Genomic DNA, 56,827 nt, shown 5'->3' with positions numbered 1-56,827 from the left:
TACACCAGATACAGCCTGTCAATCTCACCGTTGTCGTAAGCCTTCAGCATGACCTTCACTGAACCGATCAGGTCATTGACGCTCGGGTTGTCGCCCAGTCCGGAGACGTGGGCTTTCACCTTGGCGCCGTGCCGTTCAAAGAAGTTGGAGGCCTTGTTACCGATCAATGCCAGGTCAACCTTGGCACCTTTCGCGCTCCATTGCTTCATATCATTGAGGGCAGCCTTGAACAGGTTGATGTTCAGACCACCACACAGGCCACGGTCGGTGGAGACGACGATGTAACCCACTCGCTTCACCTCACGTTCGATGAGGTAGGGGTGCTTGTATTCCAAGTTCCCCTGAGCGATATGGCCGATCACCTTGCGCATGGTTTCAGCGTACGGACGGCTGGCAGACATGCGTTCCTGCGCACGGCGCATCTTGCTTGCTGCCACCATTTCCATAGCGCTGGTGATCTTCTGAGTGTTCTTCACACTCCCGATCTTGTTACGTATCTCTTTTGCGCCGGCCATCTCTTCTCTCCATCAGGTGGCAGCTTGCGCTGCCACACACGCTTACCAGGTCTGGGTTGCCTTGAAGTCATCCAGCAACGCAGTCAGCTTGCCAACGATCGCGTCGTTGTAGTCGGCCTTGGCATTGATTTCAGCCATCAGCTCGGCATGCTGGGTATTGGCGTAAGAGAGCAGAGCGGCTTCGAAGTCGACGATTTTGCTCAGTTCGACATCGGCGAGATAACCCTTCTCGGCGGCGAACAGTACCAGGGACTGTTGTGCCACGCTCATCGGGGTGTACTGCTTCTGCTTCATCAGCTCGGTCACTTTCTGACCGTGGTCCAGCTGCTTGCGGGTCGCGTCATCCAGATCGGAAGAGAACTGGGCGAATGCGGCCAGTTCGCGGTACTGGGCCAGCGCGGTACGGATACCACCGGACAGCTTCTTGACGATCTTGGTCTGAGCAGCACCGCCCACACGGGAAACGGAGATACCCGGATCAACCGCCGGACGAATACCGGAGTTGAACAGCTGGGAGGTCAGGAAGATCTGGCCGTCGGTGATGGAGATCACGTTGGTCGGAACGAACGCGGACACGTCACCGGCCTGGGTTTCGATGATCGGCAGGGCGGTCAGGGAACCGGTCTGGCCTTTCACGGCACCCTTGGTGAACTTCTCGACGTACTCGGCGTTCACGCGAGCGGCACGCTCGAGCAGACGGGAGTGCAGATAGAAGACGTCACCCGGGTAGGCTTCACGTCCAGGCGGACGGCGCAGCAGCAGGGAGATCTGACGGTAGGCAACGGCCTGCTTGGACAGGTCATCATAGATGATCAGGGCGTCTTCGCCGCGGTCACGGAAGTACTCACCCATGGAGCAACCGGCGTAGGGAGCCAGGTACTGCAGAGCAGCCGCTTCGGAGGCAGAAGCCACGACCACGATGGTGTTGGCCAGGGCGCCGTGCTCTTCCAGCTTGCGCACCACGTTGGCGATGGTGGAGGCCTTCTGGCCGATCGCAACGTAGACGCACTTAATGCCGGAATCTTTCTGGTTGATGATGGTGTCGATGGCGATGGCGGTCTTACCAACCTGGCGGTCACCGATGATCAGCTCACGCTGGCCACGACCGATAGGGATCATGGCATCGATGGCTTTCAGACCGGTCTGGACTGGCTGGTCAACAGACTTACGCTCGATAACGCCCGGGGCGATCACTTCGATCGGCGAGAAGCCGTCGTTGTCTACCGGACCCTTACCGTCGATCGGCTGACCCAGGGTGTTGACCACCCGGCCCAACAGACCACGACCGACCGGCACTTCCAGAATGCGGCCGGTACCCTTTACCTTCATCCCTTCGGCCAGATCGGCATAGGGACCCATTACTACGGCACCAACGGAGTCACGCTCCAGGTTCAATGCCAGAGCGAAGCGGTTGCCCGGCAGCTCGATCATCTCACCCTGCATGGCATCGGCCAGACCGTGGATACGAATGATACCGTCGCTTACAGAAACGATGGTACCTTCGTTACGCGCTTCGCTTTTGACATCAAACTGCGCAATGCGCTGCTTGATCAGCTCGGCGATTTCAGTGGAATTCAGTTGCATGCTCTAATACCCCAATCAAGATTGCAGCGCATCGGCCATGCGATCCAGCTTACCGCGGACCGTACCGTCGATAACGAGATCACCGGCCTTGATGAGCACCCCGGCCATCAAGGACGCATCTGTGCTGCAATTCAGCTTCACTTTGCGCGCGAGACGTTGTTCCAGAGAAGCCTGAATATTGGCTTTCTGCTGGTCGGTCAGTTCGATCGCCGAAATCACGTCAGCCTGAACTTCTTTGTCCAGTTCAGCCTTGAGCGCGACGAATTCGGCAACGACCGCCGGCAGCACACCCAAGCGACCATTCTCGGCCATCACCCGGATCAGGTTCTGACCGTGCTCGTTGAGCTGCTCACCGCAGACACCGACAAACAGCTTTGCCAGTTCTTCGGCAGCAACGGAGCCGTTTACCAGGCTGTGCATGGTCTCGTTTTCTGCCACCTGAGCGGCGAAATCAAGCATCTCCAGCCATTGGTCAACCGCCTTGTGCTCAACGGCAAACTCGAAAGCAGCCTTGGCGTAGGGGCGAGCGATTGTAGTCAGTTCAGACATAGCCCCGTTCCCGTTACAGTTCTGCTACCAGTTTGTCGACGATGTCGCTGTTGGCAGCCTGGTCGATTTGGCGTGCCAGGATCTTCTCTGCACCCGCGATGGCAAGAGCAGCAACCTGCTTGCGCAGTTCTTCTTTGGCACGATGACGTTCAGCTTCGATCTCTGCACGGCCCTGAGCCAGGATTTTCTCCCGCTCAGCTTGGGCTCCGACAGCGGCCTCATCAATGATCTGGGCCTTGCGTTTGTTGGCCTGATCGATGATTTCAGCAGCCTGAAGCTTGGCTTCTTTCAGCTGATCGGTGGCGTTGGCCTTGGCCAGCTCCAGATCTTTCTTGGCACGCTCTGCAGAAGAGAGGCCGTCAGCGATTTCTTTCTGACGGGCTTCGATGGCAGCCATCAGCGGCGGCCATACGTACTTCATGCAAAACACTACGAAGATGAAAAAAGCAACTGCTTGGCCGAGGAGGGTGGCGTTGATATTCACAGCCGATGTCCTCTTTAGTTAGTTAATGGGTTCTGCGTGAGTCGTAATGACTTAGGCAACCGCAAACATCACATACAGACCCAGACCAACGGCGATCATCGGGATCGCATCCACCAGACCCATCACGATGAAGAACTGGGTACGCAGAACAGGGATCAGGTCAGGTTGACGAGCTGCACCTTCCAGGAACTTGCCACCCAGGATACCGATACCGATGGAGGCGCCGATAGCCGCCAGACCCATCATCATTGCAGCAGCGATGTACAGCAGGTCCATGTTCAAGTTTTCCATGAGGATCTCCATTTATTTAGATGTAATTGATTGTATAAAAAGGATTATTTGAGTTGCATCAACCATGGTCTTCCTGCGCCATCGACAGATAGACGATGGTCAGAACCATGAAGATAAACGCCTGCAAAGTGATGATCAGGATGTGGAAGATTGCCCAAGGCACGGACAGGATCCACTGTGACCACCAGGGTAACAAACCCGCAATCAGGATGAAGATCAGTTCGCCAGCATACATGTTGCCGAACAGTCGCAGACCCAATGAAACAGGCTTGGAAATCAACGTGACGGTTTCAAGGATGAAGTTAACCGGGATGGCAGCAGGGTGATTGAAAGGCTGAAGCGTCAGCTCCTTCACGAACCCGCTGATACCCTTGACCTTGATGCTGTAGTACAGGATCAAGAAGAACACGCCCAAAGCCATGGACATGGTGATGTTAACGTCAGCAGAGGGAACCACACGCAGATAGGGAACACCCATCAACTGTGCAGCGTGAGGGATAAAGTCAACGGGGATCAGGTCCATGAAGTTCATCAGGAAGATCCACACGAACACCGTCAGGGCCAAAGGTGCGATGACCTTGTTGCGACCATGAAAGATGTCCTTGACGTTACCATTCACAAACTCGACCAGCATCTCCACAAAGCACTGCAGCTTACCGGGCACACCGCTGGTGGCCTTGACGGCAACCTTGCGGAACAACCAGATAAACAGGGCGCCTAGCACGACGGAAAATATCATGGAATCGATATTCACCGTCCAGAACCCGGACCCTACCTGCAGGTGGGTCAGGTGGTGGGAGATATATCCCTGAGGAGTCAGGACTTCTCCGGTTGCAGACATGAGTTTTCCTAATAGTGGTTGTTAAGCGTGAATGAAACTATCCACTGTACAACGAGGGCGAGGATATAAGTGGCGAAGAACGAGGCGGTGTCGACCTCAATCCCGGCGCCAAACAGCAGGGCGAAAAGTCCTGTTGTAGTAATGAGCTTAATCCCTGCCCCACCATAAAAGTCCCGCAAAACCAGGCCTACGCTCTCTTTCGTCACCTTGCGGCGCAGAACCCAGAGCGTGAACAGGGCTTGAGGAACCCAGTACATCCCCCCTCCGTAGAGAGAGGATTGTCCGGCGAACTCTCCCGCCTGATAAAACCAGACGGTGGCGATCGCCAGGATCAGGACCAGCTGACAAACGAGCATAGCCAAGGCCAGCGTCAAACCTTCCAAGGCTATTTTCTGCTTCACCAACCTACCCCTGAACATTACAGAACTGTAAAAAATCGGGATCCGAAGACCCCAGGTTCACAGCTCGAAAAGCCGGTCAAATTATACCCGTGAAGACGGCTATTGCAACATGGCAAAAATCCTTAATTTTTGCGGCTTTCCGCGCGAAATTAAGGTTATGTTCATATCGAAAGTAATGGATGTTTTATTACTACAAAAAGCGTAAAAATCACGATTCTGACAGGCCAAAATAGCCCAATACCCGGTCCAAATCTGCCAAGTTATCGTAACTTATTACTAACTTGCCGCTATCTTTCTTGCCCGGCTGAAGTTGCACCTGATTGCCAATTTTTTCAGAAATCTGGCGCTCGAGATAACCAAACTGCGGATCGCGGACGGGTTCAACCCTGGTTTTTGCCGGTTCCAGTGCTTTTTGCACCAGCTTCTCGGTATCTCGCACTGTCAGCCCCTTCTGGGCCACCAGTTTGGCCAGCTCTGACTGGGCCTGGCCGCTCAGGGCCAGCAGGGCACGGGCATGCCCCATGTCGAGGTCGCCGTGCTCCACGAAGCGCTTCACGTCCTCGTTGAGCTGGTTGAGACGCAGCAGGTTGGTGACAGTGGTGCGGGACTTGCCTACCGCCTCGGCAACCTGCTGGTGAGTCAGTTCGAACTCCGTCAGCAGGCGCTGGAGGGCGACGGCCTCCTCGATGGCGTTGAGATCTTCACGCTGGATGTTCTCGATAAGTGCGATGGCGACGGCCGCCTCGTCGGCGACATCCTTGACCAGGCAGGGCACCACTTCGAGACGGGCCAGCTGGGAGGCGCGCCAGCGGCGTTCACCGGCAATGATTTCGAAACGGTTTTCACCGATGGAGCGAACCACGATGGGCTGGATCACCCCTTGTGCACGGATGGAGTTGGCCAGCTCCTCCAGCGCATCCTGGGACATGTCCTTGCGCGGCTGGTATTTGCCGGACTGCAGCCACTCCACCGGCAGCTTGCGCAATTCCCCCTGATTGGTCGGGGCCATGGCCTGTTCGGTGCGCTGGTCGCTCATCACCTGTTTCTGGCGGGCGGCCGTGCTGGTGCTGAGCAGGGCGTCCAGCCCCTTGCCCAGCCCACGTTTCTTCGGCGTCATATGCTCTCTCGATCTGCGGTGAGCGGCTGGGACTCCTGTTCCTGGCGGCGCAGGATCTCGCCAGCCAGGGCCAGATAGGCCTTGGCCCCCACCGATGATTTGTCATAGTGCATGGCTGGCGCGCCAAAGCTCGGCGCCTCCGCCAGTCTTACGTTGCGGGGAATGATGGTGCGATAGACCTTGTCCCCGAAATGCTGTTTCAGCTGATCGGACACATCATTGGCCAGCCGGTTGCGATGATCGAACATGGTGCGCAGCACCCCTTCGATCTTCAGCTCCGGATTGACCACGGCTGCCAGCTTGCTGATGGTGTCCACCAGGGCGGTCAGCCCTTCCAGCGCATAGTATTCGCACTGCATGGGCACCAGCACGGAGTCGGCGGCGGCCATGGCGTTCACCGTCAGCATGTTGAGAGAAGGCGGGCAGTCGATGAAGACGTAGTCGTACTTGTCCCTGACCGAGGCCAGGGCGTTGCGCAGGCGGATCTCGCGGGCAAAAAACTCCATCAGGCGGATTTCTGCCGCGGTCACGTCGGCATTGGCGGCGATCAGGTGATAGCCTCCCGAGGTTTCGGGGATGATCACCTCGCCGATGGGGGCATCTTCGATCAGCAGTTCATAGGCGGTGCGCTCGACATCGTACTTGTCGACGCCACTGCCCATGGTGGCATTGCCCTGCGGATCCAGATCGATCACCAGCACCTTGCGCCGGGTAGCGGCCATGGAGGCGGCCAGATTCACACAGGTGGTGGTTTTACCCACTCCACCCTTCTGGTTGGCTATGGCAATGACTTTTCCCACACTGTCCCCTAAATGAATGCGGCGGCCCTATTCGGGCTGGATGGCTTTAAACTCCAGCAGATGGCGTTCGCCTTCCAGTTCCGGCACCACCAGCTTGTGGGTGGCAACCAGACGAATGCTGTCAGGCAACTGTGCCAGCTCCTGCTCGGGGTATTGTCCCTTGAGCGCCAGGAAGCTGCCCTCGGGTGACGGCAGATGATGACACCAGCTCAGCATGTCCTCCAGGGAGGCGAAAGCCCGGCTCAGTACACCATCAAATCCGGTCTCGGGTTGATACTCCTCCACCCGGGATTTGACGGGGGTCACATTGGTCAACCCCAGCTCCAGGATCACCTGGCGGATGAAGTTGATCCGCTTGCCCAGGCTGTCGAGCAGCACGAACTGTTTGTCCGGATTGATGATGGCCAGCGGCAGTCCGGGCAGACCCGGACCCGTTCCCACATCGATGAAGCGTTCACCGTGCAGGTGAGGGCTCACCACCAGGCTGTCGAGGATATGCTTGACCAGCATGGCGTCCGGATCTCGCACCGAGGTGAGATTGTAAGCCTTGTTCCACTTGTGCAGCAACTCGACCAACTGCACCAACTGGGTCTTCTGGGTTTCGGTGATAACAATTCCGGCCTGCATGAGCAGGCCGTTCAATCTTTGCAGCATGTTGTCCAACGGGGAATTCCTCAGGCGGTTTTACGCAGCAGGCCGTGTTTCTTCAGGTGCACCAGCAAGATGGAGATGGCGGCAGGGGTGATGCCGGAGATGCGAGACGCCTGACCAATGGTCTCTGGCTTGGCATCGTTGAGCTTGGCGATCACCTCGTTGGAGAGACCGTTGACGTCGCGGTAGTTCATATCCAACGGCAGCAGGGTGTTTTCGTTGCGCAGCTGTTTCTCCACCTCGTCGTGCTGACGCTCGATGTAACCGGCGTACTTGATCTGGATCTCCACCTGATCCGCGGCAGCCGCATCGGTCAATGCAGGCCCCACACCCTCGATGGCCATCAGGGCATCGTAGGTCACCTCGGGGCGACGCAGCAGCTCTTCCAGGCTCTGCTCCCGGGTCAGGGGAGTGTTGACCAGGGCGTTGACGGCCTCCAGAGACGGATGCTGTGGGTGGATCCAGGTCGAGCGCATGCGCTGACGTTCCTGCTCCACCTGTTCCACCTTGGCATTGAACAGGCTCCAGCGATGATCATCCACCAGACCCAGCTCGCGGCCGATGGCGGTCAGGCGCAGATCCGCGTTGTCTTCCCGCAGCAGCAGGCGATATTCGGCACGGCTGGTGAACATGCGATAGGGTTCGCGGGTCCCCAGTGTGGAGAGATCGTCCATCATCACGCCCATGTAGGCCTGATCCCGGCGTGGGTGCCAGGCTTCCTTGCCCTGAGCGCGCAAGCCCGCGTTCAGACCGGCCATCAAGCCCTGTGCAGCGGCCTCTTCATAGCCGGTGGTGCCGTTGATCTGGCCGGCGAAGAAGAGGTTCTCGATGCACTTGCTCTCCATGTTGGCCTTGAGATCCCGCGGATCGAAGAAATCGTACTCGATGGCGTAGCCAGGGCGAGTGATATGGGCATTCTCGAAGCCACGGATCGAGCGGACGATCTGCACCTGCACGTCGAACGGCAGGCTGGTGGAGATCCCGTTCGGGTAGAGCTCGTGGGTGGTCAGGCCTTCCGGTTCCACAAAGATCTGGTGCGCCGTCTTGTCGGCAAAGCGGGTGATCTTGTCCTCGATCGACGGGCAGTAGCGCGGGCCTATCCCCTCGATCACCCCGGCGTACATGGGGCTACGATCCAGGTTGTTGCGGATCACCTCGTGGGTCTGCTCATTGGTATGGGTCACGTAGCAAGGCATCTGGCGCGGATGCTGACTGGCGTTGCCGATGAAGGAGAAGACCGGGCGAGGATCGTCACCATGTTGCTGCTGCATCACGGAAAAATCGACGGTGCGTGCATCGATGCGTGGTGGCGTGCCCGTTTTGAGGCGATCGATGCGCAGCGGCATTTCACGCAGGCGCTGGGCGAGGGCAATAGAGGGAGGATCCCCGGCGCGACCCCCTTTGTAGTTCTCCATGCCAATGTGGATCAGACCATTGAGGAAGGTGCCAACGGTCAGTACGACCGTCTTGCCGCTGATGCGGATCCCGCTCTGGGTAACGACCCCGGCGACGCGATCCCCGTCCATGACCAGATCGTCGCAGGCCTGCTGGAAGATCTTCAGGTTCGGGTAGTTCTCCAGGGTCTGACGCACCACAGCCTTGTACAGCAGGCGATCCGCCTGGGCACGGGTAGCCCGCACCGCAGGGCCCTTGGAAGAGTTGAGCGTGCGGAACTGGATCCCGCCGAGATCGATGGCCTGCGCCATGATCCCGCCCAGGGCGTCGACTTCCTTGACCAGGTGTCCCTTGCCGATCCCGCCGATCGCCGGATTGCAGGACATATGCCCCAGCGTATCTATGTTGTGGGTGAGCAACAGGGTATTGAGACCCATGCGGGCTGCCGCTGTTGCTGCTTCGGTTCCTGCATGACCGCCACCGACGACGATCACATCAAATTGTTCATGGTATTGCATTGGGGATCACCTTGATCTGCACGCCTGAAGATCTTTGTTTGCCTGGTCTGAAGGGCGGATCATTCTATCTGTTTAGCATCCGGAGGGGAACGTCTACTTCAGGATCAGTATGGATCAGGGATCGGTTAAATAGATCTTAAGGATCTTTAGATCGATCTTTTATTGGATCTTTTATTAGGATCCGCGACTTCTGTTGATAAGGCATTTTTGATCATAAAGATCATTCGGTTAAGGTCGATCGCTGCTTGTGGAAAAGCTTGGATCCAGAGGGGGCGAACGGGGGGATAACATGGGTTTTTATACACAGATACATGGTCGGCAAGATCTAATACATGAATAACTATAGGTTTTGCAGAGCTTAGCACCTAAGTTATACACAATTATCCGAGCTCATGTGGGGAGCTCTCGGGAAAAACTTATCCGGATCCCCCTGTTAATAACCTGGTGGATAGGGATCTGGGGATAACCAGGGAGATCGGAGGTCGTGACCGGATCTCCCTGGCCCTGATCAGCCGATCAAGGTCACCCAGTCGTGGATCCAGGTTTCTGCGGCATCTTCGGGGATCTCGTGCTGGGTCACGTCTATTTCCAGGAGATCCCCCAGTCGGCTGGCACCGCACCCGGCCAGCAGCCGATCCAGCGTCTTGCCGCCCTGGCAGAAGGTGTCATAACTGCGATCCCCCAGGGCGATCACTCCGTACTTGAAGGCGGCGAGATCCGGCTGCTGCTCGGCAAGATCCCGGGTAAAGGGCTGCAGATTGTCGGGTACGTCCCCCGCACCATGGGTGGAAGTGACCACCAGCACGATGGCTTCTGGCTCGGTCAGGATCCTGGCCAGGCTGGCGGGGTTGTGGATCTCCGCCTGGTGGCCCGCCTGTTCAAGCAGGCCGACCACATGATCTGCGACATATTCGGAGGCCCCCAGCATGGAGCCGACGACGAGGTTGAGTTTGGCCATGGAATGGATCCTGATGTCATCGAAAAAGTGAAGAGCGGGGATCTTACCGCCAAAGCATGTGGATAAATATGGATAAAGCTTGGGGATAAGGATCCTGTCCACTTTTTTGTTGCCAAAACCGGTCTCGTGGCCGTCATGCTGCCTTCTTTCCGCCTGTTGCGACCTCATCGCACCTTTCGTTGTCAAACGACACTTTAAAACATCAATTAACAATGCAGATGCAAATGATTAGCAATTATTGAATCGATTCGATCACGGCACCTGTAGTAGCATGGCGCTGCTTTATTCGCCTGAGGCGCCGGGCTGACCGGTCCAATTGGGCACCCATAATAAGAAATCAAACATAACTTATTGATATTTGAGACACTTATATGATTGCGCAAAAAAATACCCCGAATGCCGTGATGCGAAAGAGAGGCGCACAGCTGCTGCCGCTCTCCTGTCTGCTGGCGTCCCTGCCCGTGTTGGCGGCGGAACAGGCGGATAAAGAGTTGCCCAAGGCGGGCGAAACCATGGTCGTGACCGGGACCGCCATGAAGGTCGAGGTCCCGATGGCAGAGACCCCCCGTGCCGTCTCCGTGGTCAATCGCGAAGAGCTGGACCAGCACGCCGTACTCAAGCTCGACGAGTCCCTGCGCTATCGCTCCGGCGTCCTGTCCCAGTCCTATGGTTCGGACACGGATGCTGACTGGTTCAAGGTGCGCGGCTTCGATGCGGCTTCTTACCTGGATGGCAACCGTCTTTTCAGCACCGGTTACTATGTCTGGACCCCGGAGCCCTTCGGCCTTGAGAGCGTGGAAGTGCTCAAAGGCCCGGCCTCCATTCTGTATGGCGAAGCCCCTCCCGGAGGCGTCATCAACGCCATCAGCAAGCGTCCGACCGCGACCCCGCAGGGTCTGGTGAACCTGCAACTGGGCAACCGGGATCTGCGCCAGGTCGGGGTGGATGTCTCTGACTCTCTTACCGACAACAGCCGTTATCGTCTGGTGGCCCTCTACAACGAGCGGGACGGCGTGCTGGATGGCACCTACAACGAGCGCGCCTATCTGGCGCCGAGCGTGACCCTGGATATTTCGGATCGCACCACGCTGACGCTGCTTTCCAGCTTCAAGCACGATGAAGGGGTGCCGACCAACGGCTTCTTCCCGGTTTACGGCACCCTGAATACCTCCGGCGGCCAGATCGATCCCTCCACCAACCTGAGCCAGCCGGATTACGATCGCAATCGCAATACCCAGATCTCCGCCGGGTACGAGCTGGCCCACCAGCTCAACCAGACCTGGGAGTTCAAGCAGAACGTTCGCTTCAACTACAACGATCTGCTGCTGCGCCAGACCTATATCTTCCCGACCTATGAAGGCACCACCGCCTACCGCGGCCTGGTCTACCGGGATGGGGATACCAAGAGCGCCACCATGGACAACCAGATGGTGGGCTACTGGAACACCGACAGCACGGAGCAGACCCTGCTGCTGGGGGTGGATCTGCAGCGCCATGTGAATGAAGGCCAGGAGGCCGACAACTATGGCATGGGCGCCATCAACACCATGAACCCGGATTACAGCGGTTTCCCCGGTTTTGATGAATCCACCGCGACCCATCAGAAGAGCACCAAGGGCCAGAGCGGCCTCTATGCCCAGCACCAGATCCGCTGGGATGATCGCTGGCTGCTAACCGCGGGCGGTCGTTTCGACTACGTGGAAACCCACAACATCAGCGAAGCCAAGAGCAAGAACGAGAAACAGTACGACGACAACCTCTCTCTCTCCGGCAGCCTGATGTACCTGGCCGACAACGGTCTCTCCCCTTACTTCGCCTATGCGGAATCCTTCGAAGTGCTGCCGGGGATAGACCCCAACACCGGCAACTCCTACAAGCCGCTGGAAGGCAAGCTCTACGAGACCGGGGTCAAGTACGCACCCAGCTTCCTCGATGGCTACATCAACCTGGCGCTGTTCGATCTGGAGCAGACCAACTCCCTGGTCTCTACCGGCTCCGGCCAGCAGACCCAGGCCGGTGAAGTGACCTCCCAGGGGGTCGAGCTGGAAGGGAGCGTGCAGGCCACCGAGGCGTTGCGCCTGACCGCTGCCTATACCTATACCGATGCCAAGACCAACGACACCGGCAACGGCGATCGTCGTGCGAGCCTGATCCCGCGCCACCAGGCCTCCTTCTGGGGCAACTACAAGGTGCAGCAGGGCCCGGTATCCGGTCTTGAGCTGGGTTCCGGCGTGCGCTATGTGGGTTCCAGCGTCGGCATCGGCGCGGTGAATGCGGACTACACCCCCATCTATGGTTCCGCCCAGGTACCGGCACACACCGTATGGGATGCGATGATCGGGTATGACTTTGCCAAGAACTGGCGTGCCCAGATCAACGTCAACAACCTGCTGAACGACACCTATGTGGCGAGCTGCGACTACTACTGCTACTACGGCGAGCCGCGCAGCATAGTCGGCACCGTCAACTACCGCTGGTAAGCGACAGGCCGGGCGGGGGCGAAGGCTCCCGCCCTCCTTCCATTCATCTACAGGCCTGTCATGGAACTCTTGTCACTGGTTTATCGCCAATACCGTTGGCCCTTCATCGCCATTACCCTGCTCAGCCTGCTGAGTGCTGTCAGTGGGATAGGCGTCATTGCCTTCATCAATCAATCACTTATCGAATCAGTCGGGGATCCGCTGCCGATCCTGGGTCAGCTTGTCGGCCTTGTCTTGCTGCTGCTGGTGATCACGCTCGGATCCCAACTGGCCCTGACCACCCTGGGTCACCATTTCGTCTACCGGTTGCGTGGCCGCCTGCTCAAGCAACTGCTGGATACCGACGTCGCCCGTCTGCGTCAAATAGAGCAGGGGCCGCTCCTGGCCTCCCTTTCCAGCGACATCGGTCAGATCACCATCGCCTTCGTGCGCCTGCCGGAGCTGGTACAGGGCCTGGTGCTCACCCTGGGCTCCATCATCTACCTTGGCCTGCTCTCTCCCGCCTTGCTCGGTGTTACCGCCCTCTGGGTCACCGTGACCATGGTGGTGGGCTGGCTGCTGGTGAACCGGGTCTATCGCCACCTGGCGCACATGCGCCAGGCCGAAGACAGGCTCTACCAGAACTACCAGTCCATCATCGCCGGGAGCAAGGAGCTGGCGCTCAACCGCGAGCGTGCCCACTTCGTCTACCACCAGCTCTATGAGCAGAATGCCCGGGACTACCGGGAGCAGATCATCCGCGCCGATACCTACCACCTGAGCGCGGTGAACTGGTCGAACATCATGATGCTGGGTGCCATCGGCCTGGTCTTCTTCCTGGCCAACGGGCTGGGCTGGGCCAACACCAATGTGGCCGCCACCTTCGCCCTGACCCTGTTGTTCCTGCGCACTCCCTTGCTGCAAGGTATCGGAGCCTTGCCGACCCTGATCGCCGCCCAGGTGGCGTTCGACAAGATAGCTGCCCTCAATCTGGCGGAGCCGGACGAAGCGTTCCCGCTGCCGCCTGCGCCTCGCCCCTGGCAGCGCATCGAGCTGGATCAGGTGAGCTTTCACTACCAGGGGGAGGGCGGTTTTTCCGTGGGTCCCATCAATCTGGTGATCGAGCGGGGGGAGCAGATATTCCTCATCGGTGGCAATGGCTCCGGCAAGTCGACCCTGGCCATGCTGCTGACTGGGCTCTATCAACCGGTCTCTGGCCGGATCCTGCTGGATGGGGAGCCGGTCACCGATCGCAACGGCTATCTGGGGCTCTTCTCCGCCATCTTCACCGACTACCACCTGTTCCAGCATTTGCTGGGGCCCGAGCCGAAAGAGGCGCTGGTCGCCGAGTGGCTTGAGCGGTTGCAGATGGGCAGCAAGCTTGCCATCGAGGATGGCTTCATCGCCGATATCGACCTCTCCCAGGGCCAGCGCAAGCGGGTCGCCCTGCTGCTGGCCCTGGCAGAGCAGCGGGAGGTGATGCTGTTCGACGAGTGGGCCGCGGATCAGGATCCCCAGTTCCGCCGCATCTTCTATCAGGTGCTGTTGCCGCGTCTCAAGGAGATGGGCAAGACGGTGATCGCCATCAGCCACGACGATCACTACTTCTCTCTGGCCGATCGCCTGCTGGAGATGCGCCAGGGCCGCCTCACCGAACTGACCGGCGAGCAGCGCGAGCAGGTGAGCCGGGATGCGGTCGCCCATCTGGATGGCAAGGTGCCGGCCTGATGCTGGCACCGATGAGACTGGCAGCAAGCCAGCACAGGAATTGCTTATGTTCGAGATGAAATCCGCCAGCTTCGCGGTCAATGACCGCACGCTGCTGCACCCCACCAGCCTTCGCTTCGAGCAAGGTCGGGTCTATGGCCTCATCGGCCACAACGGGTCGGGAAAATCGACCCTGATCAAGCTGCTGGCGCGCCAGCAACCCCACAGCGGCGGGGAGATCCTGTTCGATGACCAGCCGTTGTCTGCCTGGGGCAACCGGGAGTTTGCCCGTCAGGTGGCCTATCTGCCCCAGCACCTGCCGAGTGCCGAAAACCTGCTCGGCCGCGAGCTGGTGGAGATGGGGCGCTACCCCTGGCGCGGCCTGCTGGGCCGGATGGGAGCGGAAGATCACCGTCAGGTAGAGCGGGCCATCGCCCTGACCCACACCGAACGCTTTGCCGATCGGCTGGTGGATACCCTCTCCGGCGGTGAGCGGGGACGAGTCTGGCTCGCCATGCTGCTGGCTCAGGAGAGCCGTTTCATCCTGTTGGACGAGCCACTGGCCGCCCTGGACGTGGCCCATCAGGTGGAGGTGCTCACGCTCGTCAAGCAGCTCAGCCGCCAGCTCAACCTCGGGGTCATCATCGTCATTCACGACATCAACATGGCCTCCCGCTTCTGCGATCGGCTGGTGGCGCTGCACTCCGGCCGTCTGCTGACCCACGGCGAGCCCGAACAGATCATGACAGGGGAGACCCTGAACGCCATCTATGGCATCCCCATGGAGGTCATTCGCCATCCGGCCCATGACCACGCCATCGCCATCGTCTGACCGGGGGCCGCTCTTGAACCGTTTATTGAAGATGGCGCCCTGTCTGCTCAGTCTGCTGCTGCCCCTGGCAGGGGAGGCCGGGCAGCTTGTCACCGCCACCAGCGCCACGCCCCGCATCGCCACAGTGGACTGGACCATAGCCGAGACCCTGCTGGCTCTGGGGGTCACCCCGATGGCGGTGGGGGATGTGGCCCCCTATCGCGCCTGGGTCGGTGAACCCCAGCTTCCTGCCGGGGTGATCGATATCGGGCTGCGTGCCCAGCCCAACCGGGAACTGTTGGCGGAGCTCAAACCGGATCTTATTCTCATCTCGCCGCTGGCGGCCCCCCTGGCGCCGACCCTCTCCCGCATCGCGCCGGTGCACTCCATCGCCCTGTATGAACCGGGCACCGATCTGTGGCTGCGACTGCGGGAAGCGACCCTGACCATAGCCGCCCTGGTCAACAAAGAGACCGAGGCCGAACGCCAGCTCGCCGCGCTGGAGCTGGATCTGGAACAGATGCAGGCGGCGCAGCCCGCCGATCTGCCCCCTTTGCTGGTGGTGCAATTCATCGATGAGCGCCATGTGCGGGTGTTTGGCCGTGGCAGCCTGTTCGAGGCAGTGATGCAGCGCCTCGGCCTTCGCAACGCCTGGCAGGGAGAGACCAATGCCTGGGGATTCTCGGTCGCGAGCCTGGAGCAGTTTCTCGGGATGCCGGATGCCAGGCTGGTGGTGGTGGACCCCGTGCCCGTAGGAGTTGGTGAAAAACTTCAGGAGCCTGGATTGTGGCAGCATCTCCCGCTGGTACAGAACAATCCGGTGATCCATCTGCCTGCGACATGGAGTTTTGGTGGCATATTGGCGGCCCGCCGCTTCGCCACCCTGCTGGACGGTGCCTTGCGGGAGCAGGCTGTCCACAGAGCAACCGGGGGATCAAATCAATGAGCTCTTCTCTTTCTTCGCCCCTGCTGCGCCCGGGTCTCTGCCTGTTGGTGCTGACACTGGGGCTGGCTTGCGCCGAGCTGGCGCGTCAACTGCCGGGGGCGCTCTGGTGGCAGGCCCTGTTCTCCCCCGAGCTGGACGATGCCCGCCAGGCGGTGGTCCATTTCAGCTGGCTGCCGCGCCTTGCCATCTGTCTGCTGGCCGGTGCCGCCCTCGGGCTCGCCGGTACCCTGATGCAGCAGGTGCTGCGCAATCCCCTGGCCTCGCCCACCACCTTGGGGGTGGCCTCCGGCGCCCAGCTGGCACTGATGATGGTGACCCTGCTCGCCCCCTCCTGGCTGCTGATCGGGCGGGAGTGGGTCGCCATGGCCGGGGGAAGCCTGGCCATGGGGCTGGTCTTCGCCCTGGCCTGGCGCCGCCAGCTCAATCCCGTGGTCATCGTCTTTGCAGGGCTGGTGATCAACCTCTATCTGGCCGCCATCAGCATGGGATTGCTGCTGTTCTTCCAGGAGGAGCTCAAAGGGCTGCTGGTGTGGGGGAGCGGATCTCTGGCACAGAACAGCTGGAGCGGCGTCGGCTATCTGCTGCCACGGTTGCTGCTGGCCGCGATGCTGGCGGTGGTGCTGGTGCGCCCGCTGGCAGTGCTGGAGCTGGACGATGCCAGCGCTCGCAGCCTGGGGGTCTCTCTCAAGCACCTGAGATTCGCCGGCCTCGGCCTCGCGGTCTTCATCACCGCCTGCGTGGTGAGCGTGGTGGGGCTGATCGGTTTTATCGGGCTGGCGGCGCCCGCCATGGTGCGGCTGCTGGGGGTCAGAAAACTGGCCCAGCGGCTGCTGTGGGCACCCATCCTCGGCGCCCTGTTGCTGGCGGCCACCGATCTGCTGCTGCAGACCCTGAGCCGGTTCTGGCCTGTGCTGATCCCGACCGGCGCCATGACGGCCCTGTTGGGGGCGCCGCTGCTGCTCTGGCTGATCCCGCGTCTTGGCATCAAGCAGAGTGCGCCTAAGGCGAACTCCTCCCTGCAGTTGGCCCGCCATCCGGCGCCGACTCGCCTTGTTGGCCTGATGGTGTTGGGGCTGGCTGCGGCGGTGATCGCCTCCCTGTTGTTTGGGCAGGGGATGGACGGCTGGGGTTGGCCGAGCTGGCTGCGGTGGCAGGCCCAACTGGAGTGGCGCTTGCCGCGCACGCTGGCTGCGGGTGCCGCAGGCGTGTTGCTGGCGCTGGCTGGCACCCTGTTGCAGCGAGTCAGCAACAACCCCATGGCGAGCCCCGAGCTGCTGGGGGTGAGCGGTGGCACCTTCATGGGGGTGATTGCGGCGGCCCTGTTGCTGCCCGCCTTGCCGCTGCCCATGATGCTGCTAGGGGGGCTGGTGGGCGCCTTCGCCTGCCTGTTGCTGCTGGTGCTTATCAACCGGCGCAACGGCTTCCAGCCGGAGCGGATACTGCTGTCTGGCATCGCCATCACGGCGCTGTTCGAGCCGTTGCAGGCCATCGCCCTGGCCAACGGCGACCTGCGGGTGCAGCAACTGCTCTCCTGGATGTCCGGCTCCACCTATTACGTCACCCAGCCGGTGGCCCTTGCCCTGGTGGTGTTGGCGCTGCTGATGCTGGCAGCCTGCCTGCTGGTGAGCCGCTGGCTCGATCTCATGCCCATGGGGCCGGCGGTAGCGACGGCTCTGGGGATCCATCTCGGCCGTGCCCAGCTCACCATCCTGCTGCTGGTGGCCGTGCTCACCGCCAGTGCCACCATGGTGATAGGCCCGCTCTCCTTTGCCGGTCTGCTGGCGCCGCACCTGGCCAGATTGATGGGGCTGGTGAGGGCGCGCTGGCACCTGCTCGGCGCCGCAGGCTGTGGTGCTTTGCTGATGGTGTCGGCGGACTGGATCGGCCAGCAGATCCTCTTTCCCCAGGAGGTGCCCGTCGGTCTGGTCTCCACCCTGTTAGGGGGTGCTTACTTCATGTGGTGCCTGCGCCGCCTCTAGGTCGGTGGATGAAAAGCGCACAAAAAAGCCCGGGATGAACCCGGGCTTTTCATTGCCTGCTCAGCGGACTTACTTGCCGATGCAGAAGCTGGAGAAGATGCGGCCCAGCAGATCGTCGGAGCTGAACTCGCCGGTGATCTCGGACAGGGACTCCTGGGCCAGGCGAAGCTCCTCGGCCACCAGTTCGCCAGCCACATAGACCTCAAGCTGCTCCCTGGCTACCAGCAGCCGCTCGGCGGCGCGCTCCAGTGCGTCCAGGTGGCGGCGGCGGGCCATGAAGCCCCCCTCTGTATTGCCCTGGAAGCCCATGCAGGCCTTGAGGTGCTCGCGCAGGGCGGGCAGCCCCAGCTCGGTCTTGGCGGAGATGCGATAGACGGCGTGGCCCTGCTCCTGGCTCGGTGCCAGATCCTCGCCGGTCAGGTCCGCCTTGTTGCGCACCACGGTGAGGCCGATGTTTTTTGGCAACCGATCAACGAATTCCGGCCAGATATCGTGGGGGTCGACGGCGTCCGTGGTGGTGCCGTCCACCATAAACAGCACCCGGTCGGCCTGTTCGATCTCGGCCCAGGCGCGCTCGATGCCGATCTGTTCCACCTTGTCCTGGGTATCGCGCAGGCCCGCGGTGTCGATGATGTGCAGCGGCATGCCATCCAGATGGATGTGCTCGCGCAGCACGTCGCGGGTGGTGCCGGCGATCTCGGTGACGATGGCGGACTCGCGGCCTGCAAGGGCGTTGAGCAGGCTCGATTTCCCGGCGTTGGGACGACCGGCGATCACCACCTTCATCCCCTCTCGCAGCAGGGCACCCTGCTTGGCCTCGCCGCGTACGTCATCCAGCTCGGACATGATGGCGTAGAGGTCACCCGCCACCTTGCCGTCGGAGAGAAAGTCGATCTCTTCATCCGGGAAGTCGATGGCCGCTTCCACATAGATGCGCAGCCGGGTGAGGCTCTCCACCAGCTGTTGCACCTTGCCGGAGAACTGCCCCTGTAGGGAGTGCATGGCGCTGCGGGCGGCCTGCTCGCTGGAGGCTTCGATGAGATCGGCGATGGCCTCGGCCTGGGCCAGATCCAGCTTGTCGTTGAGGAAGGCGCGCTCGCTGAACTCGCCCGGGCGGGCGGGGCGGATGCCGTCGATCTGCAGGATGCGGCGGATCAGCATGTCGAGAATGACGGGGCCGCCATGGCCCTGCAGCTCCAGCACGTCTTCGCCGGTGAAGCTGTTGGGGGCCTTGAACAGCAGGGCGATGCCCTGATCCAGCGCCTGGCCCTGCTCGTCCCTGAACGGCAGATATTCGGCATAACGCACCCTTGGGAGCTTGCCGAGCACTATCTCGGCGACCCGCTCGGCGGCAGGGCCGGAGACGCGGACTATGCCGACGCCGCCACGGCCGGGGGCGGTGGCCTGGGCCACGATGGTATCTGTTGTCATCTTGCTTGACTCGCTGGTTGGCTGAATGAGTAAGAGGGTGGGGGACATTGTAATAAAAAAGGCGGCCCGAAGGCCGCCTCTTTTGTCATCAGGAAAGATGGGCTGCGCATCAGTTGCGTGAGTGCAGGCCTTTCTTCTCCAGCTGACGATAGATGATGGTCTGCTGGATGATGGAGATGACGTTGCTCACCAGCCAGTACAGAGTCAGACCTGCCGGGAACCAGAGGAACATGAAGGTGAAGATGATCGGCATGAACTGCATCACCTTCTGCTGCATCGGGTCCGTGATGGTGGTCGGGCTCATCTTCTGCAGATACCACATGGAGGCACCCATGAGGATCGGCAGCACGAAGAAGGGGTCCTTCACCGACAGGTCGGTGATCCACAGGGCGAACGGCGCGTGGCGCAGCTCGACAGACTCCATCAGTGCCCAGTAGAGGGCGATGAAGATGGGCATCTGTACCAGGATGGGCAGGCAGCCGCCCAGCGGGTTGACCTTCTCCTTTTTGTACAGCTCCATCATGCCCTGGGACATCTTCTGGCGATCGTCACCGAAGCGTTCCTTGAGCGCAGCCAGCTTGGGCTGGAGCATGCGCATCTTGGCCATGGAGGTGTACTGGGCCTTGGTCAGCGGGAACATGATGCCGCGCACCAGCAGGGTCAGCATGATGATGGCCAGACCCCAGTTCTGGACGAAACCGTGGAACACGGTCAGCAGCCAGTGCAGCGGTTGGGCGATGAACCAGAGCCAGCCGTAGTCGACGGTCAGATCCAGGTGGTTTGCCACCTTGGCCATCTGATCCTGCAGCTTGGGACCGATCCACAGCTTGCCGCTCACTTCGGCCTGCTGGCCGGCAGCGACGTCAACCAGCGGCGCCTTGTAGCCGATGATGGCCTGGTCCTTGCCCGGGATCACGCGGCTGTAGAAGCTGTTGGTGTCGTTGGCATTCGGGGCCCAGGCAGAGACGAAGTAGTGCTGCAGCATGGCGACCCAACCACCCTGGGTGGTCTTGTTCAGGTCGGCATCCTTCATCTCGTCGAAGGTGTACTTCTTGTAGCGGGAGTCTTCGCTGGAGAAGGCACCACCACGGTAGGCACTGGCCACCATGGCATGACCTTCCTGATCCTTCGGCGTGGTCATGGTCTGCTTCAGCTGACCGTAGAACTGTACCTGGACCGGCTCGGCAGACTTGTTGTCGATCTTGTAGTCGACGCCCACGGCGTAATCACCGCGCTTGAGCACGAACTCCTTGGTGAAGACCACACCCTTGCTGTCGGTCCAGGTCATCGGAACGACGACTTGATCCTGACCATCGGCCAGCTGATAGCTGGTCTGGGCGGCTTCATAGGTGGGACGACCCTGGGCCTGGCTGTCCGGACCATTGCGACCGACCAGACCGCTCTGGGCCACATAGAGGTGGGCAGGCTGGCTGGTCAGCAGGGTGAACGGCTGTTCCTTGCCTTCTTCCAGCTTGTGGGCCAGCAGCTCGGCAGAGACGATGTCACCGCCCTGGGTGTCCAGGGTCAATTTGAGCACGTCGGAGGAGACGGTGATCAGCTTGCGCGCGGCGTTACCATTTGCTTGCTCGGAAACCTGAGGAATATCACCGGTCTGACCGGCTTCAGGTACGAAATGTTCGGTTTGGGCCACGGTAGTCGGGGCCGGCTTCGGAGCCTTGTCGGACTCCCACTGTTGCCAGAGCAAGAAGCTCACGAACAGCAAACCGATCAGGAGTAAATTGCGTTGTGATTCCATAGTCTTCAGTTTCTTCGCTTTGGTTGCGGAACCGGGTCATAACCACCCTCGGATAAGGGATGGCATTTTAATAGACGTTTGCTGGCTAACCAAACGCCTTTTATGAAACCGTGAAGTCGGATTGCTTCTATCGCAAATTGGGAACAAGTCGGGGTGAAACGGCAGCGCGGCCCGAGCAGGGGACTAATGATTAGCTGATACAGGCGTATCAGTTTGATTGCTACCCATTGCAACGGCGTGACAGAGTGCGCCATAGCTTTTCCAGTAACTTGAACAGCGCTTCGTTGTCCATCTCCTTCACGCCACCCTTGGCGATCACGACGATGTCGATAGCGGGCAGATTGGCTTGATTGAGGCGAAAACTTTCCCGAACCACTCGTTTTACACGGTTGCGCCAGACGGCACGCTTGAGCGCCTTTTTGGGCACGGCGAGGCCAAGACGGGGGTGTTCGAGGGAGTTGGGGCAAGCAAGAAGCGTAATTTGCGGAGAAGCGGCCCGGACAGGCTCGGCGAAAACGCGTTTGAAGTGTTCGGGAGTTAACAGACGTAACTCCCGAGAGAAGGTGTGCTGGGTAGGCATTAGACTACCAGGCGGGCACGACCCTTGGCACGACGAGCGGCCAGAACTTTGCGGCCGTTGGCAGTAGCCATGCGAGCGCGGAAACCGTGAGAGCGCTTGCGCTTCAGGTTGGACGGTTGAAAAGTACGTTTCATGATTCGATTCCGTATTTCTGTACAGTTTTGATTGTCACACTTAGCCGACGCGCCAGCTATAGCGTGTGACGACTAGCAAAAGAGGCCGAATTCTAAACAGAGTTCAGCTTCTCGTCAATCCGCCGTTCCTTTCCATCTCGCCCCGTTCGTCGACCGAGCGGGATAATCTGGCAGGATCCGGAGGATCAAGGGCCCCGAATTATACTGGCAACCCGGGGTTAAACAAGGATCCCTCAAGAAAAAAGGCGGCCAGGCCGCCAAAGAGAGAGCTATTTAAGTACTTTGCGCAGGAACTCCCGTGTACGGGGATCCTGCGGATCGACCAATATCTGATCCGGCGGGCCCTGCTCCACGATCCGGCCTCCTTCCATGAAGATCACCCGATCGGCGACATCACGGGCAAACTCGATCTCGTGGGTCACCACCACCATGGTCTGGTGCTGGCGGGCCAGCTCCTTCATCAGGCCCAGCACCTCGTCGACCCACTCGGGATCGAGGGCGGAGGTGGGCTCGTCAAACAGGATCACCTTGGAGTGGGCCGCCATGGCCCGGCCGATGCCGACGCGCTGTTGCTGGCCGCCGGAGAGGGAGGCCGGGTAGGCATCCTGTTTCTCGGCGAGGCCGATGTCCTTGAGGATGCCCAGGGCAGTGGCACGAGCCTCCGCCTTCGGCTGTTTCCAGACGGTGATCAGCCCCTCGGCAATGTTGTCCAGCGCCGTCTTGTTGGCGAACAGGGCGTAGTTCTGGAACACGAAAGAGGCGCGCTTGCGCAGTTCGATGGCCTGCTGGTCGCTGGCCTTGGCCAGATCCACGGCGAGGTCATCGATGACGAGCCGCCCTGCATCCGGGGTTTCCAGCAGGTTGAGGCAGCGCAGCAGAGTCGACTTGCCGGTACCGGAGGGGCCGATGATGACGACAATCTCCCCCTTCTTTACCTCAAGATCGATGCCGTTGAGCACCTGATTTCCGTCATAGGCCTTGGAGAGACCCGTTAGGTTGATCATGACAGGCCTCCTTTAATAAGCACGGTTCAGCCGCACTTCCAGCAGATGCTGCAAGCGGGTGAAGAAGATGACCACCACCCAGTAGATCAGCGCCACCGCCATGAAGCTCTCGAAGAACTTGAAGGAGGAGGCCGCTTCCATCTGGGCCTTGCCCATGATCTCCGCCACACCCAGGGTAAACGCCAGGGAGGTGCTCTTGATCATGTCGATGAAGTAGTTCATCAGCGATGGTGTCGCGATGCGGGCCGCCTGGGGCAGGATGATCCGCTGCATCGCCTGCAGCCGGCTCATGCCGATGCTGAGGGCGGCTTCCATCTGGCTCTTGTGGATGCCGAGAATGGCTGCCCGGATCGACTCGGCCATGTAGGCGGCGAAGTGCAGGGTCAGGCCGATGATGGCGGCGGTAAAGGCATCCATCCCCACGAAGATGGGGAAGAGCTGCGGCAGCCCGTAATAGAGCAGGAACAGCTGGACGAGCAGCGGTGTACCCCGGAAGAACGAGATATACAGCATCGCCAGCCAGTGAAGTGCGGGAACGCGAAACACCCGTACTATCGCCAGGATCAGCGACAGTACGAGTGCCAATACGAATCCCCACAGGGCCATTTCCATCGTGGTGCCCAGGTATTTGAGCAGGATGGGAAACAGCCCTAGCGTGTACTCGAGGTCAAATTCCATCATTTATTTGCTGGTGATGTCCGCTGCGAACCATTTTTCGGAGATTTTGGTCAGGGTGCCGTCTTTGCGCATGGCGGTGAGGGCATCGTCAACCTTCTTCAGCACGGCCTGTTTCTCCGGGGTCTTCAGGAAGGGCAGGGCATTCTCGATAGTTTCGAACGGTGCACCGGCCTGTTGCAGCGGCAGCTTGGATTCCTTGATCAGCTGGGCGGTGGAGACGCGGTCCATCACGAAGGCGTCGATGCGGCCCAGGGCGACATCCTGCTCGAAGGCGGAGTCATAGGTACGGATATCGATCTTCTTGTTGGGGTCGTTCTTGCGCAGCAGCTCTTCGAAGTTGGAGCCCAGGTTGACGGCGACCTTCTTGCCTTCCAGATCCTTGATGCCGTGGATGGTGTTGTTGCCCTTGCGGACCACGATCTGGGCACCGTCATAGACATAGGGCTGGGAGAAGGCGTACTTGGCCTTGCGCTCGTCGGTGATGGTGATCTGGTTGGAGATGGTGTCGACGCGGCCGGTTTCCAGCATGCCGAACAGGCCGGAGAAGCTGGCGGTCACGAACTCGACCTTGTAGCCGGTGCGCTCACCGATCTGGTTCCACATGTCCACCTCGAAGCCCTGCAGCTTGTCCTGCTTGACGAAGGTGAACGGGAAATATTTGCCGGACATGCCGACCTTGATGGTTTCCTGGGCGATGGCCTGGCCGGACAGGCTGGCCAGCAGAATGGCGGCGCCGGAAATCAGTTTGATGGTGGATTTCATGGGGATTCCTCTCTCTGTAGTGCTGTATTTTTAGTTGTAATCACGGGTTGGCGCTGATGTTATTGGAATAAAATATAAAAAATAAATGATATTTGGTTATATAAAATAACTATGGTTGCAGCGCGCCATTCTGTCCACATTGCCGATATCCGGCTGTGGGTAACTTTGGGGATGAAATGGGATCCTGGGGCGTTGGATCCTTGAAAGTCAAGGATCTTATTTGCTGGATCCGTGCGGCAGCAACTGGAGATCCGGCCACTAAAAACGTAGAATAGCCGGTCTTTACTTAATCAATTGACGGGAGTCTAGAGTGACTGCTTCGCTATGGCAGCAGTGCCTTAACCGGCTGCAAGATGAGTTGCCCTCGGCAGAATTCAGCATGTGGATCCGGCCGCTTCAAGCGGAGTTGAGTGACAATACTCTGACCCTGTATGCACCGAACCGCTTTGTTCTGGACTGGGTACGCGACAAGTACCTGCTCCGGGTCAACGGCATCATCAACGAGCTGTGCGGAGCCGACGCTCCCACCCTGCGTTTTGATATCGGCAATCGCCCTCATCCCGTCGCGGTCGCCAGGGCGCCGGCCCGTGGTGTCGATCCTGTGAATAACTCTCCCAAGAGCTGGGAAAACAAGGCCGAAAACAAGCCCGAGCCAAACCACAAGAGCAACACCAACGTGAACTATACCTTCGAGAATTTCGTCGAGGGTAAGTCCAACCAGCTGGCCCGTGCGGCCGCCCGTCAGGTGGCCGACAATCCGGGTGGTGCCTACAACCCGCTGTTCCTCTATGGCGGAACCGGCCTTGGCAAGACTCACCTGTTGCACGCCGTTGGCAATGCCATCAAGGATCGCAAGAAAGACGCCAAAGTCATCTACATGCACTCCGAACGGTTCGTGCAGGACATGGTGAAGGCGCTGCAGAATAACGCCATTGAAGAGTTCAAGCGTTATTACCGTAGCGTCGATGCCCTGCTCATCGATGACATCCAGTTCTTCGCCAACAAGGAGCGCTCCCAGGAGGAGTTCTTCCACACCTTCAATGCCCTGCTTGAAGGAAACCAGCAGATCATTCTGACCTCGGACCGCTATCCGAAAGAGATCAACGGGGTGGAAGATCGTCTCAAGTCCCGCTTCGGCTGGGGACTCACGGTGGCGATCGAGCCGCCGGAGCTGGAGACCCGGGTTGCCATCCTGATGCGCAAGGCGGACGAGAACCAGATCCATCTGCCGGACGAAGTGGCCTTCTTCATCGCCAAACGGCTGCGCTCCAACGTCCGTGAACTGGAAGGCGCCCTCAACCGGGTGATCGCCAATGCCAACTTCACCGGCCGCGCCATCAACATCGACTTCGTGCGCGAGGCGCTGCGCGATCTCCTGGCCTTGCAGGAGAAGCTGGTCACCATCGACAACATCCAGAAGACGGTGGCGGAGTACTACAAGATCAAGCTGGCGGATCTGCTCTCCAAGCGTCGCTCCCGTTCCGTTGCCCGCCCGCGCCAGCTGGCGATGGCGCTGGCCAAGGAGCTGACCAACCACAGCTTGCCTGAGATAGGGGATGCCTTTGGTGGCCGTGACCACACCACGGTTCTTCATGCCTGCCGCAAGATCGAGCAGCTGAAGGAAGAGAGTCACGACATCAAGGAAGATTATTCCAACCTGATCCGTACCCTTTCTTCCTGATAACGGAACGGAGTGCACAGATGCAGATTGCATGTTCCAGCCTGATCCGAATCCTTTCCTCCCAATAACAACGGAGAGCACAGATGCAGCTCGAAATTAGCCGTGAGGCCCTGTTACGTCCCCTGCAACTGGTGTCCGGTGCCCTGGGTGGCCGGCCGACCCTGCCCATCCTCGGCAACGTCCTGCTCGATGTCAGCAATGGCCTGCTGTCGCTGACCGGGACCGATCTCGAGGTGGAGATGATCGGACAGGTCTATCTCAACAGCGACAGCCAGGATGGCCGCACCACAGTGCCGGCGCGCAAGCTGCTGGACATCTGTCGCGGTCTGCCGGAGGGGGCGGAGATCCGTCTCAGCACCGAGGGAGAGCGCCTCATCATCCGTTCCGGCCGCTCCCGCTTCAACCTGTCGACCCTGCCGGCGACCGAATACCCGAACATCGAGGATTGGGAATCCGTGCTCGAGTTCGACATCAGCCAGCTGGAGCTGAAAAAACTCATCGACGCGACCCAGTTCTCCATGGCGAGCCAGGACGTGCGCTACTACCTGAACGGCATGCTGTTCGAGAGCGAAGGCCACGGCCTGCGTACCGTGGCGACGGACGGTCACCGGCTGGCCACCTGCCGCCGCGAGGTGGTGGGGGAATCGCTGCCCGATCATCAGGTCATCCTGCCGCGCAAAGGGGTGCTGGAGCTGGTGCGCCTGCTGGAAGCGGAAGACAAGCCGGTAAGGCTGCAAGTGGGCCGCAGCAATCTGCGCGCCGCCCTGGATGGCTTCATTTTCACCTCCAAGCTGGTGGATGGCCGTTTCCCGGACTGGCGCCGCGTCATCCCCCGGGGGAGTGACAAGGCCCTGATCGCCGGTCGCGAGGATCTGCGCCAGGCCTTTGCCCGTGCCGCCATCCTCTCCAACGAGAAATTCCGTGGGGTGCGTCTCAATCTGCAGGAAAACCTGCTGCGCATCACCGCCAACAACCCGGAACAGGAAGAAGCCGAAGAGCTGCTTGACGTACAATACGCCGCTGGCGAGATGGAGATCGGCTTCAACGTCTCCTATGTGCTGGACGTGTTGAATACGTTAAAATGTGACCAAATCCGGATCAGCCTGAGCGATTCCATCAGCAGCGCCATTATTGAGGATTTTGAGAACCAAGATGCCCAGTACGTGGTGATGCCGATGCGGATCTAGTCGTGTCCCTGGTCAAACTCCAGCTCAGCGACTTTCGCAACATTCAGCACGCCAGTCTCGCGCTGTCTCCCGGCCTCAATATCCTGGTCGGGAGCAACGGCAGCGGCAAGACCAGCGTGCTGGAAGCCATTCATTACCTTGGTCTCGGCCGCTCGTTTCGTACCCATTTGACCGGGCGGGTCATCCGCCAGGGCGAGCGGGCCTTTACCCTGTTTGCCCAGTGCGAGCTGGAGGGGCGTCAGGTGCCCATCGGGCTTGCCAAGGACAAGGGGGGCGAAACCCAGCTCAAGATCGCCGGTGCCCAGGCCCAGCGCCTGGCCGATCTGGCGGAGCTGTTGCCGGTACAGTTGATCCACCCCGATGGTTTCAGCCTGCTGACCGGTGGGCCCCAGGCTCGCCGGGCCTGGCTGGACTGGGGTGTTTTCCATCAGGAGCCGACCTTCTTCTCCCTCTGGGGGCGGGTGCGTCGGCTGTTGAAGCAGCGCAATGCCTTGCTGCGCCAGAGCACCCAGTATCGTCAACTGGCATTCTGGGATCAGGAGCTGGTGCGACTGGGTGGCGAGCTGGCGGGGTTTCGCGCCAGTTATTGTCAGGCCATTACGCCCCTGATCAAGGAGATGACGGCAGATTTTCTGCCGGAGTTCGATATCAGCCTTGGATTCTATCGAGGCTGGGAAAAAGACACTCCCCTCGATGCATTGCTGGAGGCGGGGTTCGAACGGGATCGTTCGCTGGGGTACACTGGGGTCGGTCCGCAGAAGGCGGACGTGCGGCTCAAGGCGAACGGCGTCCCCGCGCAGGATATTTTGTCCAGGGGTCAGCTGAAGTTGCTGGTCTGTGCCATGCGGCTGGCCCAAGGGCTCTATTTGAATCAACATAGCAGCCGCGGCTGTATTTTTTTAATTGATGATTTTGCCTCTGAACTGGATGTCGACAAACGTCGTCTGCTGGCCGCAAGGCTGAAGCAGTGCGCGTCCCAGGTGTTCATCACCGCCATCGATACCGGTCAGCTCGCAGACATGATGGATGCGAGTGATTGCAAGCTGTTCCACGTGGAACAAGGCAAGATCTCCGAAACGTTAGAGAAGGCAGAGAGTAAGCTATGAGTGAAAATACTTACGACTCCTCGAATATCAAGGTGCTCAAGGGCCTGGATGCGGTCCGCAAGCGCCCGGGGATGTATATCGGCGATACGGACGATGGATCGGGCCTGCACCACATGGTGTTCGAGGTCGTCGACAACTCCATCGACGAGGCTCTGGCTGGCTACTGCTCCGATATCCAGGTCAAGATCCATTCCGACGGCTCCGTCTCCGTGCGCGACAACGGTCGCGGCATTCCGGTGGACATCCACCCGGAAGAGGGTCGTTCGGCCGCCGAAGTCATCATGACCGTGCTGCACGCCGGCGGCAAATTCGATGACAACTCCTACAAGGTGTCCGGCGGTCTGCACGGTGTGGGCGTCTCCGTGGTGAACGCGCTTTCCGACAAGCTGCTGCTGACCATCCGCCGCAACGGTCATGTCTACGAGCAGACCTATCACCTGGGCGAGCCGCAGGCACCGCTCAAGCAGATTGGTGACAGCACTGGCACCGGGACCGAAGTTCGCTTCTGGCCGAGCCCGACCATCTTCAGCGACACCCTGTTCCACTACGAGATCCTGGCCAAGCGTCTGCGCGAGCTCTCCTTCCTCAACTCCGGCGTCTCCATCCGTCTGATGGACGAGCGTGATGGCCGCGAGGCGCACTTCTGCTACGAAGGGGGCATCAAGGCCTTCGTCGAGTACCTGAACCAGAACAAGACCCCGATCCATCCCAAGGTGTTCCACTTCACCACAGAGCAGGACGGCATCGGTGTCGAAGTCGCCATGCAGTGGAACGACGCCTATCAGGAAGGGGTCTACTGCTTCACCAACAACATTCCGCAGCGGGATGGCGGTACCCACCTGGTGGGCTTCCGCACCGCGCTGACCCGGACGCTGAACAACTACATGGACAAGGAGGACTACAGCAAGAAGGCCAAGTCCGCCGCCAGTGGTGACGACGTCCGTGAAGGTCTGATTGCCGTTATCTCCGTCAAGGTACCGGATCCCAAGTTCTCCTCCCAGACCAAGGACAAGCTGGTCTCTTCCGAAGTGAAGACCGCCGTGGAACAGGCCATGGGTGAGAAGCTGGCAGACTTCCTGCTGGAGAACCCGGGCGACGCCAAGATCGTGGTCAACAAGATCATCGATGCGGCCCGTGCCCGTGAAGCGGCCCGCAAGGCCCGTGAACTGACCCGCCGCAAGGGCGCGCTGGATATCGCCGGTCTGCCCGGCAAGCTGGCGGACTGTCAGGAGAAAGACCCGGCGCTCTCCGAACTCTACATCGTGGAAGGGGACTCTGCTGGCGGCTCCGCCAAGCAGGGTCGCAACCGGAAGAACCAGGCCATCCTGCCCCTCAAGGGCAAGATCCTGAACGTGGAGAAGGCCCGTTTCGACAAGATGATCTCCTCCCAGGAGGTGGGCACCCTGATCACCGCCCTGGGCTGTGGCATCGGTCGCGACGAGTACAACCCGGACAAGCTGCGCTATCACAACATCATCATCATGACGGATGCGGACGTCGATGGTGCGCACATCCGTACCCTGCTGCTGACCTTCTTCTATCGTCAGATGCCGGAAATCATCGAGCGTGGCTATGTCTTCATCGCCCAGCCGCCGCTCTACAAGGTGAAGAAGGGCAAACAGGAGCAGTACCTGAAAGACGAAGACGCATTGTTGCAGTACCAGACCGCCATGGCGCTGGACGGTGCGACCCTGCACGTCAACGAGTCTGCCCCGGCCATCGGTGGCGAGGCGCTGGAGCGTCTGGTCAACCAGCATCGCGCCGTGACTCACCTCATCACCCGCATGTCCCGCCGCGCGCCGGAAGCCGTGCTGACCCAGCTGATCTATCAGCCTGAGTTGAACGAAACCCTGCTGGCCAGCGAGAGCGATCTGCAGGCCTGGTGCCAGAGCATGGAGGCCGTGCTCAACGAGAGCAACCACGGCATCCAGTACCAGATGCAGGTACGCCGCGACGAGGAGCGCAGCCTGTTCGTGCCCCACGCCGTGGTACGCCAGCACGGGGTTGATCGCGAATACCCGCTCAGCTACGACTTCCTGCAATCCTCCGAGTACCGTCAGCTGGTCTCCCTGGGCAAGGAGATCGCCAACCTGATCGAGGAAGGCGGTTACATCAAGCGTGGCGAGAAGGTGAAGCCGGTCGCCAGCTTCGTTGAAGCGGTCGAGTGGCTGATGGGCGAAGGCAAGCGTGGCATCTACATCCAGCGCTATAAAGGGCTGGGTGAGATGAACCCGGAGCAGCTGTGGGAAACCACCATGGATCCGGAAGCCCGTCGCATGCTGCGTGTCACCATCGACGATGCGGTCGGCGCCGACCAGCTCTTCTCCACCCTGATGGGTGACGCCGTAGAGCCCCGTCGCGACTTTATCGAGACCAACGCCCTGCGGGTTGCCAACCTCGACGTCTAATCAGACGGTCCGACAACCATCAAAAGCCGCTCCTCGTGAGCGGCTTTTTGTTTTCTGGATGGAAGGGAGAGGGCGCGTTCCACGTGAAACATGAGGGACCTAAACTCTGTCACCACGAAAGGTGCGGCGCCACTCCCGCGGCGACACCCCGAAGCGGGTGCGAAAGTGCTTGCGCAAGATGGTGGCAGACCCGAGCCCCACCAGTTCGGCGATGCGTTCCACGGTGTGGGCGCTGGACTCCAGCAGCATCTGGCTGCGGCGCAGGCGCTCCGCCATCAGCCACTCCCCGAGGGAGAGACCGGTGGCGAGCTGGAAGCGGCGGCTAAAGGTGCGTCGGCTCATCATGCAATGTTCCGCCAGGCTGTCCAGGGTGTGGGGCGCGGCCAGGTGCAGGCGAAGGTGATCGAACAGCTGGTTGATCCTGGCATCCCGGGTGGTGGCGGGTACCGGCTGCTCAATGAACTGGGCCTGGCCACCCTCCCGGTGGGGAGGCACCACCAGCCGCCTGGCCAGCTTGTTGGCAATCTGGCTGCCGTGATGCTGGCGAACCAGATAGAGGCAGCAGTCCAGGCTGGCGGCGGTGCCAGCCGAGGTGATGAGCCCGTCGTCGTCGACGTAGAGGGCATTGGTATCGAGCCGCACCCGGGGGAAGCGCTGGACGAACTCCTGTTCAAATTCCCAGTGGGTGGCGGCACCGCGCCCGTCCAGCAGGCCGGCATAGGCCAGCACATAGGTACCGAGACAGAGCCCCACGATCTGGGCTCCCCTGATCCGGGCGGCAACTAGGGCATCGAGCAGGGGTTGGGCGGGGCGCTCGGCCGGATCGCGCCAGAAGGGGATGATGATGATATCCGCCTCCAGCAGACCCTCCAGGCCATAGTCGGCCTCCATGCGAAAGCCCTGGGAGGAGGCGGGTTGCCGCGTGTCATCCCCGGCGCAGAGTCTCAGCTCGAACAACGACTGGCCCGGCATCATCTTGTCGCCAAAGATGAGGCAGGGCACCGAGCAGTGAAAGGGGCTGAAGCGATCGAAGGTGATGACGGCGACGATGAGGGGACGGGGCATGGTGGCAAACTCCTTTGCACTCGGATCCCCATCATACGGGGCAGCAACAGAAAGCCGAAGAGCCATGTGGTGCCCGGCCCCTCGCTCAGAGCACCATGGTGTCGCCATCCTCGGGCACCCTTACCCGGGCGGCCATCCCCTGGCTGTCCAGGTAGTCGCGCAGCTCCCGCCGGGACAGCAGGGCATGATTGACCGCCTCCATGTGGCTGGCGATCAGGGTGGCCTGCGGGGCGGCCTGATAGACGGCGGCCACATCCTCCTTGCCCATGATGATGGCGCCCAGACCCGTCACCTGGGCATCACCGCAGTTGAGGACGACGACCTCGGGTTGGTGCCGGTGCAGCGCTTGTTCAACCTGGGCATTCCAGACGGTGTCGCCGGCCAGATAGAGGGTCTTTTCGGCGGGATGGGAGAAGACCACTCCGCTGACCTCGCCAAGGCGCTCCCCCAGCAGGGCCATGATGGTATCGCTGCCGTGTCGGCCTTCCGTCTGTTGCAGGCGGATGCCGGCGAACTCGCCGACCTCGCCGACCTCGCCCAGCAGGCGCACATCCTCGAAGCCGCATCCCCTCATGGTGTCGGCATCTTTTTGATGCTGCACGAACAGGGGAAGGTGCTTGGGGATCTTCGCTTTCGCGACATCGTCCCAGTGATCCAGATGGTCATGGGTGACGATCACCGCATCCACCTCCAGCAGGGTCGCCATGGGCAGCGGCAGCTCGACCAGGGGGTTGCGAAGATGGCTGTTGGCCATGCCTTCGAAGCCGGGGTAGCTCCCCTTGGGGGCCAGCATGGGGTCGATGAGGAAGCGGGTTCCTGCGTAGTGGATGAGCAGGGTGGCGTTGCGAACCTGGGTAATCTTCATGACGTGCTCCGGTTTCTCGTTGGGGACACGGCCAGTATGGAGGGATGAGGGACGGATCATGAGTGGCCCGCAGGCCTATTATCGATCTAATCGGGCCATTTTTGATGGCCTGCATTTCTTTTGTTTTTACCCCTTGAAAGCCAAATGTTGGCCCCTATATAGATAACAAGGCCGGAACGCTCGACAGAGGTTTCGACCAGGCGCCCGTCCATCAGGAGGGCAAACAATCCGTTATCGCTCACAAGAGGGTAATACTATGCGTTCTATCGACTTTTCTCCGCTCTATCGTTCTGCCATCGGCTTCGATCGTCTGGCCACTCTCATCGAATCTGCGGCCAGCAATGGCAATGCCGGCTATCCCCCCTACAACATCGAGCAGCTGGGTGACAGCGATTACCGCATCAGCATGGCGGTGGCGGGCTTTACCCAGGAAGAGCTGGAGCTGAGCTTCCAGGAAAATCTGCTGACGGTGAAGGGCAGCAAGCAGGCCGACACCGAGCGCAACTACCTCTACCAAGGCATTGCCGAACGCGGCTTCGAGCGTCGCTTCCAGCTGGCCGACTATGTGCGGGTGAAGGGGGCCGACCTGAAGAACGGTCTGCTGCACATCGACCTGGTGCGCGAAGTGCCCGAGGCGATGAAGCCCCGCAAGATCGAGATCAACGGCTGACAGCCTGACCTCGTTGCATTGCTGATGTTTCCCGGGTGCCGATGGCGGGCCCGTGGAGAGTAAACCCTGTTGCTTTATAGAAGGATAGGATCATGCGTAACCTCGATTTTTCTCATCTCTATTCCAATGCCGTCGGCTTCGAGCGGATGGCCCGCGAGCTGGAAGGCCTGTTCGATCAGAAGACCTCGGCCTACCCCCCGTACAACATCGAAAAGCGGGATCACGACAGCTACCTCATCACGGTTGCCGTGGCCGGTTTCGATCGCAATGAGCTGGAGCTGGAGACCGAAAATGGCACCCTCAAGGTGAAGGGGCGTAAGGTCGCCACCATGGGCGAGCGCCAATTCCTCCATCAGGGGATCGCCGAGCGGGACTTCGAGCTCGCCTTCAAGCTGAGCCAGCACGTGGAAGTGCAGGGGGCTAGGCTGGAGCACGGTCTGCTGACCATAGAGCTGGCCCGGGAGCTGCCGGAAGCGCTCAAGCCCCGTGCCATCCCCATCGGCAAACCCGATCAGCTGGCACTGCCCGGTTAAACAACATCGCTGACCACCTGATAGAAAAGAGGCCTGCATCTGCAGGCCTCTTTTTTTCATGCCGAAGGGGGAATCAACCGGCGTAGAGGGCGTTGATCTCGTCGGCCAGGATGGCGATGCCACGACGCACCAGATCTTCGCTCTGGGCATAGTTGAGGCGGATGCACTCCTGGCTGTGGCGCCACTCGGGGTCGTCGATGCCGGGGAAGAAGTAGTGGCCGGGCACGATCAGCAGGTTCTTCGCCTTCAGTCGCTCATACAGCTCCTGGCAGTGGATCGGCAGGTCTTCGAACCAGAGCCAGAGGAAGAGGGCTCCCTCCGGCTTGTGGATGTGGAAGCGCGGATCCGGAATGGCCTCGCGCAGCAGCTGGACCGCGAAGGTGGCTTTCTGCTGGTAGAAGGGTTTCACCACCTGTTCGCTCAGGGTGATGATGTCACCGCTCTCGATCATCGGAATGGTGATGGCCGGACCCAGGCTGCCCGGCGCCAGATTGATGATGCCGCTCAGGTTGGTGATGGCCCGGATGATCTTCTCGTCGGCGATGACGATGCCGCAACGGGTGCCCGGCAGGCCGAGCTTGGAGAGGCTCATGCAGAGGATGGTGTTGGCGTTCCAGAACGGCTTGGCGTCGCTGAAGATGATGCCGGGGAAGGGCACGCCGTAGGCATTGTCGATGAGCAGCGGGATCCCCTTGTCACGGGCGATCTGATCGAGGTGCTCGATCTCCTCGTCGGTGAGCACGTTGCCGGTGGGGTTGGTCGGCCGGGAGACACAGATCACCCCGATGTCGTCGCCCACCTGCAGGCTCTCGAAATCCACGTGGTATTTGAACTGGCCGTCGGGCAGCTTCTCGATGGTGGGCTTGTAGGCGACGAAATGATCGTCCGAGAGGGCCGAGTCGGCATAGCCGATGTATTCGGGGGCCAGGGGGAACAGCACCTTCTTCTTGCGACCGTCGGCGAACTCGCCGGCCAGCAGGTTGAACAGATAGAAGAAGGCGTTCTGGCTGCCATTGGTCAGGGCGATGTTGCGGGCGGAGATCTCCCAGCCCAGCTCCTTGCTGAGCAGGGTCGCCAGCGCCTTGGTGAACCTGTCCTTGCCCTGGGGGCCATCGTAGTTGGCCATGGCCTTGATCAGTTCGCCGTTGTCGAGCAGGGTGTTGGCCTCGGCCTGAAAGCGTTCCAGCATGGCGGGGATGGGGGCCGGATTGCCGCCTCCCAGCATGATGGCGTCGGGATTCAGCAGCCCTTGATTGAGGTCGTCCATGAGTTGGGTAATACCGGCGTGGCGAGTGAACTTCTCGCCGAACAAGGAGAATTCCATTCGGTGGCAAATCCAGAGTCAGTTAAGGGGGGAGCTAGCACCATAGCTCACTTCAAAAGCGGGTGTCGATCAAAAAAACGGGGCGTTTCACGTGGAACAGGGTTGCCATGATGGAGGTGGTAAAAAAAACCATTTATAGGTTTTAAAATAACCAACATTCGATTCAGGAAGGGGAGTGACAGCATCAAAAAATCATTTATATCAATAAAATCATGCTGTTATAAATCTGGCACAACTATTGGAATAGCTATCTGGTCATCTCAACCACACCGGAGCACACCAGATGAAGATCCTGATCGCTACCCTGATTGCCAGCAGCCTGAGCCTGAATGCCATGGCCGCCGAGAACTCCAGACCCGAGCTGGACAGCGCCGCCCTGCAACAGGAGATGCTGGCCTTGCAGCAGCAGGCCTCCCATGACGTGGTGGCAGAGGCCATTCAAAACCTCAAGCCGCTGGCCCTGGAGACCCTGGTGGTGGAGGCGAGCTCGGCCGATGCGACTCACCCCGAGAGTTGAGGTAGCGCAAGGGGGTCTGCCCCGTGTGCTGCCTGAAGAAGGCGATGAAGGCGCTGTCGCTGGCGAACTCCAGCGCAGCGGCCACCCGGCTGATGGGCTCGGCTTCGGCCAGCAGTTCCATGGCCCGCAGCAGTCGCCACTGCTGGCGCCAGGCCTGGTAGCTCATACCGGTCTCCCGCATGAAGATGCGGCCTATGGTCTTGTCACTGGCACCCACCCGTTCGGCCAGCCGGTTGAGCCGATCGGGCAGGGTGTCACCCCGCTTTATCTCCTGCAGCCAGCCGGTCAGACGCCCGTCTGACGGCAGCGGCAACTGCCAGGATTCCCGCGGCGCTTGCGCCAGCTCTTCTTTCAATAATGCCAGTGTGCAGGTTTGCTCTGCTTCCGGCTTGTCCCAGGGCCAGAGTGCCATCCGCTCGATGATCTCCCGCAGCAGCGGGTTGACCGCCAGCACCGCCATCTCGTTTGGCAACTCGGGCTCCGGCTGGAAGTAGAGGGAGCGATAGGCCACTACCCCGCGCATCAACACCCGGTGGGGCAGGCCTGCTGGCAACCAGGCCGCTCGCGTCGGCGGCAGCAGGCAGACCTGATCGTCCAGCTCTATGGTCATGCAGCCTGCCTGGGCGAACAGCAGCTGGTGGCGCTGGTGCTGATGGCGGCCGGAGTCGTGCCAGCCGAGGGCGGCGGCAATACCGATGGCGCTGCCGTCGTGCTGGTCCGGATCAAAGGGGTGATCGGGAAGAATAAAGGCCATGTGTCCGATTCTTGCTGTTTATAGTCCGCCTTATTGTAATCGGACAAGTTATCCCTCTCTAGAATGGCGACCTCTTGTGAAGGAGGTGTGTCATGAACAACAGGTTGCCACCGCGCTGGCTGGTGGTCGGATTGATGATGTTTCCCCAGATAGTGGAGACCATCTACAGCCCGGTGCTGACCCATATCGCCACTGAGTTTCGGGTGAGCGAGGGGCAGGCGTCCCAGACCCTGTCGGTCTATTTTCTGGCGTTTGCGGCGGGCGTGGTCTGCTGGGGCCGAGTGTGCGATCTCATCGGGCGGCGTCCCGCCATGCTGGCGGGGTTGCTGACCTATGGCGCCGGCACTCTGCTGGCGTTGCTGGCCACTCAATTTGAAACCCTGCTGCTGGCCCGGGTCATCGCGGCCTTCGGCGCCGCCGTGGGTTCCGTGGTGACCCAGACCATGCTGCGCGACAGCTATCAGGGTAGCGAGCTGGCGCGGGTCTTTTCGGTGATGGGCATCGCGCTCTCCCTCAGTCCGGTGCTGGGGCTGGTGAGCGGTGGCCTGCTGGTTGATGGCTTGGGTTATCTCGGGGTATTCGGCGCCCTGCTGGCGCTGGCAATCGGCTTGTTGCTGATGGCTTGCTGGCAACTGCCGGAAACCCGCCCGGCCATCACCCAGAGGGTCGCACTCTGGCCGCTGGCCTGCCGGATGGTGCGTGATACCGGCCTGTGGCGCAGCGCCGCCCTGGTGGCGCTGTTCAACACCATGCTGTTCGGCTACTACAGCCTGGCGCCGTTTCTGTTTGCCAGTCTGGGGCTGAGCGCGGGGGAATTTGGTTACTCCGGCATCGTGCTGGCGCTGGCGACCCTGGTGGGCAGCCTGCTCAACAAGCGCCTGCTGGGCCGTGGCTGGACGCCTGCCTCGTTAATACGGCTCGCCGCCGTGCTGGCGTCGGGTTCGGGTTGGCTGGTGTGGGCCAGTCAGGCATCGCTCTGGTTTCTGCTGCCTATGACGGGAGTTGTGGTGGCGTTCGGGCTGGCGATCCCCAATGTGCTGAGCCAGGCGCTGCTGGCCTACCGGGAGGTGGCGGGCAGTGCCGGGGCCCTGTTCGGGCTCGGTTACTACCTGCTGCTCAGCCTGGGGTTGGCGGTTGCAGCCAGCTTGCAGGATCTCGGGCTGCTGCTCGGGGGATGCGGTCTGCTGGCCCTGTGCTGCGGTTGGCGTCGTTCCACGTGAAACATCAGCTGCCGATAAAGCGGTAGCCGATGCCGGCTTCAGTTTCGATCAGGGTGGGTTGCTGGGAATGTTGCCGCCCAGCTTCTTGCTGCAACATCAGCTGCCGATAAAACGGTAGCCGATGCCGGATTCGGTCTCGATCAGGGTGGGTTGCTGGGGGTTATCTCCCAGCTTCTTGCGCAGGCTGGCGATGACGATGCGCAGGTAGTGGGTATCTTCCTTGTGGCTCGGTCCCCAGATGTCGATGAGCAGCTGGGTCTGTTGCACCAGCTTGCCGGGGTGGCACACCAGCGCCTGCAACAGGGCGAACTCCTTGCGGGAGAGGGGGATCTCCTCGCCCTGCAGGGTCACCTTGTGGCTGCTGCTGTCCAGGGTCAGGCCACAGTGGGGGAAGTGTCGACACTCGCCGCTGGTGGCACCGACGCGCTGGCGCAGCAGCACCCGGATACGGGCCATCATCTCCCCGACGCCGAACGGCTTGCTCATGTAGTCGTTGGCCCCCGCATCCAGCAGCCGCACCTTCTCCTGCTCGGAGTCCCGCGCCGAGAGCACCAGAACGGGATTGGCGTGATGCTCGCGGATGGCGTGCAGGATTTGGATGCCATCACCGTCCGGCAGGCCCAGATCCAGGATCACCAGGTCGGGGTTGAGGTGGCGATACTGCGCCATCCCCTCGGTGACGCCGACCGCCTCACTCACCTGATGTCCTTCGGCGATCAGGCTGATCCGCAAAAAACGGCGGATGGCCGCCTCGTCGTCGATGACCAGTATGTGAGCCATTCAGCCTCCCGTTTGCTGATTGAAAAGGGCGGCGACCATCAGGCCGCCGGTGCGTTGAGGGCCAGCGGCAGGGAGATGCGCATGCAGGTGCCGTTGCCGTTGGGGCCGGCGAATGCCCAGATGCGGCCGCCGTGGACCTCTATCATAGCGCGGGAAATGGCGAGGCCAAGCCCGGTGCCGCGGCTGCCGCAGTCGCCGACCGGCTGGGTGTAGAACAGATTGAAGATCTTGTCCCGATCCGACTCGGCGATGCCGACCCCGATATCGATGATGTCGATGATGAGGTCGGGGTCCGCCAGCATCACCTTGAACTCGATGGGGGTGCCGGCCGGTGAGTAGCGGGAGGCGTTGTCGAGTATGTTGACCAGCACCTGCTCGATCAGGGCGCCGTGCACATAGAGCCGGGGGATCTGCTGATCGAAGTGCACCAGCAGCTTGTGCTGGCGCCAGGAGGAGTCGAGCCGGCGGCGGGCGCTCTCCACCAGGTCCGCCAGGTCGACCCAGTCCCGTTTCAACTGGAAGTCCGGTGAACCGATGCGGGTCATGTCCAGCAGGTTTTGCACATAGCCGTGCAGGCGGCGCGCCTCGTCCTGCACCGAGTGCAGCAGTTCGATGCGGTCCTCCGCACTTATCCGGTCCCCGTATTCCAGCAGGGTGCTGCCGGCCCCCATGATGGTGGCCAGCGGCGTCTTCAGGTCGTGGGAGACCGAGGAGAGCAGGGCGGCGCGCATCCGGTCGGTCTCCGCCTGCAACTGGCTGTCCGCCAGCCGCTCGTTGAGATCGATCCGCGCCAGGGCGGCGCGGATATCGGTGAGCAGGGCCTGTAGCTGGTGCTCGGCGGCGGAGGTGAGAGGGCTGGCCAGCCGGATGCCCAGCACCAGGTCATCGCCGAGGTGATGATACTGGGCCTCGGCGGCGTTGAGGGTGGCGGTATGGGCACCGGCACTCTGTTTCTGGGCCAGGCACCAGTCAATGGCGGCCTTGTCTGTCTGGCCCGGCCCGGTCTGGGTGTCACCGGCCCGGTACTGGTAATCCCCATCGAGCGCGAACACGGGCTGCCCAAGGGCGAGGGCGATGGCCTGGGTTCCCTGTCTCAGCACGTCCACCGGGCTGCTGGCGGTGGCCAGCCCCTGGCTCAGGGAGAGCAGGGCGTTGCCCAGTTGCTGGGTCTCGCGCAGGCTGACCAGTTGCTGACGCTGGCGGGAGGCGAGGCGCCCGGCCGCGATGCCGACGATGAGCAGCACGAACAGGGTGAGCAGGTCGCTGTGGCTGGCCACGCTCAGGGAGAAGTAGGGGAAGGTGAACAGCAGATTGTGGCCGACGAAGCCCAGCACGGCGGCCAGGATGGCGGGGACCAGGCTGGTGGTGAGCGCGGTGGCCAGCACCCCCAGCACGAACAGCATGGGCAGGGAGGCGGGGGGCAGCCAGTGGGAGAGGGCCCAGACCACGGCCGAGGTCCCCCCCATGATGGCCACCGCCAGCAGGCTCTGGCGAAGCTCACCCGGGCCTGCCGTTGGCAGGGTCAGGCCGGGCTTGCGCTTCTCGGTATCCACCAGCGTGATCTCGAATCCCTGCGCCTGTTTGAGCAGGTGCTGTACCAGGGATCGACGCCAGGGCGGGTTGCGGGATTTGCCGAGCAGCAATTGGGATACCTGCTGCTGTTCGGCGGTCTCCAGCAGGGCATCGGCCACGGCCGGGCTGGAGAGGGTCAGCACCCTGGCCCCCAGCTGGGAGGCGAGGGCCAGCGCCTGCTCCAGCTCGGGGGAGCGTTGCCCCTTGCTGTCGATGTGCACCACCAGCCAGGGCAGTTGCCTGCGCTGGGCGAAGCGGTGGCCGTAACGCACCAGGGCGGCGCCGTGCTCATCCCCGATGCAGACCATCAGTTTGCCCCGCAGCGGCAGTGTGGTCTTGCCGGCGGCCTGCCACTGCAACTGCAGATCCCCCTCCACGTGGCTGGCGGCGGTCTGCATTGCCAGCTCCCGCAGGGCGGTCAGGTTGTTGAGGGAGAAGAAAGACTGCAGGGCGGCCTTGGCCTGGTGGGGCACATAGACCTTGCCCTCCTTGAGGCGGCCGAGCAGCTCCTTGGGGGGGAGGTCGATCAGTACCAGGCTGTCGGCCTCCAGCAGCACCTGATCCGGCAGGGTCTCCTTGACCCTGACCCCGGTCAGCTGCCACACCAGATCGTTGAGGCTCTCCAGGTGCTGCACGTTGAGGGTGGTGTAGACATCGATGCCGGCACCGAGCAACTCCTCCACATCCTGCCAGCGCTTCTCGTGGCGGCTGCCGGGGGCGTTGCTGTGGGCCAGCTCGTCTACCACGGCGATGGCGGGTTTTCGCGCCAGCAGACCGTCCAGATCCATCTCCTCCAGTCGCTGCTGGCGGTGCAGGTGCAGCTTGCGCGGCTGGATGGCGAGCTTGTCGAGCAGGGCCAGGGTCTCCTGGCGACCGTGGGTCTCCACCACCCCGATCAGGATGTCGACTCCCTCTCTGGCCTGCTCCCGCACCGCCTGCAGCATGGCGTAGGTCTTGCCGACGCCGGGGGCCGCGCCGAGAAACACCTTCAGCTTGCCCCTGTGCTCCTGCTCCAGGCTCGCCAGCAGGGCGTCCGCCCTCACTTCATCACGCATCCCCGTGCTCCCGTTGCATCGGCCGAACCGCGGCCGTGACCTCATTGCTCATGCTTGTCCCCGTTGTCGAAAGGGAGCCTTCCCGAACGGCAAGGAGCGCCCTCAGGCGCCCTTTTGATGATCGAGTTGCAGGTTCAACTGGAGAATGTTGACCACCTGCGGGCCAAGGATACCAGCTTGTGCCGCCGACTTGACCTGCTCCGTCAACTGAACGGGATCCAGCCCCCGTTGCCCGGCGACCCTATCCACCTGGGCCAGCGCTGCATCGAGGGGCAGATGGGGATCGAGGCCGGAGGCGGAGCGGGTCAGCAGGGCGGGGACCTTTGCTTCCGGCTGCGCCCTGGCCGCCGCTGCGGCAAACTCGGCCCGCAGGGGCGAGCTCATCCCCAGGTTGCTTCCGCCGCCACCTATGGTGGCGAAATCGCTGGCGGAGGGGCGGGAGTGGAAGTAGTCGGCCCGCTCGAATTTCTGGGCCAGCAGGGCGCTGCCGACCACCTGCTGCTTGGCGTTGGTGAGCAGGCTGCCGTTGGCCTGCCAGGGGAAGAGCAGCTGGGCCAGCCCGGTGACGGCCAGCGGATATGCCACCCCCAGCAGCAGGGTCAGGGTCAGCAGGGTTCTGATTGCGATCATGATGTGTTTGCTCCAAATGTGTTGGGTGGATGCGGGCCTGCCCCGCATCCGGTGATGCCGTTACACCAGCCCCAGGCCGGTGATGACCAGGTCGATCAGCTTGATACCTATGAAAGGCACTATCAGGCCGCCGACGCCGTAGATCAGCAGGTTGCGGCGCAGCAGGCTGGCCGCCGTTCCCTTCAGGCTGACCCCGCGCAGGGCCAGCGGCACCAGCGCGACGATGATCAGGGCGTTGAAGATGATGGCCGACAGGATGGCGCTCTCCGGGCTGCCCAGCTGCATCAGGTTCAGCGCCCCCAGCTGTGGATAGGCGGCGATGAACAGGGCCGGCAGGATGGCGAAGTACTTGGCCACGTCGTTGGCGATGGAGAAGGTGGTCAGGGCGCCACGGGTCACCAGCAGCTGCTTGCCCACCAGCACCACGTCCAGCAGCTTGGTGGGGTTGGAGTCGAGATCCACCAGGTTGCCCGCCTCCTTGGCGGCCTGGGTCCCCTCGTTCATGGCCAGGCCCACGTCGGCCTGGGCCAGCGCCGGTGCGTCGTTGGCGCCGTCCCCGCACATGGCGACCAGGCGGCCATCGGCCTGCTCCTGACGGATGTAGGCCAGTTTCTTCTCCGGCGTCGCCTCGGCGATGAAGTCGTCCACCCCGGCCTCGGCGGCGATGGCGGCGGCGGTCAGCGGGTTGTCACCGGTGATCATCACGGTGCGGATCCCCATGTGGCGCAGGATCTGGAAGCGTGCCTTGATGCCCGGCTTGATGATGTCCTTGAGGAACACTACCCCCAGCAGCTTCTCGTGGGTGCAGACCAGCAGCGGGGTACCGCCCTGGCGGGCGATGTTGTCCACCGATTTGAGGATGAGCTCGGGCACCGCCTTGCGATCGAGGGAGAGGTAGCGCAGCACCGCGTCCACCGCCCCCTTGCGATAGTGATGACCGTTGCGATCCAGCCCGCTCAACCGGGTCTCGGCGCTGAAGGGGATGAGGATGTCGCTCTCCAGCTGGCTCGGTCTGGTGTGACTCTTGCCCGCCAGGGTCAGGATGGATTTGCCCTCCGGCGTGTTGTCACCGAGCGAGGCCAGCATGGCGGCCTGGGCCAGCAGGGAGGGGTCCACGCCGGGGGCCGGGATCAGCTCGTCCGCCATCCGGTTGCCGAAAGTGATGGTGCCGGTCTTGTCCAGCAGCAGGGTGCGCACGTCGCCGGCGGCTTCCACCGCCCGGCCCGACTTGGCGATCACGTTGAGCTTCACCAGCCGGTCCATGCCGGCGATGCCGATGGCAGAGAGCAGACCGCCGATGGTGGTCGGGATCAGGGTGATGAACAGCGCCAGCAGATAGAGCCGGGGCACCTGGGTGCCGTTGTAGTCGAGGAACCAGGGCAGGGTGGCCACCACCAGCAGGAAGATCAGGGTCAGCCCCACCAGCAGGGCATCCAGCGCCATCTCGTTGGGGGTCTTCTGCCGCTTGGCTCCTTCCACCAGCGCAATCATGCGGTCCAGCGTGCTTTCGCCCGGGTTGTTGCTGATGTGCACCCAGATCTGGTCGGAGACGACGGTGGTGTTGCCGGTCACGCCGCTGCGGTCGGTGCCCGACTCGCGGATGACGGGGGCGGATTCGCCGGTGATGGCCGCCTCGTTGACCGAGGCGATGCCGGCGACCACTTCGCCGTCGGCCGGGATCATCTCGCCGCTGCGCACCAGCACCAGATCGCCCTTGAGCAGGCTGGTGGCCGGTACCCACTCGCCCTTGTCATCCTGCGGGCTGGTGACTCGACGTGCCTTGAGCTGACTCATGCCGGCCTTCAGGCTGTCGGCCCGCGCCTTGCCGCGCCCCTCGGCCAGGGTCTCGGCGAAGTTGGCAAACCAGAGGGTGAGCCAGAGCCAGGCTGTCAGCTGCCAGGCCAGCGAAGGAGCGACGCCGGAGAGCGGTTGCCCCAGCAGCGACTCCAGGGTCGCCATCACGGCCGCCAGCCAGAGGGTGAACAGGATGGGGCTGCCGAACAGCGCCCTGGGGTTGAAGCGATAGAGGGCTTCCACCATGGCCTGCAGGATCTGTGATTTCTGTTTCTTGCCCTTCACCTTGAGGGTGTCGGTGCTCATTGAAGCGGACTTGCTCATTGGAAAGCTCCCAGCATCGAATAGTTGGTCACGCAGATCAGTGGAGTGTGCAGCATCAGAAGGCACCTCCCAGCAGGCTCAGGTGCTCCGCCACCGGGCCCAGCGCCAGCACCGGCAGGAAGGAGAGACCCCCCATCAGCAGCACGGTGACGATCAGCAGGGTGATGAAGAGCGGGCCGCTGACGGGGAAGTCCCCCTCGCTTCGCTCCTGACGTGGGGCGCGGGCCAGCTGGCCGGCGATGGCCAGCACCGGAATGATGTAGCCGAAGCGGCCGAGCAGCATGGCCAGCCCGATGGCGATGCACTGCCAGCTGTCGGCGGCGGCAAAGCCGGCGAAGGCGGAGCCGTTGTTGCCGGCGGCCGAAGCGTAGGCATAGATCAGCCGTGACAGACCGTGGGGGCCGTCGTGACCGATGACGGTGGCGGAGTCCGGCATCAGCAGGGTAATGCCGCCGATCACCAATACCCCGACCGGCATCACCAGCATGCTGGCGACCACCCACTTCATCTCGGTGATACCGAGCCGCTTGCCCAGATAGGTGGGGGTGCGCCCCACCATCAGGCCGCACAGGAACACGGTCAGCAGCACGAACAGCATCATGCCGTAGATGCCGGCACCGACGCCGCCGAACACCACTTCACCCAGCAGCATGTTGATGATGGCGACCATGCCGGCGAGCGGGGCGAAGCTGTCGTGCATGGCGTTGACCGAGCCGTTGGAGGCGGCGGTGGTGGCCACTTCCCAGATGCTGGACAGCACGGGGCCGAAGCGGCTCTCCTTGCCTTCCCAGTTGCCGGCTTCGCTGGTGAGGTGGGCGAGGGCCGGATCCGGTTTCAGCTCCTGACCGATGGCGAGGCAGAGCCCCAGCACCAGCATGATGGTCATGGCGATGAGGATGGCGCGACTGTGAGCCAGATCCTTCACGTAGCGACCCAGGGTGCAGACCATGGCGGCGGCCAGCGTCAGCAGGGCGACCATCTCCAGCCAGTTGGAGAGGGCGGTCGGGTTCTCGAACGGATGGGCCGAGTTGATGCCGAAGAAGCCACCGCCGTTGGAGCCGAGCTGCTTGATGGCGATCTGGGAGGCGGCCGGGCCGAGCGGCAGCAGCTGCTCCTGGCCTTCCAGGGCGTGGAACGGCAGGTAGGCAGACAGGCTCTGGGGCACCCCCTGCCAGACCAGCAGCAGCGCCAGGATCAGCGCCATCGGCAGCAGCACGTAGAGACAGAAACGCACCAGATCCTGCCAGAAGTTGCCGAGGTGGGTGGTCTGCTGGCGGGCGATGCCGCGAAACAGGGCGATGGCGACGGCAGCGCCGGTGGCGGCGGAGACGAAGTTCTGGGTGGTGAGCCCCACCATCTGGCTGAAGTAGGAGAGGCTGGCTTCGCCGGAGTAGGCCTGCCAGTTGGTGTTGGTCATGAAGCTGACCGCGGTGTTGAAGGCGAGTTGCCAGTTCAGCCCGGGCAGCTGCTGCGGGTTGAGGGGCAATAGCCCCTGCGCCATCAGGATCAGGAACAGCAGGCCGAAGCCTGCGCCGTTGAAGGCCAGCAGGCTGAGGGCGTAGGACTTCCAGTCCTGCTCGCGCCCGTCCGTGCCGCAGCAGGCCAGGGTGGCGCGCTCAAGCGGGGCCAGCCAGCGACTCTTGCCTTCAAACACCCGATACAGGTAGTTGCCAAGCAGAGGCGCCGGCAGCAGCACCAGCAGCACGAACGCGACGGGATAGATGATCTCTTGCCACATATCCGGTTCCTCACTCATGGGGGCGCGCGAGGGCGCGCAGCAGATAACCCGCGAGGGCAAGGACCAGCAGCAGATATAGCCAATTCATAACGACTCCGTTGAGGTAATTAGCGTCAGGGATCGATGCATATCCGTGTCGATCCCATAGGTCTCATTGACGCTGAAAGGGTATGTAGAACGGGCGTAAAGGCGCCATAAAGCCCGATTTGGCTGGCGTAAAATCGGCGTAAAGAAGGCGGGTTTTGCTAGCTGGTGGACGGGCAAGGCACAAAAAAACCGGCCTGGGCCGGGTTTTGGTAGCAAGTGGCGGAAGCTGACCCGATGGTGATGAGGTCAGCTTCAACTCCACTTATCGCATGGTCACAAACTCTTCCGCGCTGGTCGGATGGAGAGTGTAAACACAGTTGTAGAAGCTGGTCTGATAATGACAGGCCAGCTTCAACCCCGCTTATCGCATGGTCACAAACTCTTCCGCACTGGTCGGATGGATGGCGACACAGTTGTCGAAGTCCGCCTTGGTGGCGCCCATCTTCATGGCGACGCCGAAGCCTTGCAGGATTTCGTCCATGGCGAAGCCGATGCCGTGCAGGCCGACCACCTTCTCTTCCGGCCCGACGCAGACCAGTTTCATCCGGGTGGGCTGGCGATGCTGGGTCAGGGCCGAGTACATGGCGGTGAACTGGCTGCGGTAGACCTTCACCTGGCTCTCGCCATATTCGGCGATGGCCTCCGGCTCGGTCAGTCCTATGGTGCCGATGGGCGGGTGGCTGAACACCACGGTCGGCACCAGATCGTAGTTGAGGTGCTCGTTCGGCTTGTTGTTGAACAGCCGCTCCGAGAGGCGGCGGCCTGCCGCGACAGCCACCGGGGTGAGCTGGATGCGGCCGGTGTTGTCACCGACGGCATAGAGGTTGGCGACGGCGGTGTTCTGGAACTTGTCGGTCGGGATAAAGCCCTTCTCGTCCAACTCGATGCCGGTGGCAGCCAGATTGAGGTTGTCGGTGGCCGGGACGCGGCCGATGGCCCAGATCAGGCAGTCGACGGTGAGGTGGCGACCATCTTCCAGTTGCAGGGTCAGGCTGTCGTCGGCGTTCTTGATGACGGCCTTGGGAATGGCGTGGGTGTGCAGCTTGGGCCCTTCCTGCGCCATGATCTCCACCAGGGTCTCGTGGATCATGGGGTCGAAGTTGCGCAGCGGCGCATGTTTGCGCACCACCAGATGGGTCTCGGAGCCAAGTGCCTGCATCACGCCAGCGATCTCCACGGCGATATAGCCGGCACCCACCACGGCAACCCGTTTGGGCTGGCTTTGCAGGTCGAAGAAACCGTCGGAGTCGATACCCAGTTCGGCGCCCGGAATGGTCGGGACCTCGGGGCGGCCGCCGGTGGCAATCAGGATGTGATCGGCGCTGTAGTGCTCGCCGTTCACCTCGACGGTATGGCTGTCGACGAAGCGGGCGAAGCCCTTGATGACAGTGATCTGGTTCTTGCCCAGCACGTTCTGGTAGGACTGGTGAATGCGCCCGATATAGGCCTGACGGGATTCGACCAGTCTGGCCCAGCTGAAGTGGTTGAGCGTGGTGTCGAAGCCGTAGTCGGCGCCATATTTCAGTGCATCGGCGATCTGGCCTGCATACCACATGGCCTTCTTCGGTACGCAGCCGACGTTGACGCAGGTGCCACCCAGCTCTTTGGCTTCGATCAGGGCGACTTTCTTGCCGTACATGGCTGCCCGGTTGGCCGAGGCGATGCCGCCGCTGCCGCCACCGATGGCGATGTAGTCAAAATGCTGTGCCATTGCGAGGTTCTCCGCTCGTTAAGAATGCAGTCACAGCATGATGGGGACAAAGCGGCCGGCCCACAAGAGCCGGTGCTCAGTTCTGCTGGATGGGCAGACGAATGTGGAACTGGGCACCCTGGCCCGGTTCGCTGGCGCAGTGGATGCGGCCGCGCAGCAGCTGGACCACCAGGTTGTAGATGATGTGAGTGCCGAGCCCGCTGCCACCCTGGCCCCGCTTGGAGGTGACGAAGGGATCGAAGATGCGCGGCAGTATCTCAGGGGGGATGCCGCGGCCGTTGTCACTGTAGTCGATGACCAGCTCGTCTCCCTGCTGCGCCACCTGGATGGTGATCTTTCTGGGCCTGTCCCAGCCATCGAAACCGTGATGGATGGAGTTGAGGATCAGGTTGGAATAGATCTGGGTGAAGCTGCCCGGGAAGGAGTAGATGCTCAGCTTGGGATCGCACTGGATGTCCACCTCGCACTGGGCCTTCTTGAGCTTGTAGCCGAGGGAGACCACCACCTGATGCAGGTTGTCGGCGAGGCTGAAGTTGTAGCGGGCCTCGGAGGACTGATCCACTGCCACCTGCTTGAAGCTGGCGATGAGCTCGGAGGCGCGTCTCAGGTTGCCTTGCAGCAGTTGCATCGACTCGTCGAGATTCTGGGTGAATTCGTTGAGGTAGGAGCGGGAGAGCTGCTTGGCCTCGATATGCTGCTTGAAGTCGGCCACCCGCTCCTGCAGGTAGGAGGAGGCGGTGACGCTGATGCCGATGGGGGTGTTGATCTCGTGGGCCACGCCGGCAACCAGGGAACCGAGGGAGGCCATTTTCTCCGACTCCACCAGGGTCTGCTGGGCCTGCTTGAGATCGTCATAGGCCTTGCCCAGCTGGTCGTTGGCATCGCTCAGGCTGCGGGTGCGTTCAGCCACCTTGCCTTCCAGCTGCTCGTTGAACAGGGTGATCTCCCGCTCCACCTTTTTGAGGGGGGTGATGTCATAGCCAAAGCCGATCAGGTACTTGAGGTTGGGCCCCTCGTAGAAGGGAGCGAAGGTCCACTGCAGTACCAGCTCGTTGCCCTGCTGGTCGTGCATGGTGATCTCCCTGTCCTCCAGGGCGCCCTGCTCGGCCAGGGTGGCGGCCAGCTCGTCACGCTGCTCCTTGCTGACGAAGAGATCCAGCCAGTTGTGCTGCAACAACTCCTGGTGGTGATAGCCGGTGAGCAGGATGGCCGCCGGGTTGATGCTGGCGATGTTGAGGTCCGGCTCCATGCAGCAGATGACCATGTTGGCGGAGTTGATCAGGGTGGCGGAGAAGTCCCGCTCCTGTTGGAGCTGATCGGCGGCCTGATGGCGGGCCGTGAACTCGTCGTTCAGCCGGGTGCGCATCTGGTTGAGGGTGGCGGCCAGGGTATCGAATTCGTCAGGGGACTTGCGGGGCAGGGGGCGACCTTCCAGGGTCAGCTCTACCGCGAGGCGATCCAGGCTCAGTTTCTGGGCATAGCTGACGATGCGGTTGATATGACGGATCACCAGATAGTAGATGATGACCAGGATGCAGAACGAGACGACCAGGGTCTTGATGGTCTGGCTGACCAGGATCAGCACGGATTTCTCGATGAGGCGCTGGTAGACCTGCTCCAGGGAGGCGGCGACGAACAGCTTGCCGACCACTTCCCCCTGATAGCTCAGGGTGAACTCGCGGGAGATGTCGTATTGGGGCTGCTCCACCCCCTGGGTGAGCAGGGGCACTTCCGAATTGCCCAGCATCTCCTTGACCATGACGAACTGCATGTTGGGCAGGTTCATGATGCCCTCGATCTGCACCTTCACCTGCTCTTCATCCAGGTTCCAGAGACTGGCCGAGATGGGTTGCAGGAAGGAGGCCTCGATCTGGCCGATGCTGGCCTCGATGACGGTCACATCCTTGTTGTAGTCCCAGGCGAGCTGAAGCACGGTGATGAGCAGTGCCAGCACCGTACTGCAGATCAGAATGTAGGAAAGCAGACGATAAGAGAGTCCGTTAAGGCCGACGGCCTGGGAGAAGATTCCTGACATGGCGTCCTTGCGGTCTGGATTGAGTGCGGTTTAGTTTAACTGCTTCATGGACTTATGTCGTGTGTCATCCAATGGATAAAAATAAGGCCCCTTTCGGGGCCTTTTTTGTGTGGGCTGGGATCAGTGACCGCCCTTGGCTTTTGCCGGGATGGATTCGTCGAATTCCGGCAGCGGCTTGTGTTCGGATGCCAGGAAGGTGTAGATGACCGGCAGCACGAACAGGGTGAACAGGGTGCCGATGGCCAGACCCGCTACGATGACGATGCCGATGCTGAAGCGCTGTGCCGCCCCCGCACCCGAGGCATAGAGCAGCGGGATAAGGCCTGCGATCATCGCCGCCGTGGTCATCAGGATGGGGCGCAGACGGACCTTGGCAGCTTGCATCACGGCTTGCATCCGGTTCAGACCATGGAGCAGCTGCTCCTCCTTCGCCACCTCGCAGATCAGAATACCGTGCTTGGTAATCAGACCGACGAGAGTGATGAGACCGACCTGGGAGTAGATGTTCATGGTGGCCATACCCCACGCCAGGGCGATCAGCGCGCCACTGATGGCCAGCGGCACCGACACCATGATGACCAGCGGGTCACGCACGGATTCGAACTGGATCGCCAGCACCAGGAAGATGATGGCCAGGGCCAGGGCGAAGGTGGCGTAGAGCGCATTCCCTTCGGTCACGAACTGGCGGGCTTCCCCCATGAAGTCGTAACGATAGCCTTGGGGCAGCTTCTCTTCCGCGGTCGCCTTGAACCAGTTGATCGCATCCCCCATGGCCACGCCCGGTGCCGGCACGGCGCCGATGGTGGCGGAGTTCAGCTGGTTGAAGTGGGGCAGGGCACGGGGCTCTCCCTTCACTTCAATCTTGATCAGGCTGCCCAGCGGGATCGACTTGCCGTCGGCGGCACGCACGTAGTAGCCCTTGATGGACTCGGGGTTGAGACGGAACTTGCGCTCCACCTGCGGGATCACCTCGTAGGAGCGGCCATCCAGGTCGATACGGTTGACGTAACCGTCCGCCATCATGGTGCCCATGGTGATGCCGATGTCCTGCATGGTGATGCCGTAGGCACCCGCCTTGTCCTTGTCGATGCTGATCTTCATGGTGGCCGAGTCGTAGTTCAGATCGAGATCCGAATAGACGAACTGGCCGTTGGCCTGGGTTGCCGCCAGCATCTCACCCGCGATCAGGAACAGGCTCTCGAAGCTGTTCGGGGTGGTGATAACGAACTGGATGGGCAGACCGCTCGACGCCCCCGGCAGTTCCGGGAACTGGAAGGTGGTGATGGCCATCCCGGGGATGTCCTTCACCAGACCGGCGACCCGATCCAGCACCTCTTTCTGGCTCGCTTCACGCTGGCTCCAGGGCACCATGGAGGCGATACCGAACGCCTGATTGGAGTTGAACACCCCCGAGAAGACCTGGGAGTAAGCGATCTCCGGCTGGTCGTCCAGGACTTTGTTCACGTCCGCCATGGTGTTTTCGATGTAGTCCAGGTTGGCGTTGGAAGGGGCCGTCCCCAGCACCGCCATGACGCCTTTGTCCTCGGACGGGGCCAGCTCGCTCGGAATGAACTTGAACAGCAGCGGCAGGCTGGCGAACACGATGACGGCAAACAGGATGACCACGATGCGCTTTTGCATCACGGCATGGAGCATGGCGTCGTAGCGGGCCGTCATCCGGTCCAGCAGATCGTGTACGGTACGCTCGAACTTGCCGGGCTCCTCGTTGGCCCTGAGCATCTTGGCGCACATCATGGGCGACAGGGTCAGGGCGATGATGCCCGAGACGAACACGGCTCCTGCCAGGGTCAGCGCGAACTCCTTGAACAGGGAGCCGGTGATGCCCCCCATCAGGGCGATGGGCGCATACACCGCCGCCAGGGTGACCGTCATGGCGATGACGGGCACGGCGATCTCCCGGGTACCTATGATGGCGGCCCGGAACGGCTCTTCCCCTTCCTTGATGTGACGGTCGACGTTCTCCAGCACCACGATGGCGTCATCCACCACCAGACCGATGGCCAGCACCATCGCCAGCAGGGTCATGAGGTTTATGGAGAAGCCGAACATGTCCATCATCATCACCACGCCGATGAGGCTCAGGGGAATGGTGATGATGGGGATGATGACCGCCCGGAACGAACCGAGGAACAGGGTGATCACCACCAGTACGATGGCGGCCGCCTCCAGTATGGTCTTGATGACCTCGTGGATGGATTCGTTGATGGCGATGGTGGAGTCATACAGGATGTTCACCTGCATGGTGCTCGGCATGTTGCGCTTCAGGCTCGGCAGCAGCTCCAGCACATCGTGGGCGATGTTGATGGGGTTGGCTGTCGGGGCTGCGTTGATGGCCAGAACCACGGCTTCGCGGCCATTGGCGCTGGCGCGATAGATGTCGTGGCTCTTCTCCAGGGAGACCTTGGCGATGTCGGAGAGACGGATCACCTTGCTGTCGCGGGTGGCGACCACCAGGCGCTTGAGCTCTTCGATGTTGCCGACCTGGGTCTCGGCGTTGCCGTTGAACAGGGTGAAATAGCCGGTGGCCTGGCCGGTCGCGGACTGATAGTTGTTGCTGTTGAGCACCGTCATCACGTCGCTTGAGGTCAGGTCAAAGGCGGCCATCTTGGCCGGATCCAGCCACACCCGCAGGGCGAATTCGACCCCGCCATACAGATCCACCTTGGAGACCCCGCCCACGGTAAACAGCTGGGGCTTGATGACCCGCTCCAGGTAGTCGGTGATCTGGCTGGAGTTGAGCTCCGGGCTGGTGAAGCCCATGTAGAGCACCGCCGTGGTGGAGCCGGTGGAGGAGGTGACCGAAGGGTCTTCCGCCTCTTTGGGCAACTGGGAACGCACCGAGTTGACCTTGGCCAGGATGTCGGACAGCGCGGCGTTCGGATCGGTGTTGAGCTTCATGTACGCCGTCACCGTGGAACTGCCCAGCTGGCTCGAGGAGGTCATGAAGTCGATGTTGTCGGCCTGGGCGACCGCCTGCTCCAGGGGCTGGGTGATGAAGCCCTGGATCAGGTCCGCACTGGCGCCATAGTAGCTGGTGTTGACCGTGATGACGGTGTTGATCACCTCGGGGTATTCACGCACCTGCATCTTGAAGATGGCCTGGAAGCCCAGCAGGGCTATCAGGAAGCTGAGCGAGATCGCCAGCACAGGCCGTTTTATGAATATGTCAGTAAATCGCATCGCAGCTCTCCGCGCTTACAGCATCGGGGTTTGTGCCGGAACGGCAAGGGCATCGTTCTCGACCACGTGCACCTTGGTATCGTTGCTCAGGCGAACCTGACCCGACAGCACGATTTGATCGCCAGCCTTGATGCCGGACAGCACATGGACATCGTTGCCGCGACGCTCACCTGCCTTGACCACCACCTGCTTGGCACGTTTCACGCCGTCAGCCTCGTGAATGACATAGACGTTCTCGCCATAGAGGGTGAAGGAGATGGCGGACTGCGGGATCACTATCTGGTCTTTCACCGTGGGCAGTATGATGCTGGCGCGGGCGAACATGCCGGAACGGAGCTGGCCGTCGTTGTTCGGAATGTCTGCCTGCACCTGGATCAGGCCGCTCTGATAGTTGACCGCGGGCTCGATGGCTGTGATTTGGCCGTCAAACTGGGTCTGGGGATAGGCATCCACGTTGATCTTGATGGTCTGTCCCAGGGTGATTTTGGAGATGTCGGTCTGGGGCACGGTGAAGCGCAGGCGCATCACGCTGGTGTCTTCCAGGCGCACAATCTGGGTACCCGGTTCCAGATACTGGCCGAGGAAGACGTTGCGCAGGCCCACGGCACCGCTGAAGGGGGCTCGCACCTCACGACGGGCGATGGTGGCCTTCAGACTGTCGATGTCCGCCTCGAGGGAGCGGTAGCTTGCCTCGGCATCATCCAGCTGGTCCCGGGAGATGGAGTTCTTCTGATAGAGGTTCTTGTAGCGCTCGAACTTGGCCCTGGCTGCCGGCAGTCTGGCCTGGGAAGAGTTCAGATTGGCTTTTTCCACACTGGAGTCCAGGCTCAGCAGCAGTTGATCCGCTTTGACATGTGCCCCGGATTCGAACCGGATGCTGTCGATGGTGCCTGACAGCTCGCTGGAGAGGGTGACCCCCTGGTTCGGCTCGATGAAGCCGATGGCTTCAATGGTGGGGACCCAGTCCTGCGCCTTGGTGACCATGGCGGTGACCGGGAACTCGGGCTCGGGCCGATTGGCCATGAACTCTGCAATCTTCTTCTGCTTGAACATATTGAAGCCGATGACACTGCCAAACAGGGCGAGTGCTATCAGCAACATGATGGCCATCCACTTTTTCATGAACAGGCTCCTGTGATGGAAACATTAGGGTTTAAAATGGCATTCCAGCTGGCCCGGATGACCGTCTCCAGCTGTTCCTGCGTCAATTCGAAATCGTGAACCCGGCGCTGCTGTGCCAGGTTGGCCACGCAATCCAGACTCAATGCTTGCAACACCAGAATGGGGAGATCGATGAAGAGTCCCTGTTGGCGTCCTTGCTCAAAGAAGCGCTCAAGTGGCGCCCACGTCGCCATTATGACCGGATCCCGCTCCAATTCAGCCCCCAATGGAGAACTTTCGTACTGCAATTTGCACTTGAGTGCATTGGGGTAGCTGGTGAAGATGGCATCGATGTTGAGCCAGAGGCGTCGATACTGCTTATAGGACACCTCTTCTATCTGCACACCTTCCATGACCAGGGGATGACACTTGAGGGTAGTGTGCTGATAGAGCTGGCGGATCAGGTCATCCTTGTCGCTGAAATAGCGATAGATGGTGCCTGCCGCCACCTTGGCTTTCTTGGCGACCACGGCAATGGAAAGGCCGTAGAAGCCCTGCTCGCCGAGGATCTCGTGAGCTGCTTCGAAAATGCGTTCTTTCTTATCCATGGTTATCAGAGGTCAACGACTGAATGAACGTTCATTCATTCTAGGTGGGCGCAAAGGCAAGTCAAGCATTGCCCATCATCTCTGACCCTATGGGGTGAGGGATTCAAAAAGTAGTGGGGAATTGCTGGATCCAGCCTGAACAAAACAAAAATAGTTGAAAAGGGGCGGAAGTGATTGAAAAACAGGCACTTGATTCTTTGTGTCAAAAAAAGAGTAGACAAGGTCGGCATCATCATCAATAATGCGCCCCGTTCGACAGCGTAGCGCCCGTAGCTCAGCTGGATAGAGCGCTGCCCTCCGGAGGCAGAGGTCACAGGTTCGAATCCTGTCGGGCGCACCATCAAAAGTGCGCCGGTTAAACGGGCGTGTTGAAGAACGAAAACAGCTGTGGTGGCTGTAGCTCAGTTGGTAGAGTCCCGGATTGTGATTCCGGTTGTCGTGGGTTCGAGCCCCATCAGCCACCCCATTTTACAGCTTGTCAGGTACGCGAAGGTGGCGGAATTGGTAGACGCGCTAGCTTCAGGTGTTAGTGCCCCCCGGGTGTGAGGGTTCGAGTCCCTCTCTTCGCACCATACTTGCTGTATGACGAGGATGACCAGATGGTCATCTTTGTGTTTTTGGAATACCCCCTCGGTGATTAGCGCAGCCCGGTAGCGCATCTGGTTTGGGACCAGAGGGTCAAAGGTTCGAATCCTTTATCACCGACCACATTTGAAAACCCCGCTCAGGCGGGGTTTTTGCTTTTTGGCGTTTCTCTTCCGCTTTTTCCTGTCACGTCTTTTTACACTTCTTCAGGCGCCTGTTCGCCACGAGTTCGCTATGCTGGGGCCCGGAGCCGCGAGACAGGGGACGCTCGGGCACGGACCAGATACAAGGCCTATGCATCACCATGTCACTTCTTTTCAACTCTCCGTGCTGGCCATGGCCGCACTGCTGCTGGGTGGTTGCGCCCTGCAGCCGAAACCGGAAGCTCTTCTGATGGGCGCCGCCCCCAAGCCAAAGGCGGAACTCGAGGCCACCTTGGTAACCAGTGGTGGCTTCTGCGTGACCCTGAGCGAGCAGGGCCGTCTGCTGACCCAGCCCTGCGATCAGCAACCGAACCAGTCATTCAGCTGGGATGTCGGCGCCCTGCAACTGGCCGGGGATTGCCTGGTCGCCAGAGGGGAAGATGGTCTGGGGATGGAGGCGTGCCGGGAGGAGAGCCATCAATGGCAGTGGCAGGGGGATCGGCTGTTCAATCGGCAGGTGTCGTTGTGCCTGGATGTGGCGGGTCGCCGTCACAAGCCGGCCGTCCCCCTGCGCCTCGCCGAATGCTATGGCGGCGCCAACCAGAGCTTTGAGTGGACGCCCTCCGGCACGCTGTTGAACCGTCTGATACACCCGGCTCTGGTGTGGTGACAAGAGAGCGAGAAGAAAAAAGGGTGGCCACATGGGCCTAATGCCAGTCAGTTAAGCCTGACTGGCATTGTTTTTACTAGGTTTTCTCGTCGCATACTTCTGTGGTTTGGCTTTGATGCACCTTGGGTAACTTCGTTCTCGGCGGGCGGGTAACTTGAACTGCTCTGCCTGTTTGTCCAACTCAGCGACACGCCCTGGAACCATGCCCGGTGACACAAACGGCAGGCAACTGAGTTCATGCAGCAGATACACCGATGCCATGTGAAAGCTCAACTGGCTGGCCGTATAGCCCTTTAAGCTCGCCGCCATCCTAACCATCTGATATCTCAGTAGGTTATAGGCCAATACCAAGCCCCATAGCTCCTGCCTTACTCCATCGGGTTTCTTGCTGCGCAGCGTCAGCCGGTGCTGTTGCAGGCTATGTTTCATCTCCCGATAGCCCAGCTCGATTTCCCAGCGATTCTGGTATAGCTCCATCAACTCGCTGGCCGGGAAGCGCAGCGGGTCGGTGAGCGAGGTCAGCACCTGCCGCTCCTTGCCGTTTACCGTCCGGGTCAGCAGCCGGGCTTCGAACTGCTCCGGCAACTCGCTCCACTTCTTCTTGGCCTGCGGACTGGCACTGAGGCGTACCAGCACATCCTGCCGCCCCAGCTTGCGGATGACCTCGTATTGAGCCCCCTTTTTCAGCGGAATAAGCCAGTGACGCGCTACGCCCTGGCGTTGCCAGGCATGGAGTAACCCCAGTGAGTAGAAGCCCTTATCGAACAGGGTCAGGCTATTATCGGGTGTTTTTTCAATCAGTTGCTCTGCCAACACCATCTCGTTTACCGCACAGGAGTCCATCACTGTCTGGGTCAGCAGATGACTGGTCAGCTCCATCTGACACAACATGCGGACCTGGGGATATTGCGTCTCCCCCTGGACGGTTTTCGACTTGGCAAAGGCGCCGGCATTGTCCGGAGTATCGGGCGTGCGCCAGACCACCCCGTCCACGGCCAGCAGCTGCAAGCCGGCCCAGGTGGGGTGCTGACACTGCTGATGCCAGAGTGTGGCGGTCTGCTGGAACACCTGTCGAACGGCTTGGTCAGCCAGTTTTTGGCGCGCCTGGATGA

49 protein-coding genes and 4 tRNA genes (1 of these 53 cut by a window edge) are annotated in these 56,827 nt (G+C 61.1%); 18 read left to right on the top strand and 35 right to left on the bottom strand.

What is annotated here, in order from left to right; all coding sequences use genetic code 11:
• From atpG to mioC, 12 genes are all read right to left on the bottom strand, one after another.
• Positions 1-515, bottom strand: partial view of a F0F1 ATP synthase subunit gamma gene (gene atpG, locus AB5Y50_RS10775; RefSeq protein WP_010672261.1) — the 5' portion only. 352 nt of this gene lie to the left of the window's left edge; the window shows 515 of its 867 coding nt (coding positions 1-515); it begins with the start codon at positions 513-515; its stop codon lies beyond the left edge, outside the window.
• Positions 516-557: 42 nt separating this feature from the next.
• Positions 558-2,099 (bottom strand): F0F1 ATP synthase subunit alpha, encoded by a 1,542-nt coding sequence (gene atpA, locus AB5Y50_RS10770; protein ID WP_043763835.1) that lies wholly within the window; start codon positions 2,097-2,099, stop codon positions 558-560.
• A 15-nt stretch (positions 2,100-2,114) separates the two neighbouring features.
• Positions 2,115-2,648: a F0F1 ATP synthase subunit delta gene (gene atpH / locus AB5Y50_RS10765; protein WP_010672263.1), complete on the bottom strand. Its 534-nt coding sequence runs from the start codon at positions 2,646-2,648 to the stop codon at positions 2,115-2,117.
• A 13-nt stretch (positions 2,649-2,661) separates the two neighbouring features.
• Positions 2,662-3,132: a F0F1 ATP synthase subunit B gene (atpF, locus tag AB5Y50_RS10760; protein WP_010672264.1), complete on the bottom strand. Its 471-nt coding sequence runs from the start codon at positions 3,130-3,132 to the stop codon at positions 2,662-2,664.
• Positions 3,133-3,183: 51 nt separating this feature from the next.
• Entirely contained in the window at positions 3,184-3,423 is a 240-nt protein-coding gene (gene atpE / locus AB5Y50_RS10755; RefSeq protein ID WP_010672265.1) for a F0F1 ATP synthase subunit C, read from the bottom strand.
• Between the two features lie 58 nt (positions 3,424-3,481).
• Positions 3,482-4,264 (bottom strand): F0F1 ATP synthase subunit A, encoded by a 783-nt coding sequence (gene atpB, locus AB5Y50_RS10750; protein WP_010672266.1) that lies wholly within the window; start codon positions 4,262-4,264, stop codon positions 3,482-3,484.
• Positions 4,265-4,272: 8 nt separating this feature from the next.
• Positions 4,273-4,683 (bottom strand): ATP synthase subunit I, encoded by a 411-nt coding sequence (locus AB5Y50_RS10745; RefSeq protein WP_010672267.1) that lies wholly within the window; start codon positions 4,681-4,683, stop codon positions 4,273-4,275.
• Positions 4,684-4,873: 190 nt separating this feature from the next.
• Positions 4,874-5,782 (bottom strand): ParB/RepB/Spo0J family partition protein, encoded by a 909-nt coding sequence (locus tag AB5Y50_RS10740; RefSeq protein WP_010672268.1) that lies wholly within the window; start codon positions 5,780-5,782, stop codon positions 4,874-4,876.
• On the bottom strand, positions 5,779-6,582 hold the full coding sequence (locus AB5Y50_RS10735; protein WP_029313362.1) for a ParA family protein: 804 nt from the start codon (positions 6,580-6,582) through the stop codon (positions 5,779-5,781). Before AB5Y50_RS10735 ends, AB5Y50_RS10740 begins: the two co-directional genes overlap by 4 nt.
• A 27-nt stretch (positions 6,583-6,609) precedes the next feature.
• Entirely contained in the window at positions 6,610-7,236 is a 627-nt protein-coding gene (gene rsmG, locus AB5Y50_RS10730; protein ID WP_010672270.1) for a 16S rRNA (guanine(527)-N(7))-methyltransferase RsmG, read from the bottom strand.
• Positions 7,237-7,256: 20 nt separating this feature from the next.
• Positions 7,257-9,146: a tRNA uridine-5-carboxymethylaminomethyl(34) synthesis enzyme MnmG gene (gene mnmG / locus AB5Y50_RS10725; protein WP_010672271.1), complete on the bottom strand. Its 1,890-nt coding sequence runs from the start codon at positions 9,144-9,146 to the stop codon at positions 7,257-7,259.
• A 508-nt stretch (positions 9,147-9,654) separates the two neighbouring features.
• Positions 9,655-10,104 carry an FMN-binding protein MioC gene (mioC, locus tag AB5Y50_RS10720; RefSeq protein WP_319882752.1) on the bottom strand — a complete coding sequence of 150 codons (450 nt, stop codon included), beginning with the start codon at positions 10,102-10,104 and terminating at the stop codon, positions 9,655-9,657.
• A 371-nt stretch (positions 10,105-10,475) separates the two neighbouring features.
• Here mioC and AB5Y50_RS10715 point away from each other — a divergent pair, with 371 nt between their 5' ends.
• The 5 genes from AB5Y50_RS10715 to fhuB are packed head-to-tail and all read left to right on the top strand — an operon-like array spanning position 10,476 to position 18,006.
• Positions 10,476-12,584 (top strand): TonB-dependent siderophore receptor, encoded by a 2,109-nt coding sequence (locus AB5Y50_RS10715; RefSeq protein WP_041214177.1) that lies wholly within the window; start codon positions 10,476-10,478, stop codon positions 12,582-12,584.
• A 60-nt stretch (positions 12,585-12,644) separates the two neighbouring features.
• On the top strand, positions 12,645-14,291 hold the full coding sequence (locus AB5Y50_RS10710) for a multidrug ABC transporter permease/ATP-binding protein (RefSeq protein ID WP_319882753.1): 1,647 nt from the start codon (positions 12,645-12,647) through the stop codon (positions 14,289-14,291).
• 46 nt (positions 14,292-14,337) lie between these two features.
• A complete protein-coding gene (locus tag AB5Y50_RS10705) occupies positions 14,338-15,102 on the top strand; it encodes an ATP-binding cassette domain-containing protein (RefSeq protein ID WP_010672275.1) in 765 nt (254 codons plus the stop codon).
• Positions 15,103-15,133: 31 nt separating this feature from the next.
• Positions 15,134-16,027 carry an ABC transporter substrate-binding protein gene (locus AB5Y50_RS10700; protein ID WP_181023066.1) on the top strand — a complete coding sequence of 298 codons (894 nt, stop codon included), beginning with the start codon at positions 15,134-15,136 and terminating at the stop codon, positions 16,025-16,027.
• The gene (gene fhuB / locus AB5Y50_RS10695; RefSeq protein ID WP_103858075.1) at positions 16,024-18,006 is read left to right on the top strand and encodes a Fe(3+)-hydroxamate ABC transporter permease FhuB; all 1,983 of its coding nucleotides are present in this window, start codon (positions 16,024-16,026) and stop codon (positions 18,004-18,006) included. The genes AB5Y50_RS10700 and fhuB overlap by 4 nt, the downstream gene beginning before the upstream one ends.
• A 69-nt stretch (positions 18,007-18,075) precedes the next feature.
• Here the strand turns inward: fhuB and mnmE are convergent, their stop codons facing one another.
• The 8 genes from mnmE to AB5Y50_RS10655 form a co-directional block, all read right to left on the bottom strand.
• Entirely contained in the window at positions 18,076-19,437 is a 1,362-nt protein-coding gene (mnmE, locus tag AB5Y50_RS10690; RefSeq protein WP_010672278.1) for a tRNA uridine-5-carboxymethylaminomethyl(34) synthesis GTPase MnmE, read from the bottom strand.
• Positions 19,438-19,546: 109 nt separating this feature from the next.
• A complete protein-coding gene (gene yidC, locus AB5Y50_RS10685) occupies positions 19,547-21,193 on the bottom strand; it encodes a membrane protein insertase YidC (protein WP_010672279.1) in 1,647 nt (548 codons plus the stop codon).
• A gap of 5 nt (positions 21,194-21,198) precedes the next feature.
• Complete coding sequence (gene yidD / locus AB5Y50_RS10680) at positions 21,199-21,447, bottom strand: membrane protein insertion efficiency factor YidD (RefSeq protein WP_010672280.1); 249 nt, start codon at positions 21,445-21,447, stop codon at positions 21,199-21,201.
• The gene (gene rnpA / locus AB5Y50_RS10675; RefSeq protein WP_010672281.1) at positions 21,414-21,773 is read right to left on the bottom strand and encodes a ribonuclease P protein component; all 360 of its coding nucleotides are present in this window, start codon (positions 21,771-21,773) and stop codon (positions 21,414-21,416) included. Before rnpA ends, yidD begins: the two co-directional genes overlap by 34 nt.
• Positions 21,773-21,907 carry a 50S ribosomal protein L34 gene (rpmH, locus tag AB5Y50_RS10670; RefSeq protein ID WP_005307156.1) on the bottom strand — a complete coding sequence of 45 codons (135 nt, stop codon included), beginning with the start codon at positions 21,905-21,907 and terminating at the stop codon, positions 21,773-21,775. The genes rnpA and rpmH overlap by 1 nt, the downstream gene beginning before the upstream one ends.
• 269 nt (positions 21,908-22,176) lie before the next feature.
• Positions 22,177-22,911, bottom strand: coding sequence for an amino acid ABC transporter ATP-binding protein (locus AB5Y50_RS10665; protein WP_275874596.1), 735 nt, complete (start codon positions 22,909-22,911; stop codon positions 22,177-22,179).
• Between the two features lie 12 nt (positions 22,912-22,923).
• Complete coding sequence (locus AB5Y50_RS10660; protein WP_010672283.1) at positions 22,924-23,592, bottom strand: amino acid ABC transporter permease; 669 nt, start codon at positions 23,590-23,592, stop codon at positions 22,924-22,926.
• A complete protein-coding gene (locus AB5Y50_RS10655; protein ID WP_039040644.1) occupies positions 23,593-24,351 on the bottom strand; it encodes an amino acid ABC transporter substrate-binding protein in 759 nt (252 codons plus the stop codon).
• Positions 24,352-24,661: 310 nt separating this feature from the next.
• On the opposite strand from AB5Y50_RS10655, the gene dnaA reads away from it, so the two are divergent.
• The 4 genes from dnaA to gyrB all read left to right on the top strand — a co-directional run bounded on the left by dnaA (position 24,662) and on the right by gyrB (position 30,733).
• Complete coding sequence (dnaA, locus tag AB5Y50_RS10650) at positions 24,662-26,032, top strand: chromosomal replication initiator protein DnaA (RefSeq protein ID WP_039040645.1); 1,371 nt, start codon at positions 24,662-24,664, stop codon at positions 26,030-26,032.
• Between the two features lie 83 nt (positions 26,033-26,115).
• Positions 26,116-27,219 carry a DNA polymerase III subunit beta gene (gene dnaN, locus AB5Y50_RS10645; RefSeq protein ID WP_039040646.1) on the top strand — a complete coding sequence of 368 codons (1,104 nt, stop codon included), beginning with the start codon at positions 26,116-26,118 and terminating at the stop codon, positions 27,217-27,219.
• Positions 27,220-27,221: 2 nt separating this feature from the next.
• Positions 27,222-28,325: a DNA replication/repair protein RecF gene (gene recF / locus AB5Y50_RS10640; RefSeq protein WP_010672287.1), complete on the top strand. Its 1,104-nt coding sequence runs from the start codon at positions 27,222-27,224 to the stop codon at positions 28,323-28,325.
• Entirely contained in the window at positions 28,322-30,733 is a 2,412-nt protein-coding gene (gene gyrB / locus AB5Y50_RS10635; RefSeq protein WP_041212069.1) for a DNA topoisomerase (ATP-hydrolyzing) subunit B, read from the top strand. Before recF ends, gyrB begins: the two co-directional genes overlap by 4 nt.
• A gap of 99 nt (positions 30,734-30,832) precedes the next feature.
• On the opposite strand, the gene AB5Y50_RS10630 is transcribed toward gyrB, so the two are convergent.
• Together AB5Y50_RS10630 and AB5Y50_RS10625 are read right to left on the bottom strand one after the other, a co-directional pair.
• Positions 30,833-31,798 carry a helix-turn-helix domain-containing protein gene (locus tag AB5Y50_RS10630; protein ID WP_319882754.1) on the bottom strand — a complete coding sequence of 322 codons (966 nt, stop codon included), beginning with the start codon at positions 31,796-31,798 and terminating at the stop codon, positions 30,833-30,835.
• 85 nt (positions 31,799-31,883) lie between these two features.
• Positions 31,884-32,663, bottom strand: coding sequence for an MBL fold metallo-hydrolase (locus tag AB5Y50_RS10625; RefSeq protein WP_319882755.1), 780 nt, complete (start codon positions 32,661-32,663; stop codon positions 31,884-31,886).
• A 256-nt stretch (positions 32,664-32,919) separates the two neighbouring features.
• Here AB5Y50_RS10625 and AB5Y50_RS10620 point away from each other — a divergent pair, with 256 nt between their 5' ends.
• Positions 32,920-33,333, top strand: coding sequence for an Hsp20 family protein (locus AB5Y50_RS10620; RefSeq protein ID WP_010672291.1), 414 nt, complete (start codon positions 32,920-32,922; stop codon positions 33,331-33,333).
• A gap of 92 nt (positions 33,334-33,425) precedes the next feature.
• Positions 33,426-33,866, top strand: coding sequence for an Hsp20 family protein (locus AB5Y50_RS10615; RefSeq protein WP_010672292.1), 441 nt, complete (start codon positions 33,426-33,428; stop codon positions 33,864-33,866).
• Between the two features lie 73 nt (positions 33,867-33,939).
• Here the strand turns inward: AB5Y50_RS10615 and AB5Y50_RS10610 are convergent, their stop codons facing one another.
• Positions 33,940-35,190 carry a valine--pyruvate transaminase gene (locus AB5Y50_RS10610; RefSeq protein WP_039040650.1) on the bottom strand — a complete coding sequence of 417 codons (1,251 nt, stop codon included), beginning with the start codon at positions 35,188-35,190 and terminating at the stop codon, positions 33,940-33,942.
• A 283-nt stretch (positions 35,191-35,473) separates the two neighbouring features.
• On the opposite strand from AB5Y50_RS10610, the gene AB5Y50_RS10605 reads away from it, so the two are divergent.
• On the top strand, positions 35,474-35,707 hold the full coding sequence (locus AB5Y50_RS10605) for a hypothetical protein (protein ID WP_082189166.1): 234 nt from the start codon (positions 35,474-35,476) through the stop codon (positions 35,705-35,707).
• Here the strand turns inward: AB5Y50_RS10605 and AB5Y50_RS10600 are convergent.
• A complete protein-coding gene (locus AB5Y50_RS10600; protein WP_069784375.1) occupies positions 35,637-36,461 on the bottom strand; it encodes a helix-turn-helix transcriptional regulator in 825 nt (274 codons plus the stop codon). The two genes, AB5Y50_RS10605 and AB5Y50_RS10600, sit on opposite strands and share 71 nt — an antisense overlap.
• Before the next feature lie 92 nt (positions 36,462-36,553).
• Between AB5Y50_RS10600 and AB5Y50_RS10595 the strand changes: the two genes are divergently transcribed.
• Complete coding sequence (locus tag AB5Y50_RS10595; protein ID WP_069784376.1) at positions 36,554-37,681, top strand: multidrug effflux MFS transporter; 1,128 nt, start codon at positions 36,554-36,556, stop codon at positions 37,679-37,681.
• Between the two features lie 96 nt (positions 37,682-37,777).
• On the opposite strand, the gene AB5Y50_RS10590 is transcribed toward AB5Y50_RS10595, so the two are convergent.
• The 10 genes from AB5Y50_RS10590 to AB5Y50_RS10545 all read right to left on the bottom strand — a co-directional run bounded on the left by AB5Y50_RS10590 (position 37,778) and on the right by AB5Y50_RS10545 (position 54,317).
• A complete protein-coding gene (locus tag AB5Y50_RS10590) occupies positions 37,778-38,461 on the bottom strand; it encodes a response regulator (protein ID WP_010672297.1) in 684 nt (227 codons plus the stop codon).
• A 38-nt stretch (positions 38,462-38,499) separates the two neighbouring features.
• On the bottom strand, positions 38,500-41,088 hold the full coding sequence (locus AB5Y50_RS10585) for a sensor histidine kinase KdpD (protein WP_069651585.1): 2,589 nt from the start codon (positions 41,086-41,088) through the stop codon (positions 38,500-38,502).
• A 102-nt stretch (positions 41,089-41,190) separates the two neighbouring features.
• The gene (locus tag AB5Y50_RS10580) at positions 41,191-41,718 is read right to left on the bottom strand and encodes a potassium-transporting ATPase subunit C (protein WP_045522648.1); all 528 of its coding nucleotides are present in this window, start codon (positions 41,716-41,718) and stop codon (positions 41,191-41,193) included.
• A gap of 60 nt (positions 41,719-41,778) precedes the next feature.
• Positions 41,779-43,836, bottom strand: a complete 2,058-nt coding sequence (gene kdpB / locus AB5Y50_RS10575) for a potassium-transporting ATPase subunit KdpB (protein WP_319873400.1) — start codon at positions 43,834-43,836, stop codon at positions 41,779-41,781.
• 55 nt (positions 43,837-43,891) lie between these two features.
• Positions 43,892-45,574 carry a potassium-transporting ATPase subunit KdpA gene (kdpA, locus tag AB5Y50_RS10570; RefSeq protein WP_102948984.1) on the bottom strand — a complete coding sequence of 561 codons (1,683 nt, stop codon included), beginning with the start codon at positions 45,572-45,574 and terminating at the stop codon, positions 43,892-43,894.
• Between the two features lie 448 nt (positions 45,575-46,022).
• Positions 46,023-47,372 carry a glutathione-disulfide reductase gene (gorA, locus tag AB5Y50_RS10565; protein WP_319873401.1) on the bottom strand — a complete coding sequence of 450 codons (1,350 nt, stop codon included), beginning with the start codon at positions 47,370-47,372 and terminating at the stop codon, positions 46,023-46,025.
• 76 nt (positions 47,373-47,448) lie between these two features.
• Positions 47,449-49,407 carry an ATP-binding protein gene (locus tag AB5Y50_RS10560; protein ID WP_290437823.1) on the bottom strand — a complete coding sequence of 653 codons (1,959 nt, stop codon included), beginning with the start codon at positions 49,405-49,407 and terminating at the stop codon, positions 47,449-47,451.
• Positions 49,408-49,527: 120 nt separating this feature from the next.
• Complete coding sequence (locus AB5Y50_RS10555) at positions 49,528-52,608, bottom strand: multidrug efflux RND transporter permease subunit (RefSeq protein WP_045522654.1); 3,081 nt, start codon at positions 52,606-52,608, stop codon at positions 49,528-49,530.
• Between the two features lie 15 nt (positions 52,609-52,623).
• Positions 52,624-53,730, bottom strand: a complete 1,107-nt coding sequence (locus tag AB5Y50_RS10550; protein ID WP_039040661.1) for an efflux RND transporter periplasmic adaptor subunit — start codon at positions 53,728-53,730, stop codon at positions 52,624-52,626.
• Positions 53,727-54,317, bottom strand: a complete 591-nt coding sequence (locus AB5Y50_RS10545) for a TetR/AcrR family transcriptional regulator (protein ID WP_201972529.1) — start codon at positions 54,315-54,317, stop codon at positions 53,727-53,729. Before AB5Y50_RS10545 ends, AB5Y50_RS10550 begins: the two co-directional genes overlap by 4 nt.
• Positions 54,318-54,580: 263 nt before the next feature.
• On the opposite strand from AB5Y50_RS10545, the gene AB5Y50_RS10540 reads away from it, so the two are divergent.
• The 5 genes from AB5Y50_RS10540 to AB5Y50_RS10520 all read left to right on the top strand — a co-directional run bounded on the left by AB5Y50_RS10540 (position 54,581) and on the right by AB5Y50_RS10520 (position 55,715).
• A tRNA-Arg gene (locus AB5Y50_RS10540) sits at positions 54,581-54,657 on the top strand.
• Positions 54,658-54,707: 50 nt separating this feature from the next.
• Positions 54,708-54,783, top strand: a tRNA-His gene (locus tag AB5Y50_RS10535).
• A gap of 20 nt (positions 54,784-54,803) precedes the next feature.
• Positions 54,804-54,889 (top strand) — tRNA-Leu (locus AB5Y50_RS10530).
• 59 nt (positions 54,890-54,948) lie between these two features.
• Positions 54,949-55,025, top strand: a tRNA-Pro gene (locus AB5Y50_RS10525).
• A gap of 171 nt (positions 55,026-55,196) precedes the next feature.
• Positions 55,197-55,715: an RICIN domain-containing protein gene (locus AB5Y50_RS10520; RefSeq protein ID WP_102948986.1), complete on the top strand. Its 519-nt coding sequence runs from the start codon at positions 55,197-55,199 to the stop codon at positions 55,713-55,715.
• Positions 55,716-55,766: 51 nt separating this feature from the next.
• Here AB5Y50_RS10520 and AB5Y50_RS10515 read toward each other — a convergent pair.
• The coding region (locus AB5Y50_RS10515; protein ID WP_368162444.1) for an IS4 family transposase at positions 55,767-56,827 on the bottom strand (1,061 nt) is incomplete at its 5' end.

The organism is Aeromonas sp. s6 (assembly GCF_040907815.1).
Classification (GTDB): Bacteria; Pseudomonadota; Gammaproteobacteria; order Enterobacterales; family Aeromonadaceae; genus Aeromonas; species Aeromonas caviae.
This window is presented reverse-complemented; position numbering and strand designations above follow the sequence as displayed.

Bases quoted from the DNA above. Each gene is read 5' to 3' on its own strand.
- fhuB (WP_103858075.1), top strand. From the start codon at position 16,024: ATGAGCTCTTCTCTTTCTTCGCCCCTGCTGCGCCCGGGTCTCTGCCTG.
- rpmH (WP_005307156.1), bottom strand. From the start codon at position 21,907: ATGAAACGTACTTTTCAACCGTCCAACCTGAAGCGCAAGCGCTCTCAC.
- AB5Y50_RS10630 (WP_319882754.1), bottom strand. From the start codon at position 31,798: ATGCCCCGTCCCCTCATCGTCGCCGTCATCACCTTCGATCGCTTCAGC.
- mnmG (WP_010672271.1), bottom strand. From the start codon at position 9,146: ATGCAATACCATGAACAATTTGATGTGATCGTCGTCGGTGGCGGTCAT.
- AB5Y50_RS10595 (WP_069784376.1), top strand. From the start codon at position 36,554: ATGAACAACAGGTTGCCACCGCGCTGGCTGGTGGTCGGATTGATGATG.
- dnaN (WP_039040646.1), top strand. From the start codon at position 26,116: ATGCAGCTCGAAATTAGCCGTGAGGCCCTGTTACGTCCCCTGCAACTG.
- AB5Y50_RS10520 (WP_102948986.1), top strand. From the start codon at position 55,197: ATGCATCACCATGTCACTTCTTTTCAACTCTCCGTGCTGGCCATGGCC.
- AB5Y50_RS10585 (WP_069651585.1), bottom strand. From the start codon at position 41,088: ATGCGTGATGAAGTGAGGGCGGACGCCCTGCTGGCGAGCCTGGAGCAG.
- AB5Y50_RS10545 (WP_201972529.1), bottom strand. From the start codon at position 54,317: ATGGATAAGAAAGAACGCATTTTCGAAGCAGCTCACGAGATCCTCGGC.
- AB5Y50_RS10740 (WP_010672268.1), bottom strand. From the start codon at position 5,782: ATGACGCCGAAGAAACGTGGGCTGGGCAAGGGGCTGGACGCCCTGCTC.
- mioC (WP_319882752.1), bottom strand. From the start codon at position 10,104: ATGGCCAAACTCAACCTCGTCGTCGGCTCCATGCTGGGGGCCTCCGAA.
- AB5Y50_RS10600 (WP_069784375.1), bottom strand. From the start codon at position 36,461: ATGGCCTTTATTCTTCCCGATCACCCCTTTGATCCGGACCAGCACGAC.
- AB5Y50_RS10610 (WP_039040650.1), bottom strand. From the start codon at position 35,190: ATGGAATTCTCCTTGTTCGGCGAGAAGTTCACTCGCCACGCCGGTATT.
- kdpB (WP_319873400.1), bottom strand. From the start codon at position 43,836: ATGAGCAAGTCCGCTTCAATGAGCACCGACACCCTCAAGGTGAAGGGC.
- atpE (WP_010672265.1), bottom strand. From the start codon at position 3,423: ATGGAAAACTTGAACATGGACCTGCTGTACATCGCTGCTGCAATGATG.
- rnpA (WP_010672281.1), bottom strand. From the start codon at position 21,773: ATGCCTACCCAGCACACCTTCTCTCGGGAGTTACGTCTGTTAACTCCC.
- AB5Y50_RS10560 (WP_290437823.1), bottom strand. From the start codon at position 49,407: ATGTCAGGAATCTTCTCCCAGGCCGTCGGCCTTAACGGACTCTCTTAT.
- gorA (WP_319873401.1), bottom strand. From the start codon at position 47,372: ATGGCACAGCATTTTGACTACATCGCCATCGGTGGCGGCAGCGGCGGC.
- yidC (WP_010672279.1), bottom strand. From the start codon at position 21,193: ATGGAATCACAACGCAATTTACTCCTGATCGGTTTGCTGTTCGTGAGC.
- AB5Y50_RS10705 (WP_010672275.1), top strand. From the start codon at position 14,338: ATGTTCGAGATGAAATCCGCCAGCTTCGCGGTCAATGACCGCACGCTG.
- atpB (WP_010672266.1), bottom strand. From the start codon at position 4,264: ATGTCTGCAACCGGAGAAGTCCTGACTCCTCAGGGATATATCTCCCAC.
- atpH (WP_010672263.1), bottom strand. From the start codon at position 2,648: ATGTCTGAACTGACTACAATCGCTCGCCCCTACGCCAAGGCTGCTTTC.
- AB5Y50_RS10580 (WP_045522648.1), bottom strand. From the start codon at position 41,718: ATGATCGCAATCAGAACCCTGCTGACCCTGACCCTGCTGCTGGGGGTG.
- mnmE (WP_010672278.1), bottom strand. From the start codon at position 19,437: ATGACAACAGATACCATCGTGGCCCAGGCCACCGCCCCCGGCCGTGGC.
- AB5Y50_RS10655 (WP_039040644.1), bottom strand. From the start codon at position 24,351: ATGAAATCCACCATCAAACTGATTTCCGGCGCCGCCATTCTGCTGGCC.
- AB5Y50_RS10590 (WP_010672297.1), bottom strand. From the start codon at position 38,461: ATGGCTCACATACTGGTCATCGACGACGAGGCGGCCATCCGCCGTTTT.
- AB5Y50_RS10745 (WP_010672267.1), bottom strand. From the start codon at position 4,683: ATGTTCAGGGGTAGGTTGGTGAAGCAGAAAATAGCCTTGGAAGGTTTG.
- gyrB (WP_041212069.1), top strand. From the start codon at position 28,322: ATGAGTGAAAATACTTACGACTCCTCGAATATCAAGGTGCTCAAGGGC.
- kdpA (WP_102948984.1), bottom strand. From the start codon at position 45,574: ATGTGGCAAGAGATCATCTATCCCGTCGCGTTCGTGCTGCTGGTGCTG.
- AB5Y50_RS10715 (WP_041214177.1), top strand. From the start codon at position 10,476: ATGATTGCGCAAAAAAATACCCCGAATGCCGTGATGCGAAAGAGAGGC.
- AB5Y50_RS10660 (WP_010672283.1), bottom strand. From the start codon at position 23,592: ATGATGGAATTTGACCTCGAGTACACGCTAGGGCTGTTTCCCATCCTG.
- atpA (WP_043763835.1), bottom strand. From the start codon at position 2,099: ATGCAACTGAATTCCACTGAAATCGCCGAGCTGATCAAGCAGCGCATT.
- AB5Y50_RS10710 (WP_319882753.1), top strand. From the start codon at position 12,645: ATGGAACTCTTGTCACTGGTTTATCGCCAATACCGTTGGCCCTTCATC.
- AB5Y50_RS10615 (WP_010672292.1), top strand. From the start codon at position 33,426: ATGCGTAACCTCGATTTTTCTCATCTCTATTCCAATGCCGTCGGCTTC.
- AB5Y50_RS10625 (WP_319882755.1), bottom strand. From the start codon at position 32,663: ATGAAGATTACCCAGGTTCGCAACGCCACCCTGCTCATCCACTACGCA.
- AB5Y50_RS10700 (WP_181023066.1), top strand. From the start codon at position 15,134: ATGGCGCCCTGTCTGCTCAGTCTGCTGCTGCCCCTGGCAGGGGAGGCC.
- AB5Y50_RS10605 (WP_082189166.1), top strand. From the start codon at position 35,474: ATGAAGATCCTGATCGCTACCCTGATTGCCAGCAGCCTGAGCCTGAAT.
- AB5Y50_RS10550 (WP_039040661.1), bottom strand. From the start codon at position 53,730: ATGAAAAAGTGGATGGCCATCATGTTGCTGATAGCACTCGCCCTGTTT.
- AB5Y50_RS10665 (WP_275874596.1), bottom strand. From the start codon at position 22,911: ATGATCAACCTAACGGGTCTCTCCAAGGCCTATGACGGAAATCAGGTG.
- rsmG (WP_010672270.1), bottom strand. From the start codon at position 7,236: ATGCTGCAAAGATTGAACGGCCTGCTCATGCAGGCCGGAATTGTTATC.
- AB5Y50_RS10620 (WP_010672291.1), top strand. From the start codon at position 32,920: ATGCGTTCTATCGACTTTTCTCCGCTCTATCGTTCTGCCATCGGCTTC.
- AB5Y50_RS10555 (WP_045522654.1), bottom strand. From the start codon at position 52,608: ATGCGATTTACTGACATATTCATAAAACGGCCTGTGCTGGCGATCTCG.
- yidD (WP_010672280.1), bottom strand. From the start codon at position 21,447: ATGGCGCACTCTGTCACGCCGTTGCAATGGGTAGCAATCAAACTGATA.